Consider the following 45,810-nt stretch of genomic DNA (forward strand, 5'->3'; position numbering starts at 1 on the left):
AATAATACCAATTGCCAGTAGTAGTAGCACTAAACTGACCATGCTGATGCCCATTGTATAGTGGAGCGATCGCATCCCGCTATGTCCTCTATTTAACAAGGGGAAACTAGGAGCTTGTTGCGAAGTTCTGGCTTTAAACATCCAAAAGCCGGTGGTCGCTAACATTAGATATGCCAGTAGGGATAACCCCATCGACCAAGCAGCTATTTTCCACAACCAAAGAAAAGAAGGCAAATTCATATCAATGATTGTAGAGCACAAAGGGTACTAGGGAAGATAAGGGGGATGTGGGAAAAGGACGAATGACAAATGACAAATTACTAACCAACAAAAAGGGTTGCTGAATTCAGCAACCTTTCATTTTGAGAAAAATTTTTTCTAATCAACGGATGCTAAACCAGCTATTGTTAAAGGTTTTGTTGTATCTTCAATTTTTGTATTAATTGGCTGCACCATTGGTTTTTTATTAATGGAGTCTATTGCTACTTCTGAGTTGCTACCCAACTCATAAGTACCAGGCTCGTTAATTGCAAGACGAACACACGGAATTGTATCCGATAAAATTGCACTTGCCATCATCCCCGTATGAATCTCCATTTGAGCTTCTAGAGGGGCTTCAAACACGAGGCGCTGTCCAGGAAAGACAACCCTTTCAAAGTACCAATTAGGAATATTGGTGATGCGGGCAACCTGGATTTTGCTCGTGGCATTCATGTAGCAGCAGAGAATTTTTCCCGATTGCTCAGGTGGTAGAGGATCTAGTATTTGAGCCATAACTGCTGAGGAGCTTTACGCCACAATTTTACATTACACCAGCAAAAGTAACATTGGGCGATCCCACAAGCTGTAACTCCGACTACCAACTGCGCATTTCTGCATTATTTCTATCTAAAGATAGGTATCCAATATAAAATTTTTATAAATATATATGCTTTTTACATAATTATACACTATATAGGAAATTTTTTTATGTTGATTTTTTGATAAACATCTTGCAACTTCCTGAATCAAAATAATTAAGGATATGGGATGGCGATGATCCCCTCAGCGATTCTTTACAGTAGAAGTGAGGTTTTTGTCTTATCTATTCAAAGGAGTAACAGACGAGAATCATCGCTTAATGAATAAGCTCAATGTTATGGTAAAGCTATATGAAAAATATCTTCATAAAACCGCTCTGATGGCTGCCATACCTAATGGTAGGCAAAGCAATTTTAGCTATGTCCAGGGGTTACTACAAGGAGGTTGACTTTACTTGAGACTGAGCTTAAATGACAAGCACGATCAAGGAGAGCAACCAAAATCAATACATACAGTTAAACACTGAATGTTTATTTCACTTTTTTTCCTCAAAAGAACGGCAAGATGGCAGTTAAAGCAAGCACAATGGAAAATCGAATTCTTTACGTTCGCCTTCCCTGTAACCCCATCTTTCCTATTGGGGTTGTCTACCTAAGCGATCACGTACACAAACAGTTTCCTAGTATCGAACAACGCATCTTTGATTTGGGCTGTGTACCACCTTTAGATTATGCCCAGGCTCTAGAGCATTGTATAGATGAATTTAAACCAACACTACTGGTATTTTCTTGGCGAGATATCCAAATATATGCCCCCGTTGGTGGTCGAGGCGGAAACCCTTTACAAAACGCCTTTGAATTTTACTATGCGAAAAATCCCTTAGTAAAATTACGTGGAGCCTTGGGTGGTTTGCGAATTTTCATTGCTTACTACGTGGAATTATGGCGTAATCTAGGATTAATTAAACGCGGTTTGAAGCGCGCCCAAAAGTATGAAAAAGCTGCTCGTGCAGTTGTAGGTGGGGGTGCAGTTAGTGTATTTTACGAACAGTTGGGTAAAAACTTACCTCAAGGGACAATTATCTCTGTAGGTGAAGGAGAAACCCTGTTAGAAAAATTTTTAAGTGGCAAAGAGTTTCGTGATGAACGCTGCTACGTAGTTGGAGAGACTCAACCACGACAACGGTTAATTCACGAACAACCTACTCCCTTAGAAAAAGCTGCCTGTTACTACGACTATATTGAAACCATCTGGCCAGAATTTAACTACTATCTGCAAGGGCAAGACTTCTACATTGGCGTTCAAACTAAACGCGGATGTCCTCATAACTGCTGTTATTGTGTTTACACTGTGGTTGAAGGCAAACAAGTACGTATTAACCCAGCAGATGAAGTTGTCGCTGAGATGCGTCAATTGTACGATCGCGGCATTCGCAATTTCTGGTTTACCGACGCCCAATTTATCCCCGCCAGGAAATTTATTGACGATGCAGTAGAACTTTTACAAAAAATCGTTGATTCCGGCATGACAGACATCCACTGGGCAGCATACATCAGAGCTGACAACCTGACACCTCAGTTATGCGACTTGATGGCGAAAACCGGGATGAACTACTTTGAAATTGGGATTACCAGTGGTTCTCAAGAACTTGTGCGAAAAATGCGCATGGGGTACAATCTGCGAAACGTCTTGCAAAACTGTCGTGATTTAAAAGCAGCTGGTTTCAATGACTTAGTTTCCGTCAATTATTCCTTTAACGTAATTGACGAACGTCCCGAAACTATACGCCAAACCATCGCCTACCACCGCGAACTAGAACGGATTTTTGGCGCAGATAAAGTTGAACCTGCCATATTTTTTATTGGACTACAACCCCATACTCACTTAGAAGAATATGCGTTCAAACAAGGCATCCTCAAACCAGGGTACAATCCCATGAGCTTGATGCCGTGGACAGCCAAAAAACTTCTCTGGAACCCCGAACCTTTGGGTTCATTCTTTGGGGAAGTTTGCTTGCAAGCTTGGCAACAAAACCCCAATGACTTTGGCCGTGAAGTCATGAAAATCTTAGAAGAGAAATTAGGATGTGCTGATTTAGAAGAAGCACTTTCTGCACCAATGGAGAAAAACGAGAAACAGTTGCTAAGTGTTTGATAACTCATAGGGGGTAGGCTTGTTGCTTACTCCTGTGAAGAGAGGTAAAACCGAACCTAAATTTGAGCAAAGTTTCTCAGAAACACCCTCACCCTTTGTAGACTAGCGCGATCGCTCCAACCAAATATCATACTTCTCAAGAGCAATTGCGATCGCTTGCTCAAAATAATTATCCCAATTTACTGCATCCGATTTTAATTTTGCGTAGCTTAGACCCCGGAGATACCAAGCTGCTATATAATTTTGCTGAGTGGCGATCGCTTACTTTCTGTTAGCAAAGGCTGACTCGGATTTTGAGCAATTAACTTGTTCTCTTAACCTAAGTAGAATAACGACTTTCCTAAAACCTCCTTTGATCAAGAGGTAAATTTTGCTAATCGCGCTGAATACATTGTTTATCTAAGCATTTCAGCAAATTGATACACTAAATTCATAAATATCAGTACTTGTAGTCTGTAGCCTAATTCGTACTCCAAAAAGTAAACTTAAAGAGTTATAGGCACAAATTTAAGATTCTTTATCTTCTTCCCTGCCTCTGCGGTTCATTTAATTAAACCCCATGTTAGAAGGCTCTATCCTCCAACAGTTAGAAAGTATTCATCGCCGTAGTGCTAGACCAATTCGATTCGGGGTGTACTACAAAAATACCCTAGTAGCCTTGTGTCATGCCTTGGAAGACCACATTCTCAAAGACGATAGTAAACCCTTAGTGATCACTGCCTTCCAACAGGGTAAATGGTATCTCCAAGAAGCAGAACGATATGCAGACATCGCCCAGCACAGCGATGAGATTGTAATTATGGCTGCCGCTGATGCTGGCTTTGCCGAACATCCTACAAGCTTACTACCAAATGTAGACTTAGTAGCTTTAGCTCCAGGCGACCCAGTGGCTCAGGAGTGGCATTTAATTATTTTGTCACCCAGATACACAGCAATGGTAATTTGTCAAGAATTATCAGAAGCTGATTATGGAAGCGCCGGACTACCTGGATCAGACTTAGAACGTAAATTCTATGGCTTATGGACATTTGAACCAGAGTTAGTTAGAGAAACAGCAGAATTAGCGATCGCCCATATTAGGCCATACAATCCAGAACTAGCGAACCAGCTGAGCGCCCATAAAGATTCGATTCAGCCTAGTCTTGTGACACCAGAAGACTTGAGTGCAGTTGTCTCCCTTGTGGTAGATTACCTCCAGACTGGCCAGGAAAATTTATCTGTTCCCACAGCGCTACGTCAACAAGTACTAGACCGCAACTTGGTTTCCAATGAAATCCAGGCATTCTTGCGGATGGCGCAGTTAATGGATCTGGCGGATATCAACAACCCAATGGCAGCAGCGGAAGTCGTAGCCCTAGCAGAAACTATGGGGCAGCTGTTAAATCTCCCTGCATGGCAGATTAAAAGATTACGCCTTGCCGCTTTATTGCATCGCATAGATCCATTACAAAAAGCAGAAAGCGTACTCATACCTGGTACTTCTACCCGTTACCTAGAAGAAGCCCCCAGTTCTCCCTTAAGTTGTCCCTTAGTACCAGGAGCACAAGTATTGCGAACCATGCCAAGGTTGCGAGCAGTTGCTCAAATTATTACTCATCAAACCGAGTGGTGGAATGGTACAGGAGAACCAGCAGGTTTAGCTGGAGATGAAATTCCCTTAGAATCTAGAATTTTAACCTTAGTCGCAGACTTTCAATGGCGAGTCAATCAGAAAAAATCATCTCCAATAAGTCGCGAAGAAATTTTTACTCAAGCTTTGGATGAGTGCAGGCAACAACAATCCACCCGCTTTGACCCTAAACTGGTAGATACCCTAGCTTTGTTAGTCATGGGTTTGCAACAAGGACTCGACTTACCTTTAATAGAAGCCAAAGTCAGTGCTGGCATGTGGCTAATTGATTCCCGATGGGATAGTCAAAGCAAGACTAGTGAGGAGATTGGTACTTACCCACAATGAATATCGAAGCCATTAGATTAGGAAACATCAAACAACTCCCAGGAGCAGATTTAGAAGACGAGGAACTCTGCCAACTTGATTTAAGCCGGATTAATCTTGCCGGCGCTACCCTTGTCGGCACTAATTTCACTGGTTCTAAACTCGAAGGTGGGCATTTAGAAGGCGCGAATTTGATGGGAGCGAATCTCCAAGCAACTGACTTGCGGGCGAACCTCATGGGAGCAAACCTGATGCAAGCAGATTTAACAGGTGCTGACTTGCGCGGTAGCAACTTGCGCGGTGCTAACTTTATGGGTGCGACACTCAGCGATGTGGCTTTGGCGGGTGCTTTCTTAAGTGGTGCCAATTTGATGAACGTAAATTTGCAAGGTGTTGATTTGCGGAGTGCTGACTTGCGCGGTGCTAACCTGACGGGAGCAAATCTCAAAGGTGCAGACTTGGCGCGTGCTGATTTGCAAGGGGCGTTGTTAAGTGAAGCAAACCTTGAAGAAGCCGACTTACGTGGAGCAAACTTGGCAGGAGCAAATTTTGCTGGCGCAAATTTATTGTGTGCAGAATTAGAAGGTGCGAATTTGAATGGCGTTAATTTGGATAGAGCCTGTGTGGTAGGAACAGTAGTGGAAAGAGTTTGATGAGAAGGAGAAAAAGTACAGTGTTTTGAACGGTGTTAATTTGGGATGGATAATTGGGTTTTCCAATTACCCATCTTTAATTGTTCGCTCCCGCATCCATAAAGCCAGTACACTCATAAACAATACCCCCATCACACCTTGCAAGGGATTATTATTCACCCCAGTCACCCAATCAGGAACTCGACCAGAATATTTGATTAATTCTCCAATATTAATAATGTAGTAGCCCCAAACTAAACCACCATGCAAACCGATGGGTAAGCCAAGGCGTCCTCTACGCCAGTATTTTCCCCATACCTGCGTTAATCCTAACAATACTAAAGCTGGGAATTGCGGCAGTGTGTGAATAATTGCCTCTAGTGGTTTAATAAAGTGCAATCCTGCAAATAAAATTGCATCTGTCCATAATGCCACACGTGGACTGTAATTCCGTTGTAATTCATTCAACAACCAGCCTCGGAATAACAATTCCTCAGCAAACCCTACACCTGAACCTACTATTAGACCCTCTAAAACTATTTTTAGTAGAAAACTATGAGGTTGTTGCCACACTAACAAACCTAGAGAACCTTGTAAGCCAAATAACGTCAACACACTAATTAGCCCAATAGCCAAGCCACGCAGCAAATCTACGCCGTTTTGTCTAGAAATTTCTAAACCGTAATGCCGCAATATGTGAGGTTGCTGATAGACGTACTTACCCCATAACCGCAATAGAAAGATAAACTCTACATATAGCAATACCATTGTCACAATACTTACTAGGTTAGAATCATGTACCAGTAAGTAAATTGGTAAAGTAAAAGGCAACCATAGCAATAACAAAGTCAAAATAAAACAACCCAGCCTAATAGGGGCAGGGCGTTGAGCTAGATCGACAAGATTTATTTTCATGCAAAATGCTAAGTCAATAGTTACAAGTCAATATTCTAGATTGAGACTTATAACTATTGACGGCTGACTATTCATCAGGTTCAATTGTGCTACTCAAACCATGACTTTTCAAAGTTTCACAGTAGAACTCAGCGTGTTCCTGAGCACAAGTAATAACTAAAGCTAGCCCGTTAGTATGGGCTTCCATCATAATGCTAACAGCCTGGGGCTGGGTGATGCTCGGCACCGTGGTCATTAGTACCTGTACCACGTACTCCATAGGGTTGTAGTCGTCATTATGGAGCAAAACGCGATACCGAGGCGCGAGCTTACGGGTTGTGGAACGCTTCTCAATGGTTTCGACTGACACTGCTCTTTGCTCTTTTTTCGTTTATTTACTACAACAAAGTATCTGTCCAGCGATCGCTTAACAGTTATTCACCTATTCTATAGCATTTACATCCAGATGCTGTGGCAGAAAAAATTTTTGATGCCTGGGGTTGATTGGGATAATAGGAAGTAAATGCTTAAGAAAGGTATGTCTAAAATATTACAGCTTTAATATTGATAGTTTAACGTTGCCGCAGTTTTCTCTCAGCATAGCGCACTCTCAGTTTTAACATTAAGAAAACTACAATATTATCATTGCCGCCCTAAGCTACGTGATTATGGACATGAGCCTAAAGTTTCAACCAGGACAAATTGTGTCTTTAAAGCATGGCGACATGAATTTGTATGCAGAAGTCATTCAAGTCGTGGTTTCGCGCCAGTTATGCTGGGTACGTCCTTTAGTGCTGGTCAATTTTATCCCAGAAGCACCAAATATAACCGACCTGCGAGATGCGTCTGATTTACTATGGCCTATAAATTTATTTCGTCCAGCCTTAGATACAGAAGTCATTACTATATTGAGTCAGGTTTTAGTAAAAGAACCAAAAACTGAACCTGACTCAGCTACTAAGCAGGAACTCCATCAGTTTATTAACTTGGTCTGGCAAGCATACCAAGGTACTAATGATATAAACTCGATTTATGGTAGTTAAGTAAATTTACTACTGTGGAAAATACAAGTAGATAAAAGCCGAGATCTCAGCCGTAGCGAATGTTGGCATCCTTGAGGCGTTGAATTGCTTCGCGCATTCGCTCATCAGGAATAGTTAGGGCAATCCGAAAAAAGCCTTCTCCAGCGGCACCATAACCGTTACCTGGCGGCACAAGAATGCCACATTTGTCAAGTAGTAGTGTTACAAATTCTGTTGAGGTATACCCTGGAGGAACAGGTACCCAAACGTAAAGAGTCGCTTGCGGAGGCTGAATTGGCCAACCCAGCGATTGTAGTCCTTTGACAATGATGTCTCGGCGATTTTGGTACACAGAAATTACAGATTGGAGTTCTGCATCATCAGTAGAATAAGCTGCGATCGCACATGCTTGAATGGCCTTAAATACCCCAGAATCGACATTACTTTTGACCTGTGCCAAGCCTTTAATACCAATTTCATTTCCTACTACAAAACCAATCCTCCAGCCCGTCATATTGTACGACTTAGACAGACTGTGAAACTCGATCGCTACATCCTTGGCACCTGGAACCTGTAGTACACTAGGCGGTTTATAGCCGTCGTATGCCATTTCTGAGTAAGCATTGTCATGACACAGCAAAATATTGTACTGCTTGCAGAAAGCTACCAATTCCTCAAAAAATTCTAGTGTCGCTAGTGCCCCTGTAGGATTATTAGGATAGTTAATCCACAACAGTTTTGCTTTCCGGGCAACCTCTTCAGGAATTGCATTCAGGTCAGGTAAAAATTGATTTTCTGCCTTTAGCGGCATGGTAAAAGGTTCACCACCTGCAAATATCGTCGAAGTCCGATAAACAGGGTAACCAGGATCTGGTATGAGCGTATAATCTCCAGCTTCTACAAAGGCTAAGAAAGTATTGTGAATCGCTTCCTTAGAACCAATAGAAGAAACAACCTCTGTATTTGGATTCAACCCAGCTACTCCAAACCGACGTTCCATCCACTTCGCTGCTGCCTCTCGGAATTCTTGAGTACCTTGATAAGGTGGATAGTTGTGGGTAGAGGCGTCATTTATCGCCTCATGCATTACCTGGAGTATATGAGTTGGAGTTGGTTTATCTGGATCGCCCACCGCCAAATTAATAATATCAACTCCCTTGGCTACCAGTTCATTCCCTTTGCGGTTAATCTCAGCGAACAGATAGGGAGGAATTTTTTCTAGGCGTTTAGCGAATTGCATGGTGACTTGTTACTAATGCAAATGTTGATGCTCATTAGCACAGTTTACGCCACAGGAGGGAACGAAATATTCAACTTGCAGAAAAATACCTACGATGGCTCAGCCTAGTTATCAGTGCTGTGATCTTGCCAAGACTATGTTAATAATCCTTAAGTTATATAACTCTAGATAGAGATAAAAGTTGCTATGTTAAGTAATAGTTTATTACTATCCTAAGCTTGGAACTAACTTAATTCGTCCAGCATCCATCTCTGCCATTAATAATTCTAAAGCTTCGTAATCAACATCAGATATGTAACCCAATTGTGTCAATTCTAAATTGATTTCATTTTCAATTTCAGGAGTTAACTTTTTAATATCAAGCGCTTTTTCTACCAATTGACGAATAGCGTGTCTAGTTCTCATAAAAGATCAGCCAATTTGTATTTGCTATTAATTATCCAAGATATAGTTTGGTATAAAAAGTGATCCAAACACCCATGTATTAGTGATCTAGATCACAATTACCTGTAAAATGATTATTCCCTGTAGAACTCAACATTTGCCGCTGTCAAGCATATAATCTAGGGAATTTTACCTAATAGCTAACCTTAGTTTAAATCAGACTGAACTTCAGGTAAAGTAGCTCTCTCCGCATAGCTACGGTTGTTGATTTTGCTTTTTGGTCTTGCTATGTTGATTGTTTTTTAACTGCTCGAAAAAAAATGTATGTATATATACATTTTAAATGGTATTTATGACAATCTTTAAACAGAGGTACAAAAGCGATAAAGATTCAGCAAAGAAACCTAATACAAATGGTCGATGTTCCGAAAAAAAGTTTATGTTCAAATAAATCTAAGCTTTACGGTTCAATAACTTTAATTAGGATTTCATTATGCAAGCGGTACTTAAATGTCCAAAAATTACAGTTATTCGTCCCCAAGGTTGCCTAAATGCCGCCAACGCTTTGGAATTTGAACGGGATCTGACTACAGCGTTGGCACAAGATGATACTTCTATCTTGTTAGTGGATTTAGCGGCAATAGAATCCTTAGACAGCGCAGGTTTAATGGCATTAGTATCTGCACTCAAGCTAGCTGGGAGTTTAGGACGAAGTTTAAGGCTGTGCTCTGTTTCTGCGTCAATTAGAATTATTTTTGAATTGACACAACTTGATAAGGTATTTGAGATTGTTTAAAGTAACTCAGAATAGCAGCATAAACTGATGCAGGCGAGGAATGCTGCTATATAGTAGGGTCGGAACAAATAAATATGTAACAGAATTGTAAGTTGCCGCAAACAATTCTGTGGAAAGACCTAATCAATGCTATGGTTGGAGGTGAGTAGCTGTAATTAAGTGAGCTAGAAGATAGCACAGTGGCTGTTGCAGTTGAAAAATTAATCACATCGGATATTTTAAAGCCAGCGCGTTACCTAGGTAATGAGCGCTTAGCAGTACAAAAACCTTGGGAAACAGCAACAATACGCTGGGTATTAACCTATCCAGAAGTATATGAAGTTGGGTCATCCAACCTAGGGCATATCATTCTCTATAACATTCTGAACGCCCAGCCGCGGCAGTTATGCGATCGCGCTTACCTACCTGGACCAGACTTGTCAGCCAAACTACGCCAAACAAATACACCTTTGTTTGCAGTAGAATCTAAACGCTGGCTGACAGAATTCGATATTTTAGGCTTTAGTCTCAGTTATGAACTGGGAGTAACCAATATTCTAGAAATGTTGGATTTGGCAGGTATACCCTTAACATGGCAAGAACGGACAGAGGGTAATTACCCCTTAATTTTTGCTGGAGGACAAACGGCAACCTCAAATCCTGAACCTTACACTGACTTCTTCGACTTTGTAGCCCTGGGAGATGGTGAAGAACTATTGCCAGAAATTGGCTTGGTTTTGGAAGAAGGGAAACAAGCAGGATTTAACCGGAAACAATTGCTGCTGGACTTGGCACAGATACCTGGGGTATATGTTCCCCAGTTTTATCAAATGGTAGAGGATGGTTCAGTTCATCCTTTAGTTCCAGATGTACCGAAACGAATTTTGCGCCGAGTAGCTACACCCATCCCAGCTTATTCCATTGGGCTAGTTCCCTATGTAGAGACAGTACACGATCGCTTGACAATCGAAATTCGGCGTGGTTGCACTCGTGGTTGTCGCTTCTGTCAACCAGGAATGCTGACTCGGCCAGCAAGGGATGTAGCACCAGAAAAGGTAGTAGAAGCAATTGAAGCGGGAATGCGGGCAACTGGTTACAATGAGTTTTCCTTGCTATCCCTGAGTTGTTCAGATTATTTATCCCTCCCAGCAGTAGGGATGGAAATTAAAAATCGTTTAAAAAATGAAAATATTACCCTGTCTCTCCCTAGCCAACGGGTAGACAGATTTGATGAAAATATTGCTAATATCCTTGGTGGTACAAGGCAAGGAGGGCTGACTTTTGCCCCAGAAGCTGGAACCCAGCGAATGCGGGACATTGTTAATAAGGGACTCACTAATGAAGAACTGCTACGGGGTGTAAAAACAGCCTGGGAGAAAGGTTGGGATAAAATCAAGTTGTATTTTATGATTGGCTTACCTGGTGAAACAGATGCCGATGTTGTAGGCATTGCAGAAACGGTAAGCTGGTTACAGCGAGAGTGCCAGACAAAAGGCAGAAGGCCTCTAAACTTTAATTTGACAATTTCTAACTTTACTCCCAAGCCCCACACACCCTTCCAATGGCACTCGGTTTCTACATCTGAATTTGAGCGGAAGCAAAAGCTGCTCAGGCAAGAATTTCGCCGGATAAAAGGAGTAAAGCTGAATTTTACTGATATCCGCATTTCAGCAATGGAAGACTTTATAGGTAGAGGCGATCGCAGTTTAGGGAAGGTAGTACGCCGTGCTTGGGAGTTGGGTGCAGGCATGGATTCTTGGTATGAAAGTGTAGATAAAGCGTTTGCAGCTTGGGGGTCTGCCATCGCTGAAGCCGGTTTAGATTGGAAATACCGTCAAGTAGAAAAGGGTGAATGGAATCTGTTTCATCAAGAAGATACGGAGACACGGGAGCACAGGGACACGGAGGAGTATATCCCTGCGTCCCCGCATCTGTCCGTATCCCTATCTTCTGACACCGCCCTTGATACTCCCTTACCTTGGGACCACATTGATACGGGAATTGACAAAAACTGGCTGAAGCAAGATTTACAACGTGCTCTAGAAGCAGCAATAGTACCAGACTGCTCTTTTGATGGTTGTTCTCATTGTGGTGTCTGTGGTGTAGATTTTGGACATAATATCGTCATCGAGCCGCCTACTGTTCCAGAATTCGCTGGTGAATTTGTCCCTAATACAAACAAAGTGCAACGCTTGCGTGTCTGGTTTGGTAAACAGGGAAACATGGCTTTGGTCAGCCATTTAGATTTGCTCCGTTTATTTGACAGAGTGATGCGCCGAGCAGGCTTGCCAGTGGCTTTTACTGGTGGGTTTCATCCAACTCCGCGGATTTCCGTAGCTAATGCATTAGCTTTGGGCGCTACTAGCAAGGGTGAAATAGTTGATTTTGAGTTAACTCAGGCAGTGGACATGGAAACTTTCCGAGGACATCTAGTTCGGGAGTTGCCCACAGACATCCCTATATATGATGTTGTTGAATTGGATTTGAAAGCTCCAGCCGCTAGCCAAGCGATTGTGGCAGCAGAATATTTAATTACTGTGTCAGCAATTGGGACAGCAGCACCTGCACAATGGCAAAACTGGATCGAGCAAATTCAATCTAAAGACGAAATTAGATGGGAGCAAATCACCAAGTCAGGTAAAAGCCAATTGGTAAATCTGCGCGATCGCTTGTTTGAACTTGAATTAGTCACAACCAACGATACTCAAGCCGATTCAACAGCTATCCTGCGTTATGTGGGTAGCTGTCGTCCTGATGGTGTACTATTGCGTCCTGAACAAATTCTGTTTATGCTAGAAATAGTAGCTGGCTTAGAGTTTAATCTCTCGCATATCCAGCGCAATCGGCTAGTTTTGGGTATATAATCCATCAAAGGCAGCTTGCTAGTAGTTGCCTTGATGGAACACATCGTGGAAATTGATTTTTGGTAAGGTTGCGTTAGAATGAGATGAAGAGAAATTTTCTGGCGCTGCATTGATTCAGCTGGTTCACTACCCTGTCAGGGGGAAAAGCAAAGATATTTGAGTGCAACTTCTAGGATTTTATCCCAGATAAACTGAGGCAGGTTAAAGAACACACTCTCTCTGTAGCTACCTAGTGAATTAGTAACTTACAACAGGCTCCGTCGGCAACTCTTCCTCTATGCTTTTAAAACAACTGCTGAATACCTAATTCCTATATGGTGAAGGTATAGCATCAAAAATCAACCATAGATGGTTGGTTCAATTGTTTAAACATATGCAGCCTTTCTAGAATCATCAGGCGTCTCAACGCTTTTTTCAGCATCAATAGCTCTTTAACTCTGAGCTTAGATTCACAATTATGATTACCAGCCGCACTTTTGGGGTTCGCAGGGGAGACAGGCACAATAAACCTCCTTTACCCATCGGTGCCGCCAATTTTTGAGGGAATTGAATGCCAAAGCAAATTATCATCGCGGAACAGCATCAGATTGCTGCTGTCTTTTCTGAAGATCAAATACAAGAACTTGTTGTAGCCACAGGTCATCACCAGATTGGTGATATCTACTTAGGTGTAGTAGAAAATGTCTTACCTGGTATAGATGCAGCTTTTGTCAATATTGGCGACCCAGAGCGCAACGGTTTTATTCATGTGACTGACTTAGGTCCCTTAAAGCTCAAACGCACAGCAGCAGCAATTACTGAATTATTAGCACCACAGCAAAAAGTTTTGGTGCAAGTGATGAAAGAGCCAACAGGGACAAAAGGACCAAGGCTGACAGGTAACATTACTATGCCGGGACGCTATGTTGTACTCATGCCCTATGGCAGGGGTGTGAATTTGTCTCGGCGGATTAAAAGTGAAAGTGAACGTAATCGCTTGCGCGCACTGGCAATTTTAATCAAACCCGCAGGGATGGGTTTACTGGTGCGTACCGAAGCGGAAGGAAAGCCAGAAGAAGCAATTATCGAAGATCTAGAAGTATTGCAAAGGCAATGGGAAGCAATTCAACAGGAAGCCCACTCCACTCGTGCCCCAGCATTACTCAATCGAGATGATGATTTTATTCAGCGCGTGTTGCGAGATATGTACGGCGCGGATGTAAATCGAATTGTTGTTGATTCAAGTACTGGTTTGAAACGGGTAAAACAGTATTTGCAAAACTGGAGTGGAGGTCAAACACCGCAGGGATTGTTAATTGACCATCATCGCGATCGCTCTCCAATTTTAGAATACTTCCGCATCAATGCCGCCATTCGAGAAGCCCTGAAACCAAGGGTAGACTTACCTTCTGGAGGCTACATCATCATTGAGCCTACTGAAGCATTAACAGTTATAGATGTTAACTCCGGCTCATTTACACGGTCGGCAACAGCGAGAGAGACAGTGCTGTGGACAAACTGTGAAGCTGCTACAGAAATTGCTCGTCAGATGCGTCTACGGAATATTGCTGGGGTAATCGTTGTAGATTTCATTGATATGGAATCGCGTCGCGATCAACTGCAAGTTCTGGAGCACTTTAACAAAGCACTGAAAGCCGACAAAGCTCGTCCTCAAATTGCTCAACTCACCGAGCTGGGTTTGGTAGAACTTACCCGTAAGCGTCAAGGTCAAAATATATACGAATTATTTGGTGAAACTTGCCCTACCTGCGGTGGTTTAGGACATACAGTGCGTCTGCCTGGAGAAACTGAAAGTAGATTGCCAACAATACCAGCAGAAATTCCTGAGCGTTTTGTATCTCTGCCTCATAGAGAAACACGAGAAACACGAGAACCACGAGAACCGCGTCTGCCATCTGCCCGCACTCCGGAGCCACGGGAAAGCTACGATGGATTTGGGGAATCATTCGATACAGAGTCCGACTTGGGCGCCCTGAATCTCATGAATCATCCCAGCTATCAAGAACTTAGCGATCATAACAAGCGTCGTACCCGTACCCGCCGTAGTCGGATTGGCATTGGTGGGCCAAATGGCAAAGATGAATCTCGGGTTGTTAACAATCCGCTAACTTTTGGCAACGAGCCAGATTTGGATATTGATGCTGATACTGAACTAGCTACAACACCAGAGATACCCGCGCCTAGCCTGAACAAACAAGGGTGGAGTGAAAGAGGAGAGCGAACTAAAGTTACCAAAGCAGAACCAGTCAAACCAGTGGTAGAACCACCGGAGATTAGGACTGTAGAAATGACACTAGAGGAGCAGGATGTTTTTGCTTTAATGGGGGTTTCTCCCTTAGTGAAGCTAGAACGAGAAGTTAAAAATCCCAAATCTGTGATTATTAATATTATTCAACCTGGCCAACTTCCGTCTTTGCCTAGTGAATCGACTTTAGATGCAACTGCCTCCGAGAGAACCAGCAGCGAAGTTAGTGTGGTCAAACTACCTACACCACAACTTGATTTAGAGCAGAAATCTTCACCTCAACCAGTAATTGAACAACCAGGATTCACAGCGATCGCGGATGAAAATGAAGCCAATAGCGCCTCTAGTGCCAGTCGTCGCCGTCGTCGGCGCTCTTCTGCGGTAGACGGAAGTACATCTACCATAGAAGACAGTTAACTTTAATCATGATGGAGACAGAGCAAACTGCCGCAGATATTTGGTCGCTTCAACCCCAAAGCGGACTCAATTGGCTGGAGTTGTCTGCCTTATCAGGAACTTCAGGAATGGCGGGTGTAGATGAAGTGGGACGAGGTGCTCTGTTTGGCCCTGTGGTTGCGGCAGCAGTCATACTACCAGCTCGAGCTTGGCCAGAACTGGTAGCGGCTAAAATTCAAGATAGTAAAAAGCTATCTAGTTCTCGCAGAACGCAACTAGCACAACAAATTTGTGCATTAGCAATAGATTGGAAGATTGGCTTCGCTTCCACTGCTGAAATCGATCGAATAAATATTTTGCAGGCAACACTGTTGGCAATGAAGCGGGCTGTGCTAAAACTGAAGGTACAGCCTGCACTCTGCTTAATTGATGGTAATCAGTCGATCAAAGACTTGTTACTACCGCAACAAACAATAGTTAAAGGAGACGAGCGATCGCTAAATATTGCTTCAGCTAGTATTGTGGCTAAGGTTTGGCGGGATGAGCTAGTGCTGCGCCTAGCATCAAAGTATCCAATGTACGATATTACGCGTAACAAGGGTTATGGTAGCCAAAAGCATTTACTAGCACTGCAAGAATACGGACCCTCACCTCTGCACCGCAAGTCTTTTCATCCTTGCCAAATTAAATGCTGAAGAGCCACTGAGTTCTTCGGCTTTCATGGCTTAGAAATTGTCTCAGGGAGGTTAGATTTCGCCCAAGCCTTGATTAATCTATTAAAAGATATTACTAGCAACCGTAATATTTGATTTTGGATTTTAGATAGAGATTGTATCTGTCGCTATCGTTTTTCACATTGATATTACTTGATGCTAAACCATCAAAGAATTACTCTATATTCAAGATTGGCAACTCTACACTGTCATCATTAAGCCCTTGTTCTGTTGTTTGGATGATTACCCAACGGCGATAATCTGCTAAGAGTTGATGTAACAGCCTTTGCTTGACTGTCAATAGTACACTCTTGAGTAAACCATTACCAGTAGCCTCTAAAATTGGTTTGGGAGTGAAGGAAAATGGCGGTGGTAGCTCCACTTGTACTTCTAAATCGGCTTTACCTTGCAGGCGAGTCCCTGTGCTGTGTAGAGATGGTGATAAATTCCCTTTCAAATTTAGAGCAAAACGTTGATTGATATACTCGAAACCTAAAATTTCACAACCTACAGATTGCAAATTTATAGTTCCATTAGATTCTGCCCAAACTCTCATGTCTACAGTTGGTTGAATACTCAGTGACATAAAACTTAGAGGACGCATTTTCAATCGAAATACTTCCTCAGAAAGTTGCTGAATGCGATTAGTATCAACCAAAGCATTAACTAGACGTTGAGGCTGACGCAAGTAGTGCTGAATGGGAATAGGCTGTTTAGGAACAGCTATTTCCACCGATTGAGAGGCCGTAAACCGGATAGGCATGAGTAAATAAATATGTATGTTGTTTAATTTTAATATTTTTTTAAAAATTAAATTTACTTGCATAAAAATTTAAATTTTTTGAATTATAAAAATTATTGTTGCTCATAAACTATCGCTAATGAGCAAAAACTTGATAATCTCATTACTATCTTTAGTTAGAAAAATTTTTAATTACTAATTAAAACTATTTATTGACAAGAGATAAATAATATGTACACAAATAGGTACTGCCAAATAGTAAAATGATTCATCAATCCTGCGAAAGATTTAGCAACAGTTTACAAGCAATCTATATGCAGAAAACTGCTTTTCGCAGCGCGTAATTTGCCCACAGCAAAAACTATAACTCTGTAACTTTTCTTTCTAAATCAAAATCGTACCTAAAAGCTAAAGCCATGACATTATCGATCGCACATTTAGGCCCCCCTGGCACTTATACAGAGCAAGCAGCCGTTTTTTATGTTAATTGGCTGAAGCAAACCACAGGCATTGAAGCTACTTTATGCCCTTATCCTAGTATTGCCCAATCACTCCAAGCCGTTGCCCAAGGACAGACTCAGTTGGCGGTTGTGCCTGTAGAAAATTCTCTTGAAGGCAGTGTCACCATGACAATGGACACGCTGTGGGTGTTAGATAGTTTGCGAATTCAGTTAGCTTTGGTTTTACCAATCACCCATACTCTAATTTCCTGTGCAATCAGTTTAGATAGCATTACCACTGTTTATTCACATCCTCAAGCTTTAGCACAATGTCAAGGATGGTTAGAGCGGTATCTTCCTACTGTGCAGCTGATTTCTATAAATTCTACAACCGAAGCATTGCAGTTTCTCAAACAAGACATTACATCTGCTGCGATCGCATCTATTAGAGCAGCTGAACTCTACAACCTACCTACACTAGCTATTGGTATAAATGATCATCCAGAAAACTGCACCCGCTTTTGGGTAGTAAGTCAAGCTCAGGCAGAAAATTCACACCACACATCTTCGACAAATAGTACTCATACATCTCTGGCTTTCAGTTTACCTGCGAATCTACCTGGCGCACTTGTCAAACCCTTGCAGATATTTGCACAACTAGAGATTAACCTCAGTAGAATTGAATCTCGTCCGACAAAGCGCTCTCTAGGAGAATATTTATTTTTCATGGATCTAGAAGCAGATGCCACTACAATAAAAATGAAATCTGCTTTGGCAGAACTAAAAACTTACACAGAAATATTAAAAATTTTTGGCAGCTATAATATTCTAACGATCACAGTTTAACAGTCAGTTGACTATTAAACTATAACTTCTGATTAAATGTGTCTTTGAGAACGGTACGGGCTGCCAAGTGATTTCGTGTAGAAGTCAAAATTTCTGATTCCCGTTCTAGACGAGCGGCAGTATCTCGCATTTCCAATAATGACTGCTGCTCTGCGGCAACACCATAAAGGTTACTTGCTACCCAATAGGATAGCTCTGTGGGTAAATCAGGTACATCTTCTGGCAGTTCAATATTTTGTTCAGTTAACTTAGCTGAAAGACGCACAACATCTCGCAACAGTTGTTCCACTTCCGAAGCTAAAGGCCGCAAATCTTTTGTTGGTGACTGGTCTTCAATCCACTCAACTAAGGCAACGCGGTAAGGTTTTTCACGAATGTACTCTAGAACACGAAATCTTTGCTGTCCTAAAGTTAGCATCTTCATCCGGTCATCTGGCAACCGCTGATAATGAATAATCTCTGCACAACAACCAACGTTTGCAATAGTGCCTTTAACTGGATCGACCATCAAAACACCAAACCTGCGATCGCTTTCTAGAATCGTATTCATCATGATTCTGTAGCGAAATTCAAATATGTGCAGGGGTAATGGTCTGCTAGGAAAAAGAACTACATCAGGTAACGGGAACAGAGGTAGTTCGCGAACTGCAATTCTAGAAGAGGATGTCATAGTTACTTAGGTATACATTTAATCTTTAAGATTTAAAATTCTCTGTTTCTCCCGTAATTTGTTTACATTCTATCATTTGTTTTCTAGCTAATAAAAAGCCCTGAGGTAGATTCTTCAGGGCACTGTAAATCTTGATACTAATGAATGACATCTGCCCTTTGTCACTAGTCGTGTGTTTAGGTACTAATAACTAATGACTAATGACTTTAAAGTTTAACTTCGATGTCCACGCCTGATGGTAGATCTAACTTCATCAGTGCATCAATAGTTTTAGAAGAAGGTTGATAAATGTCAATAATCCGGCGATGGGTGCGAGTTTCAAAGTGTTCTCGGGAATCTTTATCTACGTGAGGCGATCGCAGCACACAATAAATCTTACGTTTTGTTGGTAAAGGAATCGGCCCTATAGCTGTGGCGTTAGTGCGGTTAGCTGTGTCTACAATCTTCTCGCAAGATGTATCCAATAAGCGACGGTCAAAAGCTTGTAAGCGAATTCTAATTTTCTGCTGCTGTAGAGTTGCCATCTTTAGTTTTCTAGGTTCTGGTTAATTTAAGAGAATGGATATTGAAGAACAGATGTTTCTTCAAGCAAGGGAAGAGAAAGGAGCAGAGACTTATTGTGCCATCTCTGCTCCTTTTTATTAGGACCAAAAAGTGCTATTTGAGGATTTTAGAAACAACACCAGCACCAATGGTACGACCACCTTCACGAATAGCAAAGCGCATTCCTTGCTCAATTGCGATCGGGTTGATCAATTCTACAGTCATCTTGATGCGATCGCCTGGCATGACCATTTCTGCATCACTGCCATCATCGGAGGTGAAGGCTTTAATAGTGCCAGTTACATCTGTTGTTCTTACATAAAACTGGGGACGATAGCCTGCAAAAAATGGGGTTTTCCGACCACCTTCTTTTTCCGTCAGAACGTACACTTCACCTTCAAATTGAGTGTGAGGTGTAATCGAACCGGGTTTAGCTAGCACCATACCCCGTTCAATATCAGCCTTTTGGATACCCCGTAGTAGTACACCTGCGTTATCCCCAGCCATACCTTCTTCGAGACTCTTCTTAAACATCTCGATACCAGTTACGGTGGTGTTACGGGTGTCTCTGATTCCTACGAGTTCGACCACATCACCGACCTTAACTTTACCCCGTTCAATCCGGCCAGTAGCAACAGTACCACGACCTGTGATGGAGAACACGTCTTCTACAGCCATCAAGAAGGGTTGGTCAACAGCCCGCTCTGGGGTTGGGATGTATGAATCTACAGCATCCATCAGTTCGTAGATTTTATCTACCCACTGATTTTCACCACGCTGAGTCTTAGGATTCTTGGTCATTGCTTCTAAAGCTTGTAGACCCGATCCTTTGATAATGGGGATATCGTCACCAGGAAAATCGTAACTGGAAAGTAGTTCTCGCAGTTCTAGTTCCACTAGCTCTAGGAGTTCTGGGTCATCCATCAAGTCTTCTTTATTCAAGAAGACAACCAAGCTGGGAACGCCTACCTGTTTTGCTAGCAGGATGTGTTCGCGGGTTTGGGGCATAGGACCATCAGTTGCAGCAACTACAAGAATGGCTCCATCCATCTGGGCTGCACCAGTGATCATGTTTTTCACATAGTCAGCGTGTCCTGGACAGTCTACGTGAGCATAGTGACGATTTTGGGTTTCATACTCAACGTGAGCAGTATTGATGGTAATACCCCGCGCCTTTTCTTCTGGTGCGTTGTCGATTTGGTCGTAGCCTTTAGCTACAGCTTGGCCCAAAGCCGCCAAGGTCATGGTGATAGCTGCTGTTAATGTTGTTTTACCGTGGTCAACGTGGCCAACAGTACCGATGTTAACGTGGGGTTTATTCCTTTCAAACTTTGCGCGTGCCATGAATGCTCGTTTCCTTTTTTAATTAAGCGTTCCCTTTGCTTTTAGCAATGATTGCCTCAGCCACGTTGCGAGGCACCTCTTCGTAGTGGCTAAACTCCATTGAGAAGATGCCCCGACCCTGAGTCTTAGACCGGATATCGGTGGCGTAGCCAAACATTTCTGCCAATGGTACTTTAGCAGTTACCTTAGCAAGACCTTGCTCAGACCCCATACCCTCAATTTGTCCACGACGGGAATTGAGGTCACCCATGACATCGCCAAGGTAGTTTTCTGGAACTTCAACCTCGACTTTCATCATAGGCTCTAAAAGGACGGGCGCTGCTTTTGTTACCGCCTCTTTCAAGGCCATAGAGCCGGCGATTTTGAAAGCCATTTCTGAAGAGTCTACATCATGATAAGATCCATCAACCAAAGTCGCTTTGACATCAATTAACGGATAGCCTGCTAAAATACCAGATTCACAGCATTCCTTCATTCCCTGTTCTGCGGGTCCAATGTACTCTTTGGGTACAACACCACCAACAATCTTAGAAACAAATTCAAAGCCGCTGCCTGGTTCTCCTGGCTCCAAATCGATCACAACGTGACCGTATTGACCCTTACCACCACTTTGGCGGATAAATTTACCTTCTACCCTGGAGACTCGTTTACGAATTGTTTCGCGGTAAGCTACTTGCGGCGCACCAACATTCGCTTCCACTTTAAATTCACGTAACATCCGGTCTACCAGAATTTCCAGGTGTAGCTCTCCCATCCCGGCAATCACTGTTTGGTTGGTTTCAGGATCGACACTGACGCGGAAGGTCGGGTCTTCTTCTGAGAGGGATTGCAGAGCCTTGGATAGTTTATCCATATCGTTCTTGGTTTTGGGCTCAACCGCCACCGAGATGACAGGCTCAGGGATGAATAGAGATTCCAGAATCACTGGCGCTCCTTCATCAGTAATGGTGTCACCTGTTAAGGTATCTTTTAAACCCAACGCTGCGCCCAGATCACCAGCCCGCATTTCTTCGACATCTTGTCGTTCATCTGCTTTCAAAATAACTAGGCGGGAGATACGTTCTTTCTTATTCTTGGTAGCGTTGAGAACGTAACTACCTTTCTTCAGGACACCAGAATAAACTCGCACAAAAGTTAGGCGACCATATGGGTCAGCCATAATCTTGAACGCCAAGGCAGATAAGGGTTCGTTATCATCAGCTCGACGTTCAACTGTATCACCGTTGGGCAATGTGCCTTGAATTGCTGGTACATCAATTGGTGCTGGCAGATAATCTACAACCGCATCCAGCATCAGCTGTACGCCCTTATTTTTGAATGCTGAACCACAAAGCACTGGTACAATTGTACCTGCGATTGTTCCTTTGCGCAGAGCAGTCTGAATTTCCGCTTCTGTAAGTTCTTCGCCCTCGAAGTACTTAGTCATTAGATTGTCATCTGTTTCTGCTACCGCTTCTATGAGTTTGGTGCGGTATTCTGCTGACTGCTCTTGCAATTCAGCGGGGATATCAGTTTCCTGAATATCTGTTCCCTGATCGTTGTTGTAAATATAGGCACGCATCCGCACCAGGTCAACGATTCCTTTAAATTCAGTTTCACTACCAATTGGCAGTTGAATGGCAATGGCGTTAGCTCGCAGGCGATCGCGCATTTGCTCGTGAACTCTGTAGAAGTTCGCGCCTGTGCGATCCATTTTGTTAATAAAGGCTATCCGAGGCACTTTATAGCGGTCTGCTTGTCGCCATACAGTTTCTGACTGAGGTTGGACACCACCAACAGAACAAAATACGGCGATTACACCATCCAACACACGCATGGAGCGTTCAACTTCAATAGTGAAGTCAACGTGACCTGGAGTATCGATAATGTTTATTTGATGATCTTTCCAGCTGGTACTAATCGCAGCAGCAGTGATGGTAATCCCTCTCTCCCGCTCCTGCTCCATCCAGTCTGTAACGGCGGTTCCTTCATGGACTTCGCCAATCTTATGAATTATCCCAGAGTAAAACAATATTCTCTCTGTTGTTGTTGTCTTGCCCGCATCTATATGCGCCGCAATACCGATATTGCGTACTCTCTCTAGCGGGATCGTACGTGCCACAGTAGCCTCCTATAGTTTTTGCCTCATGATATCTTGTATATTACTCTTTGTTAAGATTCTATACTTTTACGGAAAACCGTCTGCTTTTTGAAAATCCACGATATATCGCTGTCATGTAGACGATATATCGCTTCTAGACTTAGTAACGATAGTGAGCAAAGGCTTTGTTGGCTTCTGCCATACGGTGTGTTTCTTCCCGCTTCCGAATGGCATTTCCGGTTTCGTTGGCAGCATCCATTAACTCATTAGCTAATTTGCCGGCCATTGTGCGTCCGGGTCTAGAACGAGAAAATTGTACCAGCCAACGTAGTGCTAGGGTAGTACCCCGTTCAGAACGCACTTCCATTGGTACTTGGTAAGTGGCTCCACCAACTCGGCGAGCTTTGACTTCTACTAATGGCGTTGCATTCCGCACTGCTCTTTCAAAGGTTTCTAACGCAGGATTGCCTGTGCGTTCCTCAATTGTTTTTAAGGCATCATAAACAATGCGTGCGGCCAGAGATTTCTTCCCATGACGCATTATTCGCCGCATGATCATGCTAACTAGGCGGCTATTATAAACTGAGTCAGGCGGAACTGGGCGCCTTTGACTTACACCACGACGAGACATACTTCACCCTTAATTCGGTTTTGGCAACGAAATTATATGCTATCAGACACCGGAAACTAAAAGCGGTACGAACCGCCGCTCAGACTTCCTCAATTTTTCCTTTACAGATGCAGCCAGGTAAACTTAATTCACTTGTTACCTGCTACCAGATAAACAAGGCGACAACAATAATAAACCTTAATATCTACATTAAAGTGTTGCTGTCACTTAAATACGATTCGGATTAAAAGTTCCTACACTTGCTCGCTTAGTGCAGGATCTTGATTTGTTGACACAGACACAAGAACTATAACTAATGTTGCGATCGCAAATGCCAGTTTTTTTTCCCTGAGCGCTTTTAGGTTAGACGATTAATCGTACTTTGATGCGATTAATCGCCTAGCTCCTATTTTTTCGCTTCTTTTGGACGCTTGGTTCCATACTTGGAGCGACCTTGCTTACGGTCTTTGACTCCGGCTGTATCTAAGGTTCCACGGATGATGTGGTATCTCACGCCTGGTAGGTCTTTAACCCGACCACCACGAATCATCACAACTGAGTGTTCTTGCAGGTTGTGACCAATGCCTGGAATGTAAGCTGTAACTTCAAATCCAGAAGTTAGCCTTACCCTTGCCACTTTACGTAGTGCTGAGTTAGGCTTTTTAGGCGTAGTTGTGTATACTCTGGTACAAACCCCCCGACGTTGGGGGCATTGCTTCAGAGCTGGAGATTTGGTTTTCTGACGCGCTTTTTCGCGTTCATTACGGATGAGCTGCTGTATTGTTGGCATGAGTTACAGCGCGTAAGCTGCTTAGTGTCTAAGTTTTAACAAATCCTAATTATAACTTTTTTTAAGGTTTCATGTCAATTATTAGTTGTCATTTGCTTCAGTTACGATTGAAAAGTTATTTTTACTACTGATTATTGACTCCTGATGTTTGACTAAAGTCGAAAGAATTACCACAGCCACAGGTAGCGATCGCTTGGGGATTATGGAAGCGAAAGCCACCACCCATGAGATCTTCTGAATAATCAACTGTTAACCCATTAATGTATTTTAAACTTTCTGCATCTACAACTAACTGGATAGCATTCAAATCAAAAACGCGATCGCCAGTTTTTACTGTCTGATCAAAAGACATATCATAAAACCAGCCAGAACAGCCACCTTGTCTAATTGCTAATCGAAACAAAACGTTTTGCGGCTGCTTCAACTTTAATCGCTGAATTTCACTTGTAGCTGCTGGACTTAATTGAATCATAGAATTGATTTTAGAAATTTTAAACCCATCTTTCAGTATTACAGATGCCTTGGCATCAAGGGTACTGGGGACAAGGGAGACAAACAATTTAGAAAGTATTGACCAATGGCAAATGACCATTGACGCGAAATCCCACCTCTTTTGAAGGGGTGGGATGAGCTTAAACAACTTATGACACAACAATACTGCTAAACATTTAATTGGGACTTAACGGCTTTGATCGCCAGTACGGGCATAATCATCTTGATAGCGGACAATATCATCTTCACCCAAGTACTCGCCATTCTGCACTTCAATCAACACCAAGGGAATTACACCAGGATTCTCTAGACGATGCGTTGTACACTGAGGTACATAGGTTGACTGATTATTGCTTAACAACACTTCTGTTTCTCCGCAAACTACCCTAGCTGTACCAGAAACTACAATCCAGTGTTCGCTGCGATGATGATGCATTTGTAAGCTGAGGCGGTGTCCAGGCTTAACTTCGATGCGTTTAATTTTGTATCCGCGCCCTTCTTCCAAAACTGTAAAAGAACCCCAAGGGCGTAACTCAGTTGCAGCAACGCCTCTGGAAGTAATGGCTGAATGTAAGGGCAGAGTGTTCGTTTGTGTTGTTTCTGAAAATTGAACCATAGTGACCTCATTTGAAGACATAACAAACCGTCTGTACTCTATGAACCATTGATGAAAATCTGGCGTTATCGTGCAGTAGCGACAATTAGTACTTGAGCCGCACTTTGCCAAACATAGCAAAATCAACTACTAGGGTGTAAAAGACCATTCATAAAACCAATGCGTCTATACCAATTCTTCATCAACGAAAAGCCAGCTTATTCTCAACTTTAAAAAGGGACTGAGGCAAAAGGGGAGACAAGAATAATCACAAATGCCCCATGCCCAAGACATAATTACTTATTACTTTTGTTCCAAGAAAATACCAATACCGTTATGGACACGTGCAGCCGTACTAGGGGAACGATCAATGAGTTGTCCTCCCAAGTAAAGACTGGTAGAACTACCACCGTCTAAATTGAGAGCATCTACACAACCTAGAAGTTTCATGAGTTGGGCATGTTCTGCCAAAGTAGGGCCAGGACCACCAGCGCGATTATGCACGGCAGCAATCATCAGATTACCTGTGGTATTTGTGCAAATACCGCTGCGAATTGCTTTTTCTGCAATAAAAGCATCACTGAATTTTTCGCCTTTAGCATCAAGGACAATTTGACGATTTTTAACCAGTAATGGCCCTGCACCAATGATATTGGGATAACGGCTAAAGTCATTAGGAACAGTAGCGCTGGTAATGCTGAGTGCAGTACCAATAGGTAATTGCGTAGCAGCATTTACAGCATTACCACGTAAAGTTAGTAGGTAGCCATCGTGAGGAATAGGAAAGCTGGTTTGGCCTGCTTTACCACCTGGAAACTGATTGATAACTTGGTCTTTCTGGACAGTAAGGATGATTTCGTTATCTGTTAAGGGAGCATAAGCTGTTCCCCAAACTGGGGTGTAACGGGCAATACCGCTTTGGACATAAGCACTATTGAGATAAAGAATTGGCAATCGCAGGTTATTAGGAGCAATTAAAGTTTCTTCTAAAGTGAGACGGCCGAAGTAAAATTGCCCAGAATCATCCCAAGCGATCGCTCCGCGGTTGAGTATCGGCCCTGACACCCACTGACCATCCTGACGAATTGCACCCAAAGGCAAGCGATTATTGCGGTTAAAATAACCACCATTAATTGCTGCTGCTGCTGAGTACTTTGGTGCTGTTTGCATTAAGGGAGCAGTACCAGCCAGAGAATTGAGGTTACTTCTAATCGGTTTTAGCGTTAACCCAAAGGCGCGGGGATTAATTTCTAGCCAGACGATTGGAAATCGTTCTGTGCCTAAATTGAAAAACTGCTGTCGCCAGCGCAACCCATTTGCCCAAGCAATATTCTTCTCTACCAACGCATCAGGACGAATATTGATGATTAAGCGATAGGGGTTAGCAAGAGTACTAATCCGGGGAGCCATACCAAAAGGTACGCTTAGGCGAATCACCGTTTGGTTGTTGACTACCTGCACTTGCTTAATTAAAGGTGCTGGTGAAACTGGTGTTGGCAATAATTGTTTGAGGGGATTTAGCAGTGGTGCTGTTGGTAACGGTGTAGTCGGGAGGGGGGTATACCGTTGTATCAAAGCGGGTTCAGCTATTCCATCTAGGGTAATTTTCCACTCTCGATTGGGAGGTCCAGAAGGTTTAGGAGTTGGCGTATCAGGGTCAGGGGGACTTTTAACTGGTAACTCTTGTGATACTTGCCAGGGAGTTGGGCGATCTAAATCTACAAAGATGCTATTGCCCACAGGTTGTTGTCTTTGAAGGATATCTTTGACTATCGCTGCTGGAGTGGTAATCACCAAAATGTTGCCATTGGCTTGGATCTGCCATCCTGCTGTTTGGCTAAAATTCGTAATATCTAGATAGCGATATCCTCTTTGCAGCGAAGCAGATAAAACCAGTGGCGTTGTACTTGGTGAAAACCACTCTACTGGTTGCCTGACAGGATTGTTGGTATTTAATAAATCTACTCCGATTAATTGTCTGAGTGCTCCGTCGGTAAGATGAGTTATCAGGCGATCGCCACCTCCAGGGCGCTGCAACCAAGCTCCTGGCAAAATCCGACCATTAAGCGAAATTTGATTACCAGCGGCCAATACCCTAGGGATAGGAACTTGCGGCGTTTGGGACGTTAAGGTTGTTGATGGTATGGTAAGCGTGGGTAACTGCTGGGCGCTAGTAGCACTGGTAGGATATAAACACAGTGCTGTAGCAATGATTGGCGAAATATTACTCCAAAAGACTCGGCTATAAGCTTGATTGACAAGATGATTGCGGTATTTTGGTCGATCACAATTGGGCATTTTCAACATTATTTGTTAGGTACTTTGGAAAGCTGTCACCCAAAATTTAGGTTTACTTATGATTCAAAATTCTTAAAAAATAGCGAGATGAGCTTTGGAGAAACGTGATACTATATAGAGTGGCTTGTTATCTCTTATAGAAAGAAACAGGCATTTCTTAATAAAACCACTGCAACTCAGTGTTTTAACTGGCACTTCCAGCAGCCAGGACGGTAGTCTTGGTAATCAAGGTTGGATTAAAATATTCCCTCCTCACCGATGTTTGCTACTGTTGCTACTTAAGTGAGGTATAGCTAGTAGTAACGCCAGTGGCAATTAATAAAATCAACAAACATCTAGATAACAACAGAGATATTTAGGAATTGTCAAATGGGCATATAGTGTAATAGGCTGAACTTTATTACCTAATTAGGGTAATTTCGGCAACTTTGGTTTCAGGGTTAGTTATCACTAGCTTTACCTGAAAAATAGGTGTCACCTGGTAAAGAATTGAGAAAATACTTAGCTTCACGATATAAATAAAAAGCTATTAGGGCAAAGGTAATTTGTCTAACTCAGCGTAAACACATAAAAAATAACGCGATTATTTTAACACGGGTGAATGAAAACGTAAAACCGAAGTTAAAATTTTTTTTCCTTAAATTTCGGTGATTCTATTTTTCTCCATTGCGCAATTTGAGAAATTTTTCTCACAAGCAGCGGCAAAATTCGTAACTCAGCATTTCAGGAATAGGCTATGAATAATAAACCAATGAATCAAGTGCAGAAAATGACATTTTCAGATACTGACTCAAGGGATAGTTACCAGGGGCAAAGATGGTTAGTTGAGGAACGAGATGCTTGTGGTGTAGGGTTTATCGCCCATCGCCAGAATTTTGCCAGCCACGAAATAGTGGAAAAAGCTTTAGCTGCTTTGACTTGCTTAGAACACCGGGGTGGTTGCAGTGCCGATCAAGACTCAGGTGATGGTGCAGGGATATTGACAGCGATACCTTGGGAGTTGTTCCAAGAAGACTATATCCAAAGAGGGATAAAAGCTGTATCCACGAGCAATTTAGCTGTGGGAATGATCTTCTTACCGCAAGACCCCGAAGCAGCGCAAAAATCGCGAGCAATGGTTGAGCAAATTGCGGCTGAAGAGAAATTAACTGTACTGGGCTGGCGAGTAGTACCAGTGCAGCCAAATTCATTAGGAGTACAAGCAAAAGAAAATCAACCCGAAATCGAACAAGTTTTTCTATCTTCTGCAAACAAAAGCGGTGAAGAATTAGAAAGGCAATTGTATATTACCCGCCGTCGCATTTTTAAAGCTGCAAAAAACATCTCCGAGGACTTTTACATTTGCTCCTTGTCAAACCGCACAATTGTCTATAAAGGCATGGTACGTTCTGCTGTGTTAGGAGATTTTTATCAAGATTTAAAAAATCCAGCTTACAAAAGTGCTTTTGCTGTCTATCACCGCCGTTTTAGTACCAACACCATGCCTAAGTGGCCCTTAGCCCAACCAATGCGGTTGTTGGGCCATAACGGCGAAATCAACACTTTGTTAGGCAATATCAACTGGATGATGGCACGGGAAGCTAGTTTAGCGCATCCAGTATGGGGCGATCGCATTAATGAATTCAAACCATTAGTTCACATTGATAATAGTGACTCTGCCACTCTAGATAACGTATTTGAATTATTGGTGCGTTCTGGACGCAGTCCTTTGGAAGCCTTGATGATGTTGGTTCCAGAGGCTTATCAAAATCAGCCCTCTTTACAGGACTATCCTGAGATTACCGATTTCTACGAATATTACAGCGGCTTGCAAGAAGCGTGGGATGGTCCAGCACTTTTGGTTTTTAGTGATGGGCAAAAAGTGGGTGCGACATTAGATCGCAATGGCTTAAGACCAGCTCGTTACGCCATCACCAAGGACGACTACATCGTTGTGGCTTCTGAAGCAGGCGTAGTGGATTTCCCAGAAGCTAACATTATTGAAAAAGGCAGGCTTGGCCCTGGGCAGATGATTGCCGTGGATTTAACCACCAATGAAGTGCTGAAGAATTGGGAAATTAAACAGCGCATTGCCAAACAGCACCCTTATGGAGAATGGTTGCGACAGCATCGCCAAGAACTAAAACAATTGGTTAATGGTGAGACAGCGCTGCGGGAGGGTTTCCCTCCGCAGGCGACTGCGTTAGCGCCAGCGGTAGCGACGCAGGAGCGTCACCCGAAGGGTCATGCTTCAGCTACCAATGGGAATGGAAATAGGGCAAATAACAACAATGGCAACGGGCATTCTGCAACTGACAACGGACATCTAACAACTGGAAAAATTGACAGACAAAACTTGCTGCAACATCAAGTTGCCTTTGGTTACACCACAGAAGATGTAGAAATGGTGATTCAGCCAATGGCTATGCAAGGTTCAGAGCCAACTTTCTGTATGGGAGATGATATTCCCCTAGCAGTGTTGTCAGAAAAACCCCACTTGCTTTATGACTATTTCAAACAGCGCTTTGCACAGGTGACAAACCCAGCAATTGATCCTTTACGGGAAAAGCTAGTAATGTCCTTGAAGGTGGAACTGGGTGAGCGGGGTAACTTGTTAGAAGCCAAGCCAGAGTATGCTCGCAGAATCAAACTAGAGTCGCCAGTACTGACCGAGACAGAATTAGAGGCGATTAAACTTTCAGGATTTGCCACGGCTGAATTGTCAACTCTATTTGAAATTGCCACAGGCCCAGAAGGCTTGAAAACAGCAGTTGAAGCTTTACAAGCCAAAGCAGCAGAATCGGTGCGGGCTGGTGCGAAGATTCTGATATTGAGCGATCGCTCGACCTTGGGAACCGAATACAGCTACATTCCCCCACTATTAGCGGTAGGTGCTGTACACCATCACCTAATCCGTGAGGGGTTGCGGATGAAAGCATCGCTAATTGTCAATACTGCCCAGTGTTGGAGTACTCATCACTTTGGTTGTCTGATTGGCTATGGTGCGGGTGCAGTTTGCCCCTATATGGCTTTAGACAGTGTAAGAGATTGGTGGTCTGATCCCAAAACCCAACAGTTTATGACCAGGGGTCAAATTTCCAGCATCACCCTAGAGCAAGCTTTAGCCAACTATCGCAAAGCAGTAGAATCTGGTTTGCTGAAGATTCTCTCCAAAATGGGAATATCTTTACTCTCCAGCTATCAAGCAGCACAAATCTTTGAAGCTATTGGGATTGGTGGAGATTTGTTAGAACTGGGATTCCAGGGTACAACCTCCCGTATTGGTGGCTTGAGTGTGAGCGAACTAGCCACTGAAATACTTTCCTTCCATCACAAGGCTTTCCCAGAACTTACCACCAAGAAGTTAGAAAACTTGGGCTTTGTTCAGTACCGTCGCGGCGGCGAGTACCACATGAATAGCCCCGAACTAGCAAAAGCACTGCATAAGGCTGTAGATGGAAAACAATACGACCACTACGAGGTTTACAAACAACACCTCCAAGGTAGACCAATCACCGCCTTACGCGACTTGCTAGACTTTCAAAGCGATCGCTCGCCAATTCCTTTAGAAGAAGTAGAATCAGTCAGCGAGATTGTCCAACGCTTTTGCACCGGTGGGATGTCTTTGGGCGCTTTGTCACGCGAAGCACACGAAACTTTAGCGATCGCCATGAACAGAATTGGCGGTAAATCCAACTCTGGGGAAGGTGGTGAAGATCCAGTCCGTTACAAAGTTTTAGATGATGTAGACGAATCTGGTCACTCACCCACCCTCCCGCACTTAAAAGGATTGCGGAATGGTGACACTGCTTCTAGTGCGATTAAACAAGTTGCATCGGGACGGTTTGGTGTCACACCAGGTTACTTAGCCAGCGCCAAACAAATTGAAATTAAAATCGCCCAAGGTGCCAAGCCTGGGGAAGGTGGACAACTACCAGGCCCGAAGGTCAGCCCTTATATTGCGATGTTAAGGCGCTCAAAGCCCGGTGTAACGTTGATTTCTCCACCGCCACACCATGATATTTACTCGATTGAAGACTTAGCGCAGCTAATTTTTGACTTGCATCAAATTAATCCCAAAGCTCAAGTATCAGTGAAGCTAGTAGCAGAAATTGGGATTGGGACGATCGCAGCTGGGGTAGCCAAAGCTAACGCCGATATCATTCAGATTTCTGGGCATGATGGTGGTACAGGTGCGTCACCACTGAGTTCGATTAAACACGCTGGTTCACCTTGGGAACTCGGTTTAAGCGAAGTACATCGTGTGCTAATGCAAAACAGCCTGCGCGCTCGCGTGATTCTGCGTGTAGATGGCGGTCTCAAGAGTGGCTGGGATGTGCTAATTGGTGCATTGATGGGCGGCGAAGAATTTGGTTTTGGCTCTATCGCCATGATTGCCGAAGGCTGTATTATGGCGCGGATCTGCCATACAAATAACTGCCCTGTAGGTGTCGCTTCCCAAAAAGAAGAACTGCGGAAGCGGTTCTCCGGAATGCCAGAACATGTGGTTAACTTCTTCTACTTTGTTGCTGAAGAAGTGCGTAGTCTCTTGGCGAAACTAGGCTACCGTTCGCTATCAGAAGTAGTTGGACGTGCAGATTTGTTGAAATTGCGTGAGGATGTAAAACTCACCAAAACCCAATCACTCAATCTCAACTGCTTACTTCAGCTACCAGATACCAAAGATAACCGTAGCTGGTTGGTGCATGAAGAAGTTCATAGCAACGGTGTAGTTGTAGATGACCAATTGCTTGCCGATCCAGATATTCAAGCTGCCATTAGTCACCAGTCTACGGTCAGTAAAACCTTAAAAATCGTCAACACCGACAGAACAGTAGGCGCTCGATTAGCAGGAGCGATCGCTTCTCAATATGGCGATAACGGCTTTGCAGGACAAATTCATCTCAACTTCCAAGGTAGTGTAGGGCAGAGTTTTGGTGCATTCAACCTTCCTGGTATGATTCTCCGGTTGGAAGGAGAAGCCAACGACTATGTAGGCAAAGGAATGCACGGTGGTGAAATCATCATCAAACCTCCAGCTAGCGCAACATATAATCCTGCACAAAATGTGATAGTTGGCAATACCTGCCTCTACGGTGCTACTGGTGGGGTGTTATTTGCCAATGGTTTAGCGGGAGAACGCTTTGCTGTGCGTAACTCCAAAGGCTTAGCAGTCATTGAAGGTGCTGGGGATCACTGCTGTGAATATATGACTGGTGGCGTGATTGTCGTCCTCGGTAAAGTAGGACGCAACGTAGCGGCTGGGATGACTGGCGGACTCGCATACTTCCTGGATGAAGACGGTTCCTTCCCGGATTTAGTTAACAAAGACATTGTTAAAATTCAGCAAGTAAGTACAGAAGCCGGTGAGAAACAATTGCAAGAATTAATTCAAACTCATTGCGATCGCACTGGTTCGCCAAAAGCAAAAATGATTCTGCAAAACTGGCAAGAATTTTTACCGAAATTCTGGCAATTAGTCCCGCCTTCTGAGGCTGACAGTCCAGAAGCAAATCCCCAAATTAAACAGTTGAGCACAGTTTAGTATATTGACTCTAGTCATTAGTCATTAATAAATCACATATGACTAATAACTAGAGTCGTTCTCTTTCCTATTCAACTCGCCCGTCCTAGTTCAAGAATTCTCCCATAAAAGTTAAAGCCCCACTTAATCTTCGGGAAGGGTAACGCCAATACCTGAAGGGAAAGTGGGGTATCTTACTTTTATCAACCTAAATTAACTGAATTATTAGTCAATTTTTCTACCAAATTCTCTTAATTTGTAATTAATAATTACTTCTCTACCGCTATTAGAGTCCTTGTATATTCATTGATCTACTTTGCGGTTTATTTAATAAATATTAAATTCATTTCTCTGGAGAATTGGTATTAGTTAATAGTAATTTACTATTACTTTTTATTTGCAATTAATTTTTGATCTTTATCTTGCATTTCTAAAAGTTCTGGAACAGTAACAAAGCTATAGCCTTGTTTCCGAAAGTCAGCAATAATTGTTGGTAAAGCTTCCACAGTTTGGGAGCGATTACCGCCTCCATCATGCATAAGCACGATACCACCTGGTTTGGCTTCCCTAAATACATTATTAATTAATCGTGGCACACTAGGGCGCGAGTAATCCATAGAGTCAGAAGACCACATGATAATGGCGTACTTGCTATTTTTAGCGTAAGCAGCCACTCCATTATGCATAATTCCTCCTGGTGGTCGAAACAGATTTGTTTTGACGCCTGTAGTTTGAAAAATCAAATCTGTTGTGTGGTCGATTTCATAGGCAGCAGTTTGTGGATTCATAAAATGATACCAATGATGCCAGGTATGATTAGCAACAGTATGTCCTTCAGCTACCACCCGCTTTAAAAGCTCCGGAAAATTCTTTACGTTCTGCCCAACGACAAAAAATGTCGCTTTGATATCATTTTGTTTAAGAATATCCAGCACTTTTGCAGTACTCTCAGGCCAAGGGCCATCATCAAAGGTAAGTGCAATTACTTTTTTTCCTGGACTAATTTTTGCAGCTTCAATAGTTACCCCAAGAAAACTTGGTGGGATAGCATAAGCGAAACCCTTAGCTTTAGCTTGTTGCTGCCAAGTTGTGAGCATTGTCGCCTTTAAGCTTTCAATCCGCTCTTGAGTCCCTACTTTCGCAGAGGTAGCGGTTTCATTTATAGTTTGCTGACTCTGAGCCTCAGAAGCATTTGGTTTGACAAGCATCATCAAGCCAAGACTGAAGCTACCAACTAAAGCAACTAGTGCAATTAATAATCCTTGCGGCCAAAAAAACGACTTATTGTTTTCCACTTAATAGCTCCTTCAAGGTCGAACCATCAGTTACGTATCTGACGGTACGTTATAACATATTTTTTTACACACTTAGATACACAGAGACTATCTGGTAATCTTGAAAAATTGAATCAAGATTAACAGAAATTTAGCAATCAGTCATATAGATATTAAAAGTTCCACTGAAACCCAGATTATGTAGTTAATAGGAACCGTTATCCATACGATATTTGGTACTGTTTCATGTCAACTAGCCAATCCCTGCGGATTGGCTGTTGAATTTGTACCTATAAATAGCTAAAACAAGGAAACAGAAAAATCAGGCGATTTACTGCTCCTTTAAAAGTTATCTTAGTAAGAGTACTGATCTACTCAGACTTCTTGCCTATCAGGGAATTAATTTGCGAACTATTTACCCCTTATTACTTATGCGTCTAAATATCCTGCTTCTATTCAAGAGGTAAGCTATTTAATTAGCGTATTGGGGGGGGGCGGTATCTACCCAAAAAGCATTTAACGACCTATTTAGTTTCATCGGTGACAGAGTATATTGTACTGCTGATAGTGATTTTTTCTTTTTTAAGAAAAAGTTAAATTTTTAGATTTTTGACTGTTACCCTTACCTTCCCTTAAGTAAAGAGACGACTCTAGTAAAATATAGTTTCCCATTACCCAAGTTCAGTTAGTCGTTAACCTAGATACTCTTTACTCATTCATCAAGAAAAATTTTGTTGTCGTCTAAGTTTCTAGATTGTGGCGATCATATGACATGATACTTGAACTGTTAAGTAATTAAGAGTTTACTGTTAAGTAATGAAGAGTTTATGTTAGTGGTAAATAGTTATATTAGCCACTATTAACTATGGTTTATTACTTAATTAATCTGAATATTCAGTTTATTTTTTACTAATAAAAATACTCAATGGTACAGCAAAATTACTTAGAAAATTTATTTTCTCGGGTGTAACTATATCATAAATTGGAAAAAAATTAAATATAAATTCTAGTTGATTATCTACACAATTCGTTATTTAGTATTTTAACTTAATTGGATAGTAGTATATTATACTTAAAACTCAAAAAGCCAGTGCGATCGCATCTCCCTCTAAGCTAGCCATAAATCTTGGGAAAATCTGATAGCAAAGGTTGCTATGAGGATAGCGAAGAAACTCATAATTGCATATCCCCAGCGAGGGTAACGAGCAAGTAACAGCCCAAATCCTACTGACAGTGAGACGATACCGTAAGCATAACGCTCGACAGACAAGGTATTTCCAATATTGAGGATTAATAAAAAAGAACAAAAGCCGTAGACAACAGCAGCTAGAGGAATTTTATTCCTTGAGAGCCATAAAAAATAAATACCACCAAAAACCAACAGAATTTTAATATATGGATCGCCTCCTAATAACCACAGTATTAAATTTAACAAATAAAATCCAAATATCAGCTTGGGAGAACTCAATTTAGAGCGGAAGTACCATAATAAACAACCGCTAACGATAGAGAATGTGAACAGTAAAGGATGTAATGGGTCTTGAATGTGACCAGACTGTGCATTAACTGGACCTATTACAACTAACATCAGGTTATACCACCAACCTTGCCAATCAAACCCTGCTGACGAACGCCATCCTTTTTGTGCATGTACAAAAGCTAAAGCATCGCTAAATTTAATTTGGCAATATAAGCTATAAACCAAAACACCTAATCCCACGGCTAAACTCGCAAGATAAGCCTTTACACCTCTGCGTTCTTTCCATGACACAAACAAAAATGCAGGTATCAGCGCTATTCCTGGGGATCTTACTGCTGTGGATAATGCTCCCCAGAAAGCTACTGAGAGATATTGCTGTTTATCAAAGGCTCGTAAGGCAGCTGTGGTAAATAATAAAAATAACCCTTCAGTGTAAATAACTGTGCCATAAACAGAATAAGGACACCATGCTAAAGTTGCTGTAGCCCACCGTGCTGCATGTGTACCATAATTCTCTTCTACCCAAAGATACAACACGATCAGAGCAGCTAAAAATGCCAAATTATTTAACAACACACCCGCCACTTCAAAAGGCAAGCCGAAACTCATAATAAGATGGATTAATAAAGGAAAAAGTGGGAAGAAAGCAACAGCACTCTGCCCATATTCGTTAGTATATCCATAGCCAAAAGTGGCAATTATCTGATACCAAATACTATCCCATGCAGAAAAAACATTCCAACTAAATGTTGCAGCAATACCATTTTGTGGAGCCGGGAGTAAAGGAGCAATCAATAACATAGCAATGACAATTACTAGACGGCTCAATAACCACATTGCTATGGGAAAAAATAAACTTTTTTTTATTAATTCTTTAAATTTTCTCATTCAAATTTCTCACTGACTAAAATTATTTTTGCTATATCATTTTCAGTTTTAGTTAATTTAAAACAAATATATTTAACCCATCCACTTATCTTGTCCATAGCGTACCCATTGCTGTATTAGAACAAGTGGTGAAATCGAAATTAAACAAAACAGAGTGTTATATTTTGTTTTCCCAGGAATACAGCGATATAAATATCCTATAGCTACGAAGAAGAAAGGCATAGCAAACACATATCTTCCTAAGCTAAATAGGCTACCTTGTGTTAAAAATACGATGACAGAGTGAGCAACCGTAAAATAAATACAAAACCAGAATATATAATTTTTAGATAAGTTTTGCGAATATTTCGATAGAATTAGAGCCTTAAAATTGTTTGGTAATTTATTTTTATTGACTCTAATATAATTAAACAAATACCAAAAAATCAATAAAGGAGGATACAAAAATAATATATTCCACCATATCCTAAACTTAGGTACAAATATGTGTAGCTCAGGCTGAATTAGCTTTAGATATACAAATGTAAGTGACAAACATAAAATAATTAATGGGAGATAAAGCCCTAATAAGTCAATTAGCAAGGTTTTAGGTAAAAATAAAAGTTCTAAATGTAAACCAAAGCTTTTTCCCCACTGGCTCTGATCGTGAAAAGGTGCAAAAAAATCGCCTCTATTCTTCAAACAAAAAGTTCCGTAAGCAGCATATCCTAATAAGGCTGCTACCCATACAGTGAGGCTAAGTTTTAGCTCGTGTTGAGATTTTTGGATATTAGTTAATATAATGCTTAGAGAATTTTTCTTTGATGAGTAACTTTCCCATATACTAATGGTGAACATTGCTGCCGTGGTTGAGAAAAATGTTTGAATTAATATTGGTCGAGTTAAAGACATTAAAAATGTTACAATAAACAAAAAAGATAGTTTTAAATTATTGTTAATTCTTGATTGAGGCAAACACATCCAAATAAAAAATATGCTAAAAAATGTAAATAAACTTTCTGTATAACCTATAATGCGAAATATTGCCATAGGATTGATAGCATAAGCTAAACCTAATAAAAATGCTAAATAAAAACTTTGCAAAGCTATCTGTAAAAGCCAGAAAAATAAAAAAGTCGAAATAAAGAATAAAAAAGTTGCACTTACTAAAAAATAGTGTGCAGCTTGTTCTATTGTCTGAGGATGAAAAATATTACGAATGAGGAATGGCCACAGGGGATAAAAAGCTTTACACGTAGGATTTATAGCCATTTCAGCATAAGCTTCTACGTCCCAATAGTAACTTTTATGGGGTGCAACTGGGGGAATTTCGCGAAATAACCTAGATACAGAAAAGAATTTATGAAAAGCTTCCGGGTAAATTAACATCCCCACAGCAGCACAAAGAATAAAGACAATGCAGATAATTAAAGGTAAGACCCAACTAATAATAGTTTTTTTCTTAGCCATCTATATATGTCTCCCCACCAGGAAATTTACTAAATAGTAAATAACGTTAAAAATAATAACTATTTTTTAATAAATAAATACACATTATCGCGTTGATATTGCAGCTTAAATCTAGAATTAGATTCCAATCTGTTTACTAAACTAATAGCAAACTCTCGATTACTTGCCCAGCCTGGATGGCGAACATTCAATAATACATAATCAAAACTAGTAAAATCTCCTGGTGGTGAATCAGTATTTGTAAACTTAATAAATTCTCGCTCGCTTAAATGAGAAGAAATTTGTGCTGTAGTATAAACATTTCCTTGAGTTGAAACTTGAGAGATTGCTTGTCTTGTGGCTTGCAAATTATCCACAGACTCTAAATATTTTCCACCAAAATGAGTAAATTTTGCCAAACTCAAAAATGCCACTAATGACCATAAAATAATCCCCCGTTTGTTTTGTAGCCATCCCCTACCTTGAGCGAGGCTGGAAATTACAGCTAGTATCAGGAATGGTAGTGCTGGTACAGAATACTGATGTACTAAATCTTTTTGAGGTTGATAGTCTGCAAGAATATTGAGAGCTACACAAGGAATAGCACCAATTAATGGCTGCATACTTTGAGGAGATAGCCCCCAAATCACAGGTGCTACTAGTAGGATTAAATAGCCTAAATTATCTAGAGAAAAAACCTTTGCCAAAATTATTCCAGGCCGAGTCACTAAATTTTTCGCAATGTCTAGCACTGAGTTACCTAAATAGCTGTAACGTCCCACTGCTGCTGCTTCTGCGCCACTGAAAAAAGGAATAATCAGTTGAGTAGCGATCGCAAACCAAACAATACCTGCAAAAATAGCGATCGCACCACATAAACGTCGCTTCTCAAATATCAACAGCCAAACTCCCATCGCCGCAACCGTAAGCGATAAGACAGCTTTACATCCTAAGATCAGAAGAATGCTGGCACAAAACCACCAAATCTGTCCGCCTCTTGCTGCCAAAACTGCCCCTAATAGTGCTGGGATGGCTATAACTTCTGGATGGAAATCAAATAGATTCACATTAAATACTAATGGATACAAAAGGTATACCGCCGCCATTGCTAAGGCTTGGCTGTCCTTTAATCCAGCTTGACGCGCTAGATGCCATGTTGGTAAAGCACCCAATGTCAAAGCAATTGCCTGTACAGCAAATAACCAATAAACACTAGGGTAGATTTTGTACAGTAAAGCTAAGGGATACCATATCCAAGCTGCATGATCCCCAAGGATATGGAAACCCATGAAAGAAGAAATAGGCGATTTTCCTTGGCTAATTAAATAAACTCCCTGATCAAAAATTCCTAAATCAAAGGCAGTTGATTGAAATAATTCATGTCGTAAGCTGCTAGACAGAAATAGAATTAAGGCACTGATACCTATCATCCACCATAGACCACTAAACTTAAGTTTTTCTTTCATAAATATCTAGTTAAATAATTAGATATAGCAGTTATATATCATTTATTAAAAATAAATTACCGCAGAGATGTAAAAAGCAATGAATTATAAAATATCATAACTTGTGTATAAATGCTAAATATTAGCGAATAAATAAACTTCATCACGTTGATATTCTAATTTGATTTCTGGTATATTTTGTAGCTGGTTGACTAAGCTAACTGCTAATTCTTGAGACATAGATAGACCAGGATGATGAGTATTAATTAATATATAATCAAATGTCTTGTAATTAGTTGGTAGAGCATCACGATTAATCAAATAAATAAATTGCCGATGGCTTAAATGGGGTGCTAGTTCATCTGTAGTCAAAACCTTACCTTGAGTTTGTACTAGGGCGATCGCTTCTTGTGTAGCTTGCCAATTATCGAGAGTATTCAAATATTTTCCGGTAAAATAAGTAAATTTTGTTAGGCTTAAAAAAGCAACTAACGACCACAAAATAATAGTTCGTTTGTTTTGCAGCCATCCCCGGCCTGCGGCTAAAGTATTAATTACAGCTAATAAGAGGAACGGTAAAACTGGTAGAGAGTATTGGTGCAGCAATTCTTTTTGAGGTTGGTAGTCAGCTAAAAGATTGATAGCCAGAGAAGGAATAGCGCCAACTAAAGGCGTTACACCTTGAAGTGAAAAACCCCAAATAACAGGTGTTAGCAGCAAAATTAGGTATCCTAGATTTTCGGATGAAAACAAATTTGTGAATATAATCCCTGGTTGATTTAAAAAGTTTTGAGGTATCTCTGAGAAAGATTTACCTAAATAGCTATAGCGCCCAATATGACGTTCTATTGAAGCTGCTTCAGTTCCAAAAAAAGGGATTATGGCTTTAGTGGCAATCACAAACCAAGTAATACCGCTAATAATAGCGATCGCACCAAATAAACGCCGCTTTTCAAATACCAGTAGCCAAATTCCCATAGCCGCAACAGTCAAAGACAAAACTGCTTTACAACCCAAAATTAGAAGGATGCTGGCACAAAACCACCAAATTTTTCCACTTCTAGCTGCCAAAACTGCTCCTAAAAGTGCTGGAACAGCCATGACTTCTGGATGAAAATCAAAAAGGTTGACATTAAAAATTAGCGGATAAAGTAAGTACACAACTACTATTGCTAAAGCTTGGCTATCCTTCAATCCAGCTTGACATGCTAGATACCATGTCGGCAAAGCACCTAATGCTAAAGCAATAGCCTGTACAGCGAATAACCAATAAATACTAGGGTAGATTTTGTAAAGTAAAGCTAAAGGATAGAGAATCCAAGCAGCATGATCGCCAAGAATGTGAAAGCCAATCAAAGAAGAAATAGGTGGTTTTCCCTGACTAATTAAATAAACTGCTTGGTCAAAAATTCCTAAATCCCAAGCCAGCGATTGAAACAACTCATGTCGTAAACTACTGCACGCAAATAAAATTAAGGCGCTGATGCCTATCATCCAACCCACACGACCAAAATCCAGCTTTTTCTCCATGCTAGTCAGAATAATTAACGAAGTTTATCAAAACTAATTTTTATACCTGTTTATTTTTCTCAAATAAATAAATATCATCGCGGTGATATTTTAAGTTAAATTGTTGGTTATTTTTTAACTTATTAGCCAAACTATTAGCAAATTCTTGAGTACTAAAATGATGACGGAGATTCAGTAAGACATAATCAAATACATTTATATCAACAGGTGGGGCAGTTGCATCTGTTAACTTAATTAATGGTCGATAGGCTAAATGAGGAGCAATATTATATGTAGTTAGCACGCTACCTGAAGTTTGAACTAAGGCGATCGCTTCTTTTGTAGCTTGCAGAGTGTCCGAATACCACATTTGTTTTGAGCTAATAAAAGGAATTTTCGCTAAAGCTAAAAACCCTACTAGCGACCAAAGAATAATAGCTCGTTTTTGTTGTAACCATACTCTACCTGCTGCCAAGTTAGCAATTACAGTTAACATCAAAAATGGTAAAACAGGTAGCGAGTAATGGCGAATTAAATCTTTTTGCGATGGATGGTCAGCGAAAATATTGAGTAGCAAACAAGGAATAGCACTAATCAAAGGCGTTAAATTTTGAGGTGCAAGTCCCCAAATGACAGGTACTACTAGTAGCAGCAAATATCCTAAATTAGTTAAAGAAAAAATTTTTTCTAAAATAATTCCTGGTTGCATCAGCAGAATTTTAGCCATTTCTGAAAAAGAGCTTCCTAGATAACTATATCGATAGAAATGACGCTCTAGTAATGCTGCTTCACCACCAAATACAGGGATAATAAATTTGTTTGCGATCGCAAACCAGGCAATACCTGCAAAAATAGCGATCGTACCACATAAACGCTTTTTTTCAAAACAAAGTAACCAAACTCCCATCGCCGCAATTGTCAGAGAGAATACCGCCTTACATCCCAAAACTAAAATAATGCTGAAACAAAACCAACCTATTTTTCCTAACCTTGCGGCTAAAACTGCCCATAACAGTGCTGGAACAGCGATCGTGTCTGGATGAAAATCAAATAAATTGGCGTTATAGACTAATGGATACAGTAGATAAACTACTACCATTGCAAGTCCATGACTGTTTTTCAGTCCAGCCTGACGCGCTAAATACCATATAGGTAAAGCACCTACAGCTAAAGCCGTTGACTGAACAGCAAACAACCAATAAACACTAGGGTAAATTTTGTACAGCAAAGCCAAGGGATACAATATCCAAGCAGCATGATCGGCTAGGATATGAAAATTTAAAAAAGAAGAAATTGGCGGTTGTCCCTGACTAATTAAGTAAACCGCCTGGTCAAAAATTCCTAAATCCCACGCGCCTGAATCAAACTTTTCATGTCTAAAGATGCAGGAGATAAATAAAAACAAAGCACTTATACCAATCATCCAAAACCTAGGATTTTTTAGCCATTTGGATGCTATATATTTAATTTTTCTTGCTTGATTTAGCATCAATTTTAAATTTAATAATTAAGTTATCAAAATTGTGAATTAAATTCCATTCTTGCAGTCATATCTGAGTTTTAAAATATCTTATTTTTAACGAACCGCAAAGAACGCAAAAGACGCAAAGAAGGAAAGAAAAAAAATTACAAATTATTTTTAATTGGTAAAAAAATTAATTTTTTATAAACAAATACACATCATCACGCTGATAACTCAACTTAAATTCGGAGCGATTTTTTAATTGTTGTACCAAGCTGGCAGAAAATTCTGGCTGATAAGACCAAAGTCCAGTGTGGCGAACATTCAGCAAAACATAATCAAACTCTATTAAATCCTTAATTGGAGAATTAGCATCTATTAGCTTGATTGTTTGGCGATGTGTAACATGGGGGGCAATTATATCTGTAGTGTAAATACTGCCTGTTGTTTGAATTTGGGCGATCGCATCTCTTGTAGCTTGCCAAGTATCGAGGTAACTCAAATATTTTGTCCAAAAAAAACCGTATTTACCTAAGCTTAAAAATGCGACTAATGACCACAAAATAATTGCTCGTTTATTTTGCAGTAATCCCTTGCCTGCTGCTAGACTTTTTATCACCGCTAGTAACAGAAACGGCAAAATTGGTAAAGAATATTGAAACACTAAATCTTTTTGATGTTGATAGTCAGCTATCAAATTGATTGCTAAAGGTGGGATAGCCGCTACCAAAGGTGTCATAGCTGGCAGAGAAAGCCCCCAAATTACAGGTACAAACAGCAAAATCAAATAGGAAAGGTTATCAAATGACAGTAACTTTTCTAATACAATTCCTGGTTTAAAAAGAAAAGTTTGAGCCATTTCTGGAAAGGATTTTCCCAAATAGCTATATCGATAAATATGACGTTCTACTGATGCCGCAGAGCCACCAAAATAAGGGATGATTCCTTTGGTAGCGATCGCAAACCAAGCAAGACCACTTAAAAGAGCGATCGCACCGCATAACCTTCGCTTCTCAAATATCAGCAGCCAGATTCCCATTGCCGCAACGCTGAGAGAAAATACCGCTTTACATCCTAATATTATGAAGATGCTGCCACAAAACAACCAAATGTTTCCGCCTCTCGCAGCCAAAACTGCTGCTAAAAGTGCTGGTACAGCTATCACATCCGGATGGAAATCAAACAAATTGATATTAAAAATTACTGGATATAGCAAGTAAGCCGTTGCTACAGCGATAGCTTGACTTTCCTTCAATCCTGCTTGACGAGCTAAATACCAAGTAGGCAAAGTTCCTAATGGCAAAGCAATTGCCTGCACAGCAAATAACCAGTAGACAGTAGGGTAGATTTTGTAAAGTAAAGCCAAGGGATACAAAATCCAAGCAGCATGGTCAGCTAGAACATGAAAGCCAACAAAAGAAGAAATAGGTGGTTTTCCCTGACTAATTAAGTAAACTGCCTGGTCAAAAAATCCTAAATCCCAAGCGCCAGACTGAAATAGCTCGTGTCGTGAGCTGCTACAAGCAAACAAAATTAAGGCGCTAACGCCAATCATCCAACTAACAGGAGCAAGCTGATTCAGTTTTTTTCCCATGCCATCAAGAAGCGATTAAAAATTTAAAGTGGAAAAAACCAGGCTTACCAAGTTGCAATTTAGATATATTACTTGAAAAGGTAGCGCAGCAGATGAGATGGAAAGGCAACGCCAGTTCTTTGCCGACTAGAATTCATACTATCTTTGTATAAGTCAGGATTTCTGATTACAAACCCTAGATAAATATTGACGTTTTGCTTTGATCCTAAGTTGCAACCATTCTAGCGATCGCTTTGATGAAGGAGTCCTCAGCAATTTATAGTGAGAGTTGTCTGTAAATCTTAAACAATTGTGAAAGCTATTACTCTTGTTGGTTCCACTGGCTCTATCGGTACTCAGACTTTAGATATTGTTGCCCAGTACCCAGATCAGTTTCGGATTGTAGGATTGGCAGCGGGGAGTAATGTAGAAATGTTGGCTGCTCAAATTCGGCAGTTTCGACCGCAGATAGCAGCCATTTGTTTAGAAGATAAATTGCCGACGCTGCAAGAAGCAATTAAAGACCTCGATCCCCAGCCAATTCTTCTAGCTGGTGAAGCGGGAGTTATAGAAGTTGCTCGCTACGGCGATGCTGAAACAGTCGTCACTGGTATCGTTGGTTGTGCGGGGTTACTTCCCACCATCGCTGCTATTGAAGTTGGTAAGGATATTGCTTTGGCGAACAAAGAAACTTTGATTGCTGGTGCTCCTGTGGTTTTACCTTTAGTAGAGAAACACGGTGTAAAGCTACTACCAGCCGACTCAGAGCATTCCGCAATATTTCAATGCCTCCAAGGTGTGCCAAAAGGCGGTTTACGGAAGATTTTACTCACTGCTTCTGGTGGAGCTTTCCGGGATTGGGAGGTAGAGAAGTTAGCAGAAGTAACTGTTGCCGATGCTCTTAAGCATCCTAATTGGTCGATGGGACGTAAAATCACCGTAGACTCTGCTACTTTGATGAATAAAGGGTTAGAAGTAATTGAGGCGCATTTTCTATTTGGCTTAGATTATGACCAAATCGAGATTGTCATCCATCCCCAAAGCATTATTCACTCGCTGATTGAACTGCAAGATACTTCAGTTTTAGCTCAACTCGGCTGGCCAGATATGCGCTTACCCCTACTTTATGCTTTATCCTGGCCCGATCGCATCTACACTGACTGGGAACGACTAGATTTGGTGAAAGCTGGAAACTTAACCTTCCGTGAGCCAGACCATCAGAAGTATCCTTGTATGCAAATAGCTTATGCTGTCGGTCGGGCTGGTGGTTCCATGCCGGCTGTATTGAATGCTGCAAATGAACAAGCTGTGGCTTTATTTTTAGAAGAAAAAATTCGCTTTTTAGATATTCCCCGTTGTATCGAATGGGTGTGCGATCGCCATCAAAATGATAACTGTAAAAATCCCTCTTTAGATGACATTTTGGCAGCAGATAAATGGGCAAGACAAGAAGTTTTAACAGCAACTGAAAATTTATCTAGCCAATCGCGGGTAATTTCACTGCGATAAGTAATACCAATTTGAAAAATGATTGCGACAGATGGAAATCTGAAACGCTTATTCAATAGATGTTTCACAATCCGTCTTGGAAAGTTTGCTCAAGTCGGGGAACCCTTTCGGCAATTGCTCATGGGGGAAACCCCCAAGACCGCATTGCCTCACCACGCAACGCCAGTTGTTTTAAACAGGGAAACCCGACGCCAGTTGCTACAACGGAGGGAACCTCCCTCCGGGTTCACCAG

General features: G+C 41.4%; 34 protein-coding genes (1 of these 34 cut by a window edge). 11 read left to right on the plus strand and 23 right to left on the minus strand.

Annotated elements, in window-relative coordinates; genetic code table 11:
* Both BV375_RS21430 and BV375_RS21435 read right to left on the minus strand, forming a co-directional pair.
* Positions 1 to 240: the 5' portion of a DUF4079 domain-containing protein gene (locus tag BV375_RS21430; RefSeq protein ID WP_086764019.1), read on the minus strand. It extends 222 nt beyond the left edge of the window; 240 of the gene's 462 nt are visible here — the first part of the coding sequence; its start codon is at positions 238 to 240; its stop codon lies beyond the left edge, outside the window.
* Positions 241 to 378: 138 nt separating this feature from the next.
* Positions 379 to 774, minus strand: a complete 396-nt coding sequence (locus BV375_RS21435) for a DUF1830 domain-containing protein (RefSeq protein WP_086764021.1) — start codon at positions 772 to 774, stop codon at positions 379 to 381.
* Between the two features lie 591 nt (positions 775 to 1,365).
* On the opposite strand from BV375_RS21435, the gene BV375_RS21440 reads away from it, so the two are divergent.
* The 3 genes from BV375_RS21440 (at position 1,366) to BV375_RS21450 (ending at position 5,544) form a co-directional block, all read left to right on the plus strand.
* Positions 1,366 to 2,955 carry a photosystem II high light acclimation radical SAM protein gene (locus BV375_RS21440; protein WP_086764023.1) on the plus strand — a complete coding sequence of 530 codons (1,590 nt, stop codon included), beginning with the start codon at positions 1,366 to 1,368 and terminating at the stop codon, positions 2,953 to 2,955.
* Between the two features lie 559 nt (positions 2,956 to 3,514).
* Entirely contained in the window at positions 3,515 to 4,912 is a 1,398-nt protein-coding gene (locus BV375_RS21445) for a DICT sensory domain-containing protein (RefSeq protein WP_086764025.1), read from the plus strand.
* A complete protein-coding gene (locus BV375_RS21450) occupies positions 4,909 to 5,544 on the plus strand; it encodes a pentapeptide repeat-containing protein (RefSeq protein ID WP_086764026.1) in 636 nt (211 codons plus the stop codon). The genes BV375_RS21445 and BV375_RS21450 overlap by 4 nt, the downstream gene beginning before the upstream one ends.
* 66 nt (positions 5,545 to 5,610) lie before the next feature.
* On the opposite strand, the gene BV375_RS21455 is transcribed toward BV375_RS21450, so the two are convergent.
* Both BV375_RS21455 and clpS read right to left on the minus strand, forming a co-directional pair.
* On the minus strand, positions 5,611 to 6,438 hold the full coding sequence (locus BV375_RS21455) for a type II CAAX endopeptidase family protein (protein WP_086764027.1): 828 nt from the start codon (positions 6,436 to 6,438) through the stop codon (positions 5,611 to 5,613).
* 67 nt (positions 6,439 to 6,505) lie between these two features.
* Entirely contained in the window at positions 6,506 to 6,787 is a 282-nt protein-coding gene (gene clpS, locus BV375_RS21460) for an ATP-dependent Clp protease adapter ClpS (protein ID WP_086687996.1), read from the minus strand.
* A 298-nt stretch (positions 6,788 to 7,085) separates the two neighbouring features.
* On the opposite strand from clpS, the gene BV375_RS21465 reads away from it, so the two are divergent.
* Entirely contained in the window at positions 7,086 to 7,460 is a 375-nt protein-coding gene (locus tag BV375_RS21465; RefSeq protein WP_208099161.1) for a hypothetical protein, read from the plus strand.
* A gap of 46 nt (positions 7,461 to 7,506) precedes the next feature.
* Here BV375_RS21465 and BV375_RS21470 read toward each other — a convergent pair whose 3' ends face one another.
* Positions 7,507 to 8,679, minus strand: coding sequence for a pyridoxal phosphate-dependent aminotransferase (locus tag BV375_RS21470; RefSeq protein WP_086764030.1), 1,173 nt, complete (start codon positions 8,677 to 8,679; stop codon positions 7,507 to 7,509).
* 207 nt (positions 8,680 to 8,886) lie between these two features.
* Positions 8,887 to 9,084, minus strand: a complete 198-nt coding sequence (locus BV375_RS21475; RefSeq protein ID WP_086764032.1) for a hypothetical protein — start codon at positions 9,082 to 9,084, stop codon at positions 8,887 to 8,889.
* A 472-nt stretch (positions 9,085 to 9,556) separates the two neighbouring features.
* On the opposite strand from BV375_RS21475, the gene BV375_RS21480 reads away from it, so the two are divergent.
* The 4 genes from BV375_RS21480 (at position 9,557) to BV375_RS21495 (ending at position 16,038) form a co-directional block, all read left to right on the plus strand.
* Entirely contained in the window at positions 9,557 to 9,859 is a 303-nt protein-coding gene (locus BV375_RS21480) for an STAS domain-containing protein (RefSeq protein ID WP_086687992.1), read from the plus strand.
* A 179-nt stretch (positions 9,860 to 10,038) separates the two neighbouring features.
* Positions 10,039 to 12,702, plus strand: a complete 2,664-nt coding sequence (locus BV375_RS21485; RefSeq protein WP_086764034.1) for a TIGR03960 family B12-binding radical SAM protein — start codon at positions 10,039 to 10,041, stop codon at positions 12,700 to 12,702.
* 550 nt (positions 12,703 to 13,252) lie between these two features.
* A complete protein-coding gene (locus BV375_RS21490; protein ID WP_086764036.1) occupies positions 13,253 to 15,364 on the plus strand; it encodes an Rne/Rng family ribonuclease in 2,112 nt (703 codons plus the stop codon).
* An 8-nt stretch (positions 15,365 to 15,372) separates the two neighbouring features.
* Positions 15,373 to 16,038 carry a ribonuclease HII gene (locus BV375_RS21495; RefSeq protein ID WP_086764038.1) on the plus strand — a complete coding sequence of 222 codons (666 nt, stop codon included), beginning with the start codon at positions 15,373 to 15,375 and terminating at the stop codon, positions 16,036 to 16,038.
* A 193-nt stretch (positions 16,039 to 16,231) separates the two neighbouring features.
* Here the strand turns inward: BV375_RS21495 and BV375_RS21500 are convergent, their stop codons facing one another.
* Positions 16,232 to 16,819 (minus strand): DUF1997 domain-containing protein, encoded by a 588-nt coding sequence (locus BV375_RS21500; RefSeq protein WP_086764075.1) that lies wholly within the window; start codon positions 16,817 to 16,819, stop codon positions 16,232 to 16,234.
* A gap of 395 nt (positions 16,820 to 17,214) precedes the next feature.
* On the opposite strand from BV375_RS21500, the gene pheA reads away from it, so the two are divergent.
* Positions 17,215 to 18,084, plus strand: a complete 870-nt coding sequence (gene pheA / locus BV375_RS21505) for a prephenate dehydratase (RefSeq protein WP_086764040.1) — start codon at positions 17,215 to 17,217, stop codon at positions 18,082 to 18,084.
* A gap of 19 nt (positions 18,085 to 18,103) precedes the next feature.
* Here pheA and BV375_RS21510 read toward each other — a convergent pair whose 3' ends face one another.
* From BV375_RS21510 to BV375_RS21550, 9 genes are all read right to left on the minus strand, one after another.
* Entirely contained in the window at positions 18,104 to 18,754 is a 651-nt protein-coding gene (locus BV375_RS21510; protein WP_086764042.1) for an LON peptidase substrate-binding domain-containing protein, read from the minus strand.
* 206 nt (positions 18,755 to 18,960) lie between these two features.
* Positions 18,961 to 19,278, minus strand: a complete 318-nt coding sequence (gene rpsJ / locus BV375_RS21515; RefSeq protein WP_010998474.1) for a 30S ribosomal protein S10 — start codon at positions 19,276 to 19,278, stop codon at positions 18,961 to 18,963.
* 133 nt (positions 19,279 to 19,411) lie between these two features.
* A complete protein-coding gene (gene tuf / locus BV375_RS21520) occupies positions 19,412 to 20,641 on the minus strand; it encodes an elongation factor Tu (protein ID WP_086764044.1) in 1,230 nt (409 codons plus the stop codon).
* A gap of 22 nt (positions 20,642 to 20,663) precedes the next feature.
* A complete protein-coding gene (gene fusA / locus BV375_RS21525) occupies positions 20,664 to 22,742 on the minus strand; it encodes an elongation factor G (RefSeq protein WP_086764046.1) in 2,079 nt (692 codons plus the stop codon).
* A gap of 139 nt (positions 22,743 to 22,881) precedes the next feature.
* Positions 22,882 to 23,352, minus strand: a complete 471-nt coding sequence (rpsG, locus tag BV375_RS21530; protein ID WP_086764047.1) for a 30S ribosomal protein S7 — start codon at positions 23,350 to 23,352, stop codon at positions 22,882 to 22,884.
* Between the two features lie 385 nt (positions 23,353 to 23,737).
* Entirely contained in the window at positions 23,738 to 24,121 is a 384-nt protein-coding gene (gene rpsL / locus BV375_RS21535; RefSeq protein ID WP_086687982.1) for a 30S ribosomal protein S12, read from the minus strand.
* Between the two features lie 124 nt (positions 24,122 to 24,245).
* A complete protein-coding gene (locus BV375_RS21540; RefSeq protein ID WP_086764077.1) occupies positions 24,246 to 24,593 on the minus strand; it encodes an iron-sulfur cluster assembly accessory protein in 348 nt (115 codons plus the stop codon).
* 207 nt (positions 24,594 to 24,800) lie between these two features.
* The gene (locus BV375_RS21545; RefSeq protein WP_086764049.1) at positions 24,801 to 25,229 is read right to left on the minus strand and encodes a cupin domain-containing protein; all 429 of its coding nucleotides are present in this window, start codon (positions 25,227 to 25,229) and stop codon (positions 24,801 to 24,803) included.
* Between the two features lie 282 nt (positions 25,230 to 25,511).
* On the minus strand, positions 25,512 to 27,506 hold the full coding sequence (locus BV375_RS21550; protein WP_243714004.1) for a phosphodiester glycosidase family protein: 1,995 nt from the start codon (positions 27,504 to 27,506) through the stop codon (positions 25,512 to 25,514).
* Between the two features lie 736 nt (positions 27,507 to 28,242).
* Between BV375_RS21550 and gltB the strand changes: the two genes are divergently transcribed.
* Positions 28,243 to 33,030, plus strand: coding sequence for a glutamate synthase large subunit (gltB, locus tag BV375_RS21555; protein ID WP_086764053.1), 4,788 nt, complete (start codon positions 28,243 to 28,245; stop codon positions 33,028 to 33,030).
* Positions 33,031 to 33,395: 365 nt separating this feature from the next.
* On the opposite strand, the gene BV375_RS21560 is transcribed toward gltB, so the two are convergent.
* The 7 genes from BV375_RS21560 to BV375_RS21590 all read right to left on the minus strand — a co-directional run bounded on the left by BV375_RS21560 (position 33,396) and on the right by BV375_RS21590 (position 44,089).
* Entirely contained in the window at positions 33,396 to 34,304 is a 909-nt protein-coding gene (locus BV375_RS21560; RefSeq protein ID WP_086764055.1) for a polysaccharide deacetylase family protein, read from the minus strand.
* A gap of 1,087 nt (positions 34,305 to 35,391) precedes the next feature.
* Positions 35,392 to 36,651 (minus strand): mannosyltransferase family protein, encoded by a 1,260-nt coding sequence (locus BV375_RS21565; RefSeq protein WP_086764057.1) that lies wholly within the window; start codon positions 36,649 to 36,651, stop codon positions 35,392 to 35,394.
* Positions 36,652 to 36,723: 72 nt separating this feature from the next.
* The gene (locus BV375_RS21570; RefSeq protein ID WP_086764059.1) at positions 36,724 to 38,100 is read right to left on the minus strand and encodes a mannosyltransferase; all 1,377 of its coding nucleotides are present in this window, start codon (positions 38,098 to 38,100) and stop codon (positions 36,724 to 36,726) included.
* 59 nt (positions 38,101 to 38,159) lie between these two features.
* Positions 38,160 to 39,545, minus strand: coding sequence for a DUF2079 domain-containing protein (locus tag BV375_RS21575; RefSeq protein ID WP_086764061.1), 1,386 nt, complete (start codon positions 39,543 to 39,545; stop codon positions 38,160 to 38,162).
* 114 nt (positions 39,546 to 39,659) lie between these two features.
* Positions 39,660 to 41,054 carry a DUF2079 domain-containing protein gene (locus BV375_RS21580; RefSeq protein WP_086764063.1) on the minus strand — a complete coding sequence of 465 codons (1,395 nt, stop codon included), beginning with the start codon at positions 41,052 to 41,054 and terminating at the stop codon, positions 39,660 to 39,662.
* Positions 41,055 to 41,094: 40 nt separating this feature from the next.
* Complete coding sequence (locus BV375_RS21585; RefSeq protein WP_086764065.1) at positions 41,095 to 42,456, minus strand: DUF2079 domain-containing protein; 1,362 nt, start codon at positions 42,454 to 42,456, stop codon at positions 41,095 to 41,097.
* Positions 42,457 to 42,688: 232 nt separating this feature from the next.
* On the minus strand, positions 42,689 to 44,089 hold the full coding sequence (locus BV375_RS21590) for a DUF2079 domain-containing protein (RefSeq protein ID WP_086764067.1): 1,401 nt from the start codon (positions 44,087 to 44,089) through the stop codon (positions 42,689 to 42,691).
* A gap of 291 nt (positions 44,090 to 44,380) precedes the next feature.
* Here BV375_RS21590 and dxr point away from each other — a divergent pair, with 291 nt between their 5' ends.
* Entirely contained in the window at positions 44,381 to 45,577 is a 1,197-nt protein-coding gene (gene dxr, locus BV375_RS21595) for a 1-deoxy-D-xylulose-5-phosphate reductoisomerase (RefSeq protein ID WP_086764069.1), read from the plus strand.
* Positions 45,578 to 45,810 lie beyond the last annotated feature (233 nt).

It is taken from the genome of Nostoc sp. 106C (assembly GCF_002154725.1).
Taxonomy (GTDB): domain Bacteria; phylum Cyanobacteriota; class Cyanobacteriia; order Cyanobacteriales; family Nostocaceae; genus Aulosira.

Bases quoted from the DNA above. Each gene is read 5' to 3' on its own strand.
- BV375_RS21470 (WP_086764030.1), bottom strand. From the start codon at position 8,679: ATGCAATTCGCTAAACGCCTAGAAAAAATTCCTCCCTATCTGTTCGCT.
- BV375_RS21590 (WP_086764067.1), bottom strand. From the start codon at position 44,089: ATGGGAAAAAAACTGAATCAGCTTGCTCCTGTTAGTTGGATGATTGGC.
- BV375_RS21435 (WP_086764021.1), bottom strand. From the start codon at position 774: ATGGCTCAAATACTAGATCCTCTACCACCTGAGCAATCGGGAAAAATT.
- tuf (WP_086764044.1), bottom strand. From the start codon at position 20,641: ATGGCACGCGCAAAGTTTGAAAGGAATAAACCCCACGTTAACATCGGT.
- BV375_RS21500 (WP_086764075.1), bottom strand. From the start codon at position 16,819: ATGCCTATCCGGTTTACGGCCTCTCAATCGGTGGAAATAGCTGTTCCT.
- BV375_RS21510 (WP_086764042.1), bottom strand. From the start codon at position 18,754: ATGACATCCTCTTCTAGAATTGCAGTTCGCGAACTACCTCTGTTCCCG.
- BV375_RS21465 (WP_208099161.1), top strand. From the start codon at position 7,086: ATGGACATGAGCCTAAAGTTTCAACCAGGACAAATTGTGTCTTTAAAG.
- BV375_RS21480 (WP_086687992.1), top strand. From the start codon at position 9,557: ATGCAAGCGGTACTTAAATGTCCAAAAATTACAGTTATTCGTCCCCAA.
- rpsJ (WP_010998474.1), bottom strand. From the start codon at position 19,278: ATGGCAACTCTACAGCAGCAGAAAATTAGAATTCGCTTACAAGCTTTT.
- gltB (WP_086764053.1), top strand. From the start codon at position 28,243: ATGAATAATAAACCAATGAATCAAGTGCAGAAAATGACATTTTCAGAT.
- BV375_RS21475 (WP_086764032.1), bottom strand. From the start codon at position 9,084: ATGAGAACTAGACACGCTATTCGTCAATTGGTAGAAAAAGCGCTTGAT.
- BV375_RS21440 (WP_086764023.1), top strand. From the start codon at position 1,366: ATGGCAGTTAAAGCAAGCACAATGGAAAATCGAATTCTTTACGTTCGC.
- BV375_RS21545 (WP_086764049.1), bottom strand. From the start codon at position 25,229: ATGGTTCAATTTTCAGAAACAACACAAACGAACACTCTGCCCTTACAT.
- BV375_RS21490 (WP_086764036.1), top strand. From the start codon at position 13,253: ATGCCAAAGCAAATTATCATCGCGGAACAGCATCAGATTGCTGCTGTC.
- BV375_RS21575 (WP_086764061.1), bottom strand. From the start codon at position 39,545: ATGAAAGAAAAACTTAAGTTTAGTGGTCTATGGTGGATGATAGGTATC.
- BV375_RS21495 (WP_086764038.1), top strand. From the start codon at position 15,373: ATGATGGAGACAGAGCAAACTGCCGCAGATATTTGGTCGCTTCAACCC.
- BV375_RS21580 (WP_086764063.1), bottom strand. From the start codon at position 41,054: ATGGAGAAAAAGCTGGATTTTGGTCGTGTGGGTTGGATGATAGGCATC.
- BV375_RS21445 (WP_086764025.1), top strand. From the start codon at position 3,515: ATGTTAGAAGGCTCTATCCTCCAACAGTTAGAAAGTATTCATCGCCGT.
- rpsL (WP_086687982.1), bottom strand. From the start codon at position 24,121: ATGCCAACAATACAGCAGCTCATCCGTAATGAACGCGAAAAAGCGCGT.
- pheA (WP_086764040.1), top strand. From the start codon at position 17,215: ATGACATTATCGATCGCACATTTAGGCCCCCCTGGCACTTATACAGAG.
- BV375_RS21570 (WP_086764059.1), bottom strand. From the start codon at position 38,100: ATGGCTAAGAAAAAAACTATTATTAGTTGGGTCTTACCTTTAATTATC.
- BV375_RS21540 (WP_086764077.1), bottom strand. From the start codon at position 24,593: ATGATTCAATTAAGTCCAGCAGCTACAAGTGAAATTCAGCGATTAAAG.
- BV375_RS21455 (WP_086764027.1), bottom strand. From the start codon at position 6,438: ATGAAAATAAATCTTGTCGATCTAGCTCAACGCCCTGCCCCTATTAGG.
- BV375_RS21585 (WP_086764065.1), bottom strand. From the start codon at position 42,456: ATGATTGGTATAAGTGCTTTGTTTTTATTTATCTCCTGCATCTTTAGA.
- BV375_RS21550 (WP_243714004.1), bottom strand. From the start codon at position 27,506: ATGCCCAATTGTGATCGACCAAAATACCGCAATCATCTTGTCAATCAA.
- rpsG (WP_086764047.1), bottom strand. From the start codon at position 23,352: ATGTCTCGTCGTGGTGTAAGTCAAAGGCGCCCAGTTCCGCCTGACTCA.
- BV375_RS21565 (WP_086764057.1), bottom strand. From the start codon at position 36,651: ATGAGAAAATTTAAAGAATTAATAAAAAAAAGTTTATTTTTTCCCATA.
- BV375_RS21450 (WP_086764026.1), top strand. From the start codon at position 4,909: ATGAATATCGAAGCCATTAGATTAGGAAACATCAAACAACTCCCAGGA.